Here is a 50,845-nt window from a genome sequence, read left to right as displayed (position 1 = left end):
TCGAAGAACTCACCCGGCAACTCGGCGAACTCGACGTGGAGAGCGAGAACCTGCGCATCACCCGCAAGACCCTCCTCACTCTCCCGCTGCCCTCACCCGGCACGGGGCCGGACCGCCCCGACATCCCGGACCACCCCGCCTACCGGCAGATCCTCACCGCCCTGGCCGACGCGGGCCGACCGATGCGCGCCCGCGACCTCTGCCAGGCCCTCGACCTGCCGATCCTCCCGAAGAACACCGAAGGTATCCGCTCCAAACTGAAACGCCTGGTAAGCAGGGGCATCCCCATCGAACCCGAACCCGGCCTGTTCGCCCGCCCCGGCGTCTGACGCCATCCCCCCACCCACGACCAGCGGTCCTTCCCCAACCTCAACCACGAAACGGACAAGAGCTCACGTTCCGCACTCTCAGCTCCCACTGACAACCCTGCCCGACCAGCACCCGAGGCAAGTGATCCGCACCGCAGGACATCCCGCGGAATGCAACACGCTCGACGATCGGCTTCGCGAACGGCGCCTCGATGAGCGACCTGCTCAATCGCCACACGAGGGCATCCGCACACGGTCTCTGTGCACACCAGGCACAGGCCCGCCCGGCACATCGCCCGTCGCCCTGGTGGCCGGGTTGCCCTCGCCATCCAGTACGGCCACCTGCGCACCGCCCTCTCCGGTGGCTCCGCCTCCCGCGGCCGTGAAGGCATCGACGACCTTCGCGGTCTCCTGGTCGGCGAAGCCGTGCCAGACGGGCTCCGTCTGGCACGAACAGCTCCACCGGCCAGCCGCGGTACACCAGGTTCTCCCGGCTGGGAGCGGGCGGCCCGTCCAAGAGGACCACGATGTCCAGATCAGATGTCGGGCGTCGGGCGGTCGGTGAGCACGCCGGCGGCGAGGAAGGCCGCCCGGGCGGTGGGGAATCGGTCCCGCACCGGTTCGCGGGCGATGAGTACGGGGTCATCCATCATCGCGGCGTACGTGCCGGCCCTGCCCGAGACACTGGTCAAGATCCACCGAGTCACGGGTGTGTCCCAGCGGGCCCTGGTCTCCGACAGTCGGCAAGGGGCGCGGCCGGTGGTGGCGCGTGTGGTGCCACGGCGCCTGTAACAGGCATGTATCCGGCGGGCGGTCGGGGGAACGGCTCGCCGTGACTGAGCAGTCCTGTTGATCAGAAACGCTCGCCGGTACCGATTGCCACCGACTCGTGCGGAGGCGTACAGGACAGTACCGAGCGGCCGGTCCCACCAACCGATCAGAGCAACCCGTCGGCCGCGTCCACCGCTTCTTCCCAGGACGGCGGTACGGGAGCGGGCAGCGGCTCCGGTCAGGGCGACGGCGCGCAGGACTCCGAGGGCGCCGGTTCGGCCGGGAACGGCTCTGCGGGCAAGGACTCCTCCTCGCAGGGCGGGGCAGCGGGCAGTGGGTCCGGCGCGGCAGGCAGTACCGGCAAGGCCGCCAGGTGCCGTACCGGCGAGCTGGAGATCACGGCGGTGGACAGCACCATCGACGGCGACCCCGACCGCACGGTCGCGGTGACGATGAAGAACCACGGTGGCCGGGACTGCACGATCTCGGGGTACGCGGGCGTCGACCTGAAGCTCAAGGAGGGCTCGCTGTCCGCGAAGCGCACGGGTGAGAAGGCCACCTCGTCGGTCCTCGAGGACGGGCAGTCGATCGCCTTCGGCATCCACTACCCGTCCAACGACACGGGCGGCCACGGCGTCCGCGTCACGGGGCTGCTGGTGACGCCGCCCAACGAGACCAGGACGGTCACCCTCGCCTGGCCCGGCGCCGCCACGCTGCCCGTCACGGACGACACCACCTCCCAGGTGACGGTCGGCCCGGTGGGCAGCGCCGGCCAGGGCGGCTGACCGCACACCCGGCCCGACGACCCAGCAGCGCACGTAGCTCGCCGATGTCCGGCACGAGCCGCTTCAGTGCGATGTGGTCATCCTCCCGGGCATGTTCCGGCTGCCAGGAGGAGCGGTCACGGATTCGGTGTCCAGGCAGGTAGACGACGCGGACGCCGCGCTGCTGCGCCAGTGCATCGAGCTCCCGTCGGAAGACGAAGTCCCCCTCGCTGGCGCCGCGATACGAAAGCACCGCCTCACCGGGCCCGTAGTCCAGGCCCTCCAGCAGGGCAGGCACGCACCAGCGTGATACCCGGGGAAACGCCACCTATCGGTTCTTCCCGTTCCTCGACGTTCTGCTCGTTTCACCAACAGGCCGCAGGGGCTGCAAGGCGCGGGAACTGTCCGGCGCGAGGGACGCCGTCGGTAAGACCCCGGTGATCGCGGACGGCGACTACCGCGGCACCGGCCTGCTCATCCTGTACCGCTGCGAACGCGGCCGGGCCGGACTCTCGCCCACCTACGGGTGGGGCACGGCTGTGCCCGGCAAGTTGCTCACCGACTCCCTGAGCGCTCTCATCCGCAACGCCCGCCTGACCGTGATCGGCGGCCAGGGTCGGCCGTTGTGCCGCCCCCGTGTCGACGAGGAACGGCAACCGCCCGGGCTTTCCCTTCGCTCCCCCGCAACGAATACCCGCCGCCGTGAGCGCCGGCGCATCGCCATCACCTCGACCACCTCATGGGCGCGCCACTACGTGGAAGACGAGCCGGCGATCACCGGCAAGGCGATCCGGTGGGCGGGCTGCTGTCGGAGCTGTGGAGCGTACGTACCCCCTCCGCTCGTGGCTGGACTTGTGCGACAGCGGCAGCTTGGACGCTCATCGGTCCCGCCGGCCTGGCCCCCGCCAGCGCCGGCAGGAGCAGTTGTCAAAGGCTGTGGATCAGTAGCTCTTCACGCTGTCTCGTGGCTCAGGTGGACGAGTCCTACGACGGAGTCCAGGCGGGTCCGCAGGGCGGGGTCCGGGGTCGGTGGGGTGGTGAGCAGCAGCACCTGGGCCGTCGGGTGTTTCTGGGGGTAGAGGTCGTCTTCATCGTCGTCGCCGGGGAACGGGTCGGGCTGGATCTCGATCCGACCGTTGGGGATGCCGGCGAGGTGGCAGACGCCCCGGTAGTCGCTGTCGCGCTCGGTGAAGACCAGCCCGAGGCGGTCACTGACGAGCCGGACCAGCTCGCCGGGGAACTCGTGGAACGCCGTCGGCTCGCCTTTCGCCCGGCGGTGATCTTCTTGACGGCCTCGGGGAGCTTCGCGCCGTAGAGCTGGGCGAACGTCCTGATCGCCGTGACCGCGAGGTCGCGCTCCTCGGGGTTGCAGATGTCGTGAAGTGCCTTGCGCGCGCAGAACCGCTTGCGCTCGACGGTGGCCTCGTCGACGCGTTCGTCGTGGCATGGGCCGGTCCTGTTCTCCCACGGCTAGGCCAACGGACAGGTGAGGACCGTGCCACAACGGTTCACGGGGACGGCGCGGGTGCCGTCACGCGGGCACGCAGACCTCCTGGCCTTTCATCGTGTACTGCTCGATCACGTCGATGAGCGGGTAGACACAGCCCGGGGCCAGGTAGGTGGTCCACACCTCCGTGCCGGTGTCGTCGCCGGGGAAGAGCGGACCGTGGACGTTCCGGCTGTAGTTCGCGGCGCCGCCTGTGGTGTTCTGCCAGCCGAGCCGGACATGGACGATGTCGCCCGCGTGCTTCCAGTAGCCGACACCGATGCGGCCGGTCTGGCCCACCCCACCGGTGACGTCGATGCAGAGGTCGCCGTTGCCCAGGTTGGTGCACCGCTGGACGTATGCCTGCGGTGCGCGGGGGGTGGCCGCCGTGGCCGCGGTCGCCGTCGTCAGCATGATGCCGGCGGCGGCACCGATGATGAGCCCGGTTCGGATGGGTGCGCGCACGGAGCGGTCCTCTTCTCTCGATTGCGGGGCGGGTGCCGTGAGCCACGGCCGACGCCTTCAGCATTCAGGAGTCCCGCGCACTCGGACAGCGTGAATCAGGCCAACCGGCGTGACGGCGGGCGAGCAGACGGCGCAGCGTCGCCGGGAGCGGGACCGTCACCTGCCCGGTCAGGGGCTCCAGGTGAAGCCGAGGATGTCCACGGCCCCGCGCGATGTGTACGTGATCCGCTCGCCGGTCGCAGCCGGCGAGCGGGCGTCGGCCGCCACGGCGGCCGCTGCCGCCGGCGGCGCGGACAGCGGAAACCGGCGGTCCCCGTGATCCCGCGGGTCGGGTAGCGCGTCCAGGAAGGGACACAGCCGGCCTGCGGCGATGAGGGTCCCGAGCAAGACGCATGGGCCCGGTGTTCCGGCGCGACGGGTAGGAGGAGGACGCAGGGGGCGGCGCGATCTCGTTCGGTTCTCACAGGCCTCGGCGACCACACGATCACCGGCGCCGTACCTGACTGCTTCCCGGCCCCGGAAGCGGACATGACGCAACGTCACGGGCGATGCGTTTGAATCGGACGGAGCCTCGCCATCCGATGCGCCTCGTCTTTCACCGGCCGGGATCGAGGCTGTCCGGCTCTGATCAGATGGGCAGGGCGACGACGGTGAATCGTTCGGTCTGCGGTGATGACACCTCCGTGCGGGCATTGGTCAGGTAGAGGCGGTCGCCGAAGCGGGCGACGCCCGTCGGTACGTCGAAACGAGGGTCGGCGCGCTGGTCGATGAGGCGGCCGGAGGTCCCGCTCGCGTTGAGCCGCACCACCGAAACGACGTTGCTTCCGCCTTGTACCACGTACAGCGTCCGGCCGAGCATGAGCAGCCCGTCGCCGCCGATGAGGGTGACGCTGCCGAGGTGGACGTGGGTTCCTGCGCCGCTGACGGGGTCCACTCGATGGAGCTGCCCCGTGTTCGACTGCGCGACCAACAGCGCGGTGCGGTCCGGGGTCCGCACGATGCCGCTGACGTTCCAGACCTGTTCCTCGCTCTTGCCGGTATCTGGCGGCTCGACCTGAACGCAGACTGGAAACCGCGGTTCACTTGGCTACTCGACCTCGTCATGGACGGACTGCGCGCAGGCGCGCCCAACGCCCGGCGACGGGACTGGCCGCGCACGGGCGCGCCGTCACCGTGGTCGAGCGCGATGCCGAGCCAGGCATGGCGGGAGCCCGGTCGGCGCGGCATATTTCACGCTCCTGGCGGGACGCGGGCGAACCGGAACAGTGATGGAGCAGTGAGGGGGGACGGGTGGCGGGCTTTTGCCGGGCAGATATCAGTCGCTCGCGCCAAGAGTGTGCGCAAGTGCGTCGAGGGTCACGTCGACGATGGCGCGCAGGTGCTCCGTGCTGGTCCCGGCTCTGCTCATGACGGCGAGGGACTGGTTCACGGCCGCGAGGTGGGTCGCGAAGGACTCGGCCGCCTCGTCGTCCAGTCGGCCGGCCTTCAGCGCGGCGCGTAGCCGGGTGTGCTGGAAGCCGATCGCCTCCCGTGCGTGCGCCGCCACGCTCGGGCTCAGCACTGGGGTCGCCATGACGGTTTGGGCCACCAGGCATCCGTCGGGCAGACCGGGGTCCGCGATGCGTTCCAGGGTGACGTCGAAGAACGCCCGCGCGGCTGCCAGGGGCTGGTCGGCGGCGCAGGACAACGCGGCGTCGTACTTGTCTCCGTAACGCGTCGTGTATCGATCCAGACAGCGCGTGAAGAGCGTGTCCTTGTCGCCGAAGGAGGAGTAGATGGAGCTGCGGTTGAGTCCGGTCGCCCGGGACAGGTCGTCCACCGACGTGTCCGCGTAGCCGGCCCGCCAGAACTGGATCATCGCGGCATCGAGCGCCGTGGCGATGTCGAACTGCTTCTTGCCTGCCACTCCGCACCTCCCTCTTGCTCTGCCCTTCCTGGTGGAGACTATCCTCTCATCTTGAACCAACCAGTTCAAGATGGGGTAGGGTGAAGGCATGATCAAGGCCGGATACCCCGCGAACCGCCCAGCGCAGGGACACGCGCACCGCATGCTCGCGGTCGGCGCCATCGCGTTCGTCTACACCGTCGTCATGGCGGGCGGAACGCTGACGATCCCGCTGTACGTGCTGTGGGCCGCGCAATTCGGCTTCGGACCGCTCACCACCGTTGTCGTGTTCATCGCCTATGTCGTCGGAGTCGTCGGCACCCTGCTCGTGGCCGGTTCACTGTCCGACGCCATCGGCCGCCGTCCCGTTCTCGCGCTGTCGCTCGCCCTCACGGCGCTGAGCACTCTGGGATTCGCGCTGGCAGACGGCCTCACGGTCCTGCTCATCTCGCGTGTGCTGAGCGGCGTGGCGACCGGGCTCATCACCGCGACGGCAACGTCGGCGATCGCGGAACTCGTGCGCGGGCGCAGGACGGCAGCAGTGCTGAGCACCGCGGCCAACATCGGCGGCCTAGGTCTCGGCGTCGTCGCCGCGGGCGTCCTGGCAGAATGCGTCACGGCACCGACTCACACCGTGTTCTGGTGCTACCTGGCGACGTGCGCCGTCGCCGGCGTCTGCTGGCTGGTCATCCCCGAGACCGCAGAAGGGCCCGCAGACCGAACGGCGTGCCGGCGGCCCCGTATCCGTCGCCCGGCCTTTCCCGACGGAGCGAGCCGGGTGCGGTCGTTCGTCGCCAGCGGCGTGCTCGTCGCGGCCTCCTCGGGCGTCAACGGGTTCTTCTCCTCGCTGGCTCCCGCGTTCCTGCGCGACGACCTGGGTGTGTCGAACTTCGCCGTCATCGGCGTGGGCGTCGGCGCGCTGTTCATCAGCGCGCTGCTGGCGCAGGTCGTCCTGCCTGCGGCCCTTGTGCGACGCGACATGGGGACGGCCCTCCTGGTCGTGGGGATGATCGTCATCGAGGTCGCGCTGTGGACCCACTCCGTGCCGCTTTTCATCGTCGGCACTGTCTTCGCCGGCGCGGCAGTCGGAACGCTGCTCCGACATGGTCTGAGCGTTACCGACACACTGTGCGATCCCGGCAATCGAGCCGAGCTCAATGCGACCTACTTCTTGTTCCTCTACTCCGGGCTCGTCGTCCCGGTCCTGCTGCTCGGTTTCGCCGATCAGGCCGTCGGGACACGGGTCTCCAGCGCCATGCTCGCCGCTCTCGTCGTGTCCACCGCTCTCGTGGGCCTCGCCCTCGGCCGACGCGCCGAATCAACCAACACACCTGACACCTTCAGCAGACCGTCCACACACCTCACACCAGTGGAGGAGAACCATGAATAACCCCGCAAGCACCCCCCGCGTCTCCGGCAACCCGGTCCGTGACCTGCCGCTGCCCGACCTGGCCGGTTTCACCCACCGTTGGGTCGACGCGGACGGCGTCCGGCTTCACGCGGTCGAGGGCGGCCGGCCGGACGGTCCAGCCGTCGTGCTGCTCGCCGGGTTCCCGCAGACCTGGTGGGCATGGCGCAAGGTGATGCCGAACCTGGCAGACCGATTCCGAGTCATCGCGATCGACCTGCCGGGCCAGGGCCACTCCGAACGCCCGGACATCAGCTACGACACGCACACGGTCGCTGCGCACGTCCACGCCGCGGTCAAGGCTCTCGGAGTCTCGACATACTGGCTGGTCGCCCACGACATCGGCGCGTGGGTCGCCTTTTCCCTCGCCTTGAAGTACCAGAGCCAGCTGCGTGGCCTGGCACTGCTCGACGCCGGCATCCCGGGCATCACACTCCCCGACGCCATTCCGACCGACCCCGAGCAGGCGTGGAAGACCTGGCACTTCGCCTTCCACCTCGTGCCCGACCTGCCCGAGACACTGCTCGCCGGCCGCGAACGGGAGTACGTCGGCTGGTTCCTGAAGGTCAAGACCCTTTCCCCTGACACCTTCGACGACGCCGAAATCGAGCAGTACGCCGCGTCCGTCGCCGCCGGCGGCGGTCTCCGTGCATCCCTGGCCTACTACCGGGACGCCGCCGAGTCGGCGCGGAAGAACCACGAAGCGCTGGAACAACAGCGCCTGACGGTCCCGGTTCTCGGGATCTCCAGCAGCCACGGCTCCATCCCCGACATGGCAGCTTCCATCGGGCCGTGGGCCGACCACGCCACCGGGATCGTCGTGCCGGACGCGGGACACTTCATCCCCGATGAACAGCCTGAAGCCGTCGCTGCCGCTTTGAGCGACTTCATCACCGAAAACGACTGAGACGGGGCGGACGCAAGGGTGAGAACCGGCACCCCACCCCTGGCGTCTTCGGGCCCCGCCACGTGCTGGTGGGGCCCGGACGACGGTGGAGTCGACCGACACCTGCCGCGCCTTTTGCCGAACACGCTCCACCAGCGGTTGTCCCGGCAGATCGGTCTGCGGCAGGTGAGCTGCGGCGCGGCCCGGCGCAGGACCTCGTACACGTCACTGGCAGCGCCGGCGGTCAGGTGGAAGGTCCAGGGCGCCAGCCCGCCACCGGGACAGCGGCGCGCAGCGCCTTCGTGTACTCCTCGGCCGGGGTGTCCAGGACCTGTGCGCAGTCACCGTGTTCGACCACCCTTCCGTGGCGCAGCACCAGCACGGTGTCGCACAACTGCCGTACCACCGCGAGGTCGTGGGAGATCAGAAGGTAGGCGATGCCCGTCGCTGAGCGGATGTCCGCGAGCAGGTTGAGGATCTGAGCCTGGATGGACACGTCCAGGGCGGAGACGGCCTCGTCCAGGATCAGGACGCGCGGTTCAGCGGCGAGGGCTCGGGCGATGGCGACGCGTTGGCGCTGGCCGCCGGAGAGTTCGCGGGGGCGGGCAGTGGCCTGACGGTCGGTCAGGCCGACCTGGTCCATCAGTTCGGCGCGCCGAGCTGCCCGCCCGGCGGTGGTCAGCTCGGTGTGGTGGCGCAGTACCTCGTCGACCGCCGCTCGGGCGCTCTGGCTGGGGTCGAGCGAGGTGTAGGGGTCCTGGAAGACGATTTGCATTTCTCGCGCTCTGCGGTCGCGTTCCGCCGAGCGCCGGGCCGGGGCCGTGCGGTCGCGGCCGAGGACGGTGATGCTGCCGGCGCTGGCGCGTTCCAGGCCGACGAGTATGCGGGCGATGGTCGTCTTGCCCGATCCGGATTCGCCCACGATACCCAGTGAGCCTCCTGGCTCGATGGCGAATGTGACCTGGTCGACCGCTGTGTGGTGGGTGCGGCCGCTCATGCCGTCCGGAACGCGGAAGGTCTTGCTGAGGCCGGTGACCGATACCGCGGCAGCGCTCATGACTTCGTCTCCCGGGCGTTGATCTCGGTGACCCGGTGGCAACGGACCAGGCCGCCGTGGAAGGGTTCCAGTCGCGGCCGCACCGCGTGGCACGCCGGCTGGACGTGGGCGCAACGCTGCGCGAAGGCACAGCCGTTCCCGGCCTCGAAGGCCGACACCGGGCGTCCTCGGATGGCGTCGAGACGCTCGGCCCGTTGCTCGATGGAGGGGCGCGAGCCGAGGAGCCCCAGGGTGTACGGGTGGGCAGCGCGGGTGTGCAGTTCGGTTGCTCCGCGGAGTTCGATGATCTGGCCGGCGTACATCACGGCGACCCGGCCGCAGACCGCGAGGGCCAGGTCCAGATCGTGGGTGATGAAGACCATGCCGAGGCCGCGTTCGCGGCGGAGTCGGTCGAGGATGCCGACGACCTCGGCCTGGATGGTGACATCCAGGGCGGTTGTGGGTTCGTCCGCGAGGATGAGCCGGGGTTCGGCGAGCAGCACTGATGCGATCATGACGCGTTGCAGCATGCCGCCGGAGATCTCGTGCGGGTGCTGCCGCAGCCGCCGTACCGGGTCGTCGATGCCGACCTCGGCCAGTACGACGGCGGCCCGGGCCTCGGCTTCCTTACGACGGACGCCGCGGTTGCGGATCAGGGCTTCGGTGAGGAAGGCGCTGATGCGACGGGTGGGGCTGATGTGCGCGCGAGGGTCCTGGAAGACGACACCGACGCCGTTGTCGCGGTAGCGGCGCAGCGCGCCGGCGTCCATCGCGCCGACCTCCTCGCCGTCGAAGCTGATGGTGCCGTCGAGTCGCGAGCCCGGCGGCAGCAGCCGGGTGACGGCGCGCACGGTCATGGACTTGCCCGATCCGGACTCGCCGACCAGGCCGAGCGCTTCACCGGGGGCGAGGGTGAGGTTGATGTCGTCGAGCACGGTCTTGTGCGCGTCGGCCCCTGGGTCGTCGCCGGCGAGGCGCACGGTGACGTCACTGAGTTCCAGTAGCGGTGTGGCGGTCATGAGAGCGCTCCGGTGAGGGCTTTGCGCATCCTGGGCTGTGCGCGGCGGCGCAGGTAGGGCTGGGGGCGCTCGCCGTTGATACGGGAGCCGAGGACGGTGAGCGAGAGCACGCAGAGCACGATGAGCACCCCGGGCGCGAGGATCGGCAGCCAGTAGCCGCCCATCAGGGCGTTGCTGTCGCTGACCATGACGCCCCAGTCGGGGGTGGGAGCCTGGACGGCAAGGCCCAGGTAGGACAGGGAGGCGAGGTCGAGCAGTGCGTAGCCGAACGCGATGGCGGTCTGCCCGAGCACCACCGGGGTGATGTTGCGCAGGATGTGGCGCAGCGTGATCCGCAGCACGCCGAAGCCCTGGACGGTGAGCGCGTCGACGTAGGGGCTGACCCGTTGCTGTCTGGCGGCGGCCAGCACTATGCGGGCCAGGAAGGGGACGTAGGCGATCGACAGGGCAGCGGCGGCCGGGGCCAGGCCGGGACCGAACAGGGCCACTGCGATGACCGCCAGCAGCAGGCCGGGAGTTGCGTAGACGAGGTCGAAGAGGCGGGCGATGACGGCGGCGACCATCCCGCCGGACCAGGCGGCGGCGAGGGCGAGGGGGATGCCGGCGAGCAGGGCGACGGCCACGACCAGGACGGGGCCGATCAGGCTGGTGCGTGACCCGTACATCAGCCGGGATGTGATGTCCCGGCCCAGGCCGTCGGTGCCGAGCAGGTGGGTGGTGGAGGGCGCGGCGTAGGGGTCGAGCACGGACTGGGCGTCGGGGTCGTGGGGGGCGAGCAGCGGGGCGGCGATCGCGATGAGCAGCACGATGGCGAGGAAGACCGCGGCGGCGGTGCCGGCCGGTCCGAGCAGCGTCCGTAGCCGGGTCAGGCGTGTGCGTGGCGGCCGTGCGGGGGCGGTGTCGGGGGGCCAGGTGAGTGCGGCGGTCATGTGGTCCTTCCGGTGCTGCGCAGTCTCGGGTCGATCAGGGCTTGGACGAGGTCGCTGAGGGCGTTGCAGATGACGAAGGCCGCGACCAGGAGGAGTGAGACGGCCTGTACCACCGGGAAGTCCTTCTGGGCCACGGAGCTGATGGTGAGCTGTCCCATGCCGGGAACGGCGAAGGCGGTCTCTACGATCAAGGTGGCGGCGAACGTTCCGGAGGTGAGCAGCGCGACGGCGGTGACGATCGGGGGCAGGGCGTTGCGGAACACGTGGTCTCGTAGGACCGCCCAGCGAGGCAGGCCGCGCACGAGAGCGGTCTGGACGTGTTCCTTCGCCAGTTGTTCGCGCAGCGCGTTGCGGGTGATCCGGGCGAGGAAGCCGCAGTTGGTGAGCGCCAGCGCGCCGGCCGGCAGGACCAGGCCCCGGACCTCGCCGCCGGTGCCGGTGCCGAGACCGGAGGCGGGGAACCAGCCCAGACGGACGGCGAAGGCCGAGATCAGCAAGGCGGAGGTGACGAACGGGGGGACCGTGACGGAGAGCGAGGTCAGGGCGTTGGCGGCGCTGTCCACCGGGCCCCGCCGCAGTGCGGCGGCGGCGCCGAGACCGAGGCCGAACACCACGACCACGCCCATGGTGAGGGCGACGAGCATGAGGGTGACACCGAGTCCGTGCCCGACGCGGCCGGAGACGGCCTGACCGGTCACCATGGAATGGCCGAGGTCACCGTGGAGCACGCCGGTCAGCCAGTCCCAGTAGCGGACCGGCAGCGGCCGGTCGAGGTGGAGTTGGTGGGCGACCGAAGCGCGGGCGGCGGCGGACGGCGCGCGGCTGCCGAACAGGACGTCCTCGGGGCTGCCGGGCGCGAGGTAGAGGCTTCCGAAGATCACGACACTCGACAGCAGGAGCGTGGTGGCCAGTCCGCCGAGGCGGTTCAGCAACAGCCGGCCCATCAGGGCGCACCCACCGAGGCGGCCCAGGCGTTGTCCATGTAGGAGAAGGTCAGGAGGGCTCCGGTGACTGCCTGGTTCTGGAACAGCAGGGCGCGGGGCGCCACGATGGGTATCCAGGGCAGGTCCCGGGCGATGACCGCCTGGGCCCGGGTCACGTATTGGGCGCGTATCCGCTGGTCCCGTGTGCCCTGGGCCTTGGAGAGGTCGGCCTCGACGGTGGGATCGGTGTAGCCGTTGAAGTTCTGCGCGCCGCTCTTGGTCGCGTAGCTTGCGTACATGTTCGCGGCCTCGGGGTATTCCAGGTAGTTGATGGTGAGGAAGGAGTCGTAGGGGGCGCGGGCCTTGGGTGTGATGAAGAGGTTGCCGTACTGCTGGTCGGGCAGACCGGTGATCTTCGTCTTGAGGCCGATCGAGTTGCCGGCCTGCTGGAGGACCTGGGCGATCTGGGCCTGGGCGGGGCTGTCGGCGGCGTAGCCGATGTCGATCTGTCTGCCGGTGGCCCCGGCTTTCTCGACCAGTTCGGTGGCCGCGCCGGTGTCGGGGCGCCGCACCAGCTTCTGGTAGGCGGCCGAGTAGACGGACCTGGCGGGGCTGGTCTGCCACATGCCCGGACCGGCGACGGCGTGGAGCGGGTCGGCCGCGCCGTTGAAGAGGGTTCGCGCGATGCCGTCCCGGTCGATGGCCATGGACAGCGCCTGCCGTACCCGGACGTCGGAGAGGGGACCGGTGAACCGGGAGACGATCAGGTCGATGTTCTGGGTGGTGGAGCCCGTCGCGCCGACGTAGAGCTTTCCGTTGGTGGTCCTGCTCAGCCGGGTGATGGTGGACGGAGGGAGGTCGAAGGCGCCGTCGAGGCTGCCGGATGTCAGCGCGTTGGCGATCGCCGAGGGGTCGGCGAGGAATCTGAAGGTGAGGGTGGCGGCCTTGCCTGCGTGGGCGCGGTCCCAGTAGGCGGGGTCGCGCTTGAGCACCATGGTGTTCGTGCCGTCGAAGGAGGCGATGGTGTACGGACCGGAACAGACCACCCCGGTGTCGGCGTTGCCGAAGTTCTGGCCCGCTTTGACCGCGAACTCCTTCTCGACGACGGCCCCGGCCAGGATGCCGAGGCTGCGTACGAACACGTAGTCGGGCTTGCTGAAGCTGATGGTCACCTGGCGGGCGCCGGTCGCCTTGACGGAGGTGACGTCGGCGTAGGAGTCGGCGTAGTTGCTGGCCTCGTCGGGGTCCTTGTTGCGCAGCAGGCTGTACACGACATCCGTGGCGGTGACCGGATGCCCGTCGCTGAACGTGGCACGCGGGTCGAGGTCGAGGACCAGGTGCCGGGAGTCCGGCTGCGACCAGCTCTTGGCGATGCCGGGGTTGAGGCTGTAGTCGGGGCCGGTGCGCAGCAACGGCCGGCAGACGTTGCCGAGGACGGTTTCCTCGGGAAAGTCGGCGGTCTTGAGCGGGTCCTCGGAGTACGGGGCACGGTAGTCGCCGTACCAGGTCAACTTGTCCAACGGACCCTTGCCGGGTGGGGTGGAGACCCGCGCTGTGCTGAAGTTGCTCGTGACCCCGGCTCCGGTGCCGGAGCCACAGGCGCCGGTGAGCAGGGCGAGCGCCACGAGAAGGGGCGCGGCACGCAGGAGTGTTCTGTGCACGATCGTGCCTCTCTTCGACGGGAACGGCGCGTCCAGACGGCTGCCGGCCCGGGCTATCGGGCGGCGTGGACGAGCGCGCCCTCGACGTAGGTGCGCAGCACCCGCGTCTCGCCGATGGCGTCGGCCGGCCCGGCGAAGGGATTGCGGTCGAGTACCACCAGGTCGGCGTACTTCCCGGTCTCCACCGAGCCGGTGTCGGTGTCGAGGTGGTTCACCCGTGCGGTGCCGGCCGTGTAGGCGGCAAGGGCGCTGCCGAGGTCGAGGCGCTCCGCCGGGGCGAGGACACGGTCGTCCGCGCCGGGGCCGCGGCGGTTGACGGCGACGTGGACGCCGAGCATCACGTCGGGGGTGCTCACGGACCAGTCGCTGCCGGCGGCGAGCATCGCGCCGGAGCGGACGAGCGAGCCGAAGGGGTACTGCCGGCCGGCCCGCGGCTCACCGAGGAACGGAATGGTGAGGTCGTCCATCTGTGGTTCGTGCATCGCCCACAGCGGCTGGATGTTGGCGGTGGCCCCAAGCTCGCGGAAGCGCGGAATGTCATCGGGGTGGACGAGTTGCAGGTGCGCCAGGTGGTGACGGTTGCCGCGCGGGCCGTTGCGGCGCAGGGCTTCCCCGACTGCGTCGAGAGCGCTCCGCACCGCGCGGTCACCGAGGGCGTGGAAGTGGACCTGGAAGCCTTCCGCGTCGAGCGAGCTGACGTACCCACCGAGTTCTTCGGGGTCGATGAAGTCCAGGCCGGACGTGCCGCTGGAGCAGCCGCAGCCGTCGAGGTAGGGCTCCAGCATGGCGGCGGTGTGGTTCTCGGCCACGCCGTCGAGCATCATCTTGACGCTGCCCGCGCTCAAGCGCCCCGTCTGTGCCTCCTCACGCCGGGCGAGGAACCGCGGAAGCTGCTCCATCCCGCTTTCCCGGTCCCACCACTGGGCGGCACGCACCCTGGCGGTGAGAGTGCCCTGCGTGGCAGCGGCGAGATAGGCGCCGTAGACGTCGCCGGGCCCGAAGCCCGGGCCGACCGCGGCGTCCTGCCAGCCAGTGATGCCGAAGCTGTGCAGGTGGCGCTGGCCTGTGAGGAGTCCCTCGTAGAAGTCCTTTGCGGAGACGGCCGGGATGTGCCGCGTCACCAGTTCGGCAGCGCCTTCCTGAAGCATCCCGGTGGGCGTGCCGTCGGCGTCGCGTTCGATCCGGCCGTCGGGCGGGTCGGAGCTGGCATGGGTGATCCCGGCGATGTCCAGGGCGCGGGTGTTGGCCCACACGCCGTGGCCGTCGCGGTTGGGCAGGGCGACGGGACGGTCGGTGACCACGGCGTCGAGCAGCGCGCGGTGCGGAGTGCCGCCGGGAAACGCCTCCATGCTCCAGCCGCCGCCGGTGATCCACTCGCGGTCCGGGTTGGCGGCGGCGTAGGCGGCGACGGTGTCGATGTAGTCCTGGGCGTCCTCGAGATCGTGCAGGTCGCAGGTGCGCATGGTCGTTCCGGCCAGGACGGGGTGTACGTGGGCGTCCTGGAAGCCGGGAAGCAGCAGCTTTCCGGCGAGGTCGACGACCTCGGTGCCGGCGCCGATGAGGTGGGCGACGTCATGGTCGCTGCCGACGACGACGATGCGCCCGTCGCGGACGGCGACCGCATCGGCCCAGGAGCGGGCCGGGTCGACCGTGTAGACGGGTCCGCCGCTGAAGACGAGGTCGGCGAAGTGGTGATCGCGGGGCACTGAACCTCCGTGCGAGAGCTCGAAAGGAACTTGTATCGGCCGGATGAGCGAACATCACAGCCGATGACACGGGCACTGTCAATGACGTTGACAAGGTGCAGCGGTTACGATCGGATCCACTCATCTGGAGGCATGGCCCCGGCCTGGAACGGAAGGAACCGCAGTGGCGGAGCAGGGCACCACGGCAGCCGGCCCCAAATCCAAGCGGCGAGCGGTACTCAGCCGCGAAGCGATCCTGAAGGCGGCCATGCGGCTGTGCTCGCCCGAAGGCGGCGGGCTGTTGACGTTCAGCCGGCTCGGCAGGGAACTAGGCGCGGACCCTACAGCCGTCTACCGGCACTTCCGCGACAAGGACGAGCTGGTACTGGCGTTGACCGACCTCCTGATCGAGGAGTCGCTGGCACTTGCCGCACGTTCGGCACCGGATCACCGGCATTGGCGCAACTGGCTGAGCGCCACCGCACACGCCATCCGCACCGTCCACCTCGCCCGGCCCGCGCTGGCCGTCCTCTGTGCGACACGCACCACCGCCAGTCCCGCCGAGACCAAGAGCGTCGAGGAGATAATCGACGTCCTCCACCGCGCCGGACTGCCGGTGATCGAGGCCGCCGAGTGCTACCGGACGCTGCTCGACCTGACCTTGGCCTTCGTCCAGTCCTCGGCGGCGTTCCTCACCCTGGACCCGGAGGCCCAGGCCAAGGACGACGCCGCCTGGGCCGTCAAGTACGGGTTGCTGCCGGCCGACCGGTTTCCTCTGCTGCACCAGAGTTCGCCTCGGCTGACCGAGCTGTTCCGCAACGACGAAGAGGTCTTCCGGCTGGTACTGGAGACGTTCCTGGACGGGATCGCGCTGAAGATCGAGCGTGCGCAGCGCACCGGGTGAGCGAGCACGCCGGGAGCGCTGCGGACGACACCGCGGAAGCCGAGTCGGTGGAACGGCTTGCCGACCTCGTCGATGGTGTGACCGCAACGCCTCGGCGGCCTGTCACCGGCGGAGGAAAGTCCATGACCACGACCGCCGACCGCGTTCCGGACGCTCCTGGACCAGTACGGCATCCCCCGGTCGAAGTCCTGGCGAGGCCTCGGTAGCTGACTTCTCGACCATCCGGGATCCGTGGGAGAGTCAAGCTCGGGCTCGCCGACTCGACAGAGCAGCACGGCGTGGTCGGGGTGCGGCTGTTGGCCGACCGGCGGAGCCGGCCCCCTCCAGGACGGTTCAGCGGTCGCGCCACCAGCGGGCCCCGGGGCCGAAGACGTCCCGGAGGGTGTTGGTGGCGCAGTGGATCTCACCCTCGCTGACGTGTACATCGATGAGGTCGTCCACGTAGCTCACCCGATAGCCGGTGCTGCGGAAGGCAGCGGTGATCGCCTCGGCGAAGACGTCCTTGCCGTCCACGATCGGGCCGTACGGCTTGGGGGCGACATAGCGGCCGCCGTTGAGCACGAGCCCGTTGGCGGTGCCGGGAATCTCGGCGACACTGTCCCGCATCGCCTTGAGCTGCTTCTGCTTGACGTCCTTGGCCGGCCCGTCCTCCATGCCGCGGATCTCTGCCTCGAGCATGGCGTAGTCGAGAGAACGAGCCGTGAAGAGGGCCGGGACGCGGATGATTTCGGCATCGGTCAAACCGGCCTTCGCCCTCAGCACGGCGATGTTGGTGTCGATCCGTTCGGCCGCCCGCTCGTTGGTGCCGGTGAACTGGGTGTCGGCAAGAAAGCCGTCGATGGTGCGCTGGTCGATGCGTCCGTCGTACGGCCACTCCAGCTTGGGCAGGCCACCGTGCAGGAGTTCGCCGCCATGGCCCTTCTTCCGGACATCGCGCAGGAGGGCGAGACCGGCACGCGGATCCGCGACCACGGCCCGCCAGCCGAGCCTGCTGCCGGGTACCGGAAGGAACTGCACGAACTCGTCGACGTGACCGATGGTCAGCCATGAGGTGTCCAGGGAAATCGGGTCCTGCATTCCCTGGGCGCGCAGGAAGGACAGCATCTCGGGAGCGGGACCGCTCTCCCCCCGGAGCCAGCCCGTTCCCGCCGATCACGACGCGGCCGTGCGGGTTGCCGGGGCTCGGCGGCACTGTTTCCAGGTTGCCCATCGAGTCGTAACTGCTCTTCTCGTCCACGTCGGGGACGTGGGAGATGTGGACGGCGGCCACGTCGTGTCCGGCCAACTCCGTGAAGGCGGTGCGGGCGGCGACGCGCCGGTCGTCGTTGACCGAGGTGATGAGGACCCGCATACCGTGCGGGCGACCGTCCGGACCGGGGATCGCGGTGTAGCCCGGCTCGAAGATGTCCTGGGCCCAGACGTCGCCCTTGGTGTCGAGGGCGCGCGAGTCAGACGTCACCCCGCCGTCGGGCAGTGCGGCATCCAGCTCCCTGACGAAGGCCTCGGCGTAGGTGTCGCCTTCGGCGGTCGCAGCCCGCAGCACCTTCTGAACCGGGGCGGTGTTGAGCTGGGTGAGCACCGGGGCCTGACGCAGCCTCAGGTGTGCCGACGCGCTGGCGCCGTCCGCGGTGACGGTGAGCGTGACGGTGGTGCGACCGTCCCAGTCCGCGGGGTCCCTGATCACGTCGAGGCCTTCGACGCCGAGTTCCACGCCGCGCCGCAGCTCCTGCGCCGTCAGACGGGTCTGCGGGCCGACCGCCTCCCAGCCGAGCGGTGCCGAGCCGCCGGGCCGGTGCACGAAGAGCCGTATCCGATGGGCATCTTCGGCCGGAATCGTGATCCGTCCGCTCGCGGAAGCAGGGGCACCGGCCCAGGAACGCGTGCGGAACCGGGCGATGTCAGCCTCGTCGTCTCTGCCGTTGACGATGTCGTCGGCGGCATCGTTGCAGGCGGCGAGGTCGCGGTCGGTCTTGTTCTGGTCCCAGCGGTGGTCGCGGACCGACTGCGCCCACTCCGCCTCGGCCTTGTCCCGATCGGGCTCCTTCTCCAGTTCTGCTTGCTTCTCGTACAGCGCGTCGTCGTTGGCGGCCTCGCGCTCCACTGCCTGCTCGACCAGGGCGTGGGCTCGGGCCCGGCACGCGCCTGCGTCGTCGTCGATGTTGGGGAGGAAAAGCAGGTCCGGGCCGGCTTCTGCGCGCTGCTCCGCCCGGAGGCCGGCGAGCGGTGTGCCGACGGCCGCGGCGGGAAGGACCGAAGCGAGGAGGCCGGCGCTCACGGCACCGGTCACAAGGATGCCGCGGGTGTGGTGTCTCATGGCACGCATGCTCACAGAGCGGTTTGCGATTCCTGTCAGGCTGCTGTCAGCGAGAGGTCAGGGGCTGGGCGGCGGGCGGACGGGACACGGTCGGCCGTACTCGCTCAACGGTCGCCGCTCGAAGCGCCCCTCCGGTGCGGGACCATGCCGTCCTCCTGGCGGTGCTGTCGCTCTGGCGGCGGTTTGCGTGTCGGGGAACCAGTGCAGGCAGCTGATCGTCTTCCCGGACATGCCCTCCGTTCTCGTTCTTGGAGTCGATCCGAACACCGTGCCTGGTATGGACGGGGGCGCCATCCGCGCGGCCCTCGACCAGGAGCTGGCACGCTTTGGTGCCCATGCCGTCGATGCCTCCATGACACTGATCGCGCTGGACGAGTCGGCGGAGCCCACGGTGATCGCGGCACTGTCCGAACGCGAGTGGGACGTCGTGGTCATCGGTGGCGGGATTCGCAAGCCGGAACCTCTCCTGCCGCTGTTCGAGCAGGTCGTGAACCTGGTCCGACGGTATGCACCCAAGGCCGCGGTCGCGTTCAACACCAGCGGCGGCGACAGCGTCGAAGCGGCCAGACGGTGGCTGTGAACCCCGGCCGGGCGGGTTGACCGTGCCTGCCACGAGTCGGTCATCGGCCGCTGTGCCTGCAAGGAACGGATACCCGTCGCTCGGCACCCGACTGCCGACGGGTTCGTAGCGGTCGTCGGTCTGGGGCGTGGACAGCCGGCGCGTGGCGAAGTCATCGAGGATGCGCAGGTCGGGGTAGATGAGTTCGCGCATGCGTGTCCCGGTGCGGTCCGTGTGGCCGTCGGCGGACTCGGCCAGGATCCCGCGTTGTTGTTGTCGTGCGCTGAGGCTTCGTGCCAGGGGTGAGCGCCTGTGCGCCCCCGAGGCCCTCTCCCGCGCCTTGGGGAGGCACGTCACGGTCGACGCATGGGGGGAAGACAGGGAAGCGTGTGTGGGCCGCGGCGACGGCACGGACTGCCCGAACGGCGAGGTGTTCGAGCCGGGCGAGGCCGGCCCTCGATGTGAGGAATGCCAGCATCACTGGGAGCTGGACGAGACGGAGCGCAGCCGTCAGCCGGCGGTGGACCACGGTCTGACAAGGCCGAACGGCGACCCGGACGAGGCAGCACACCGCGGGACAGCCGCATGAGCTTGTTCTTCGACGGGCCATGACCTGCACTGACCGGTGGCGGGGAAGGCTCGCGACCGGACCGGGGGCGGCTGCTCCGGTGTGGCACGCCATGGGGCTGCAGCGGACCGACGACAAGATCGCCTTCGCGCGGCAGCGGGAAGCCGAGCAGGAACACGGTGATCGGGGCCGACAGCCCGCTGGACACCACGGTCGAGCGCATCATGCACGAGAGCGCACTCGTTCATCTTCCGACCCTGGACGCCTGAATACCCGGACGGGCCCGGCGGTCAGGGGGCGTGGGCGGCGTCGGGACCTGTCGGCCGCGAGCCCGCGTCCTCAGGGTCCGGTGTCATCCGCAGGACTGACACGGTTGCGCGCGGTCCGACCGAAGGCGGCCATCGGAACGGGAACTGCGGCTGACTTCACGGCCCGCTCACACCGGGACGATGGACCGGTACCCAGATGGCAGTACCCCTACGGACAGGCGAGCGTCGTCAGCGTCGCCGGATCGAGTACGCCGGTGTCCGGCCTCGGTGCCGTGGGGCAACCGACAGTGAGAGGAAGTACCCAAGATGGCCAAGCTGCAGAGCCTGGACGCGAACACGCCGGCGCAGTTCATGGCGGAGACCGGGCCCATCGTCCTGGCCAACACCTTCTTCGTCCCGAAGGCGAGGACCGAAGAATTCCTGCTCCTCTTCCGGAGGCAGGCGGATTTCATGAAGGCTCAGCCGGGCTTCGTCTCCCTGCAGATGCACAAGGGAACGGCGGACAGCCGACTCCTGATGAACGTCGCGGTCTGGGAGTCGACCGAGGCCCTCGCCACGGCGTTCGGCAGCCCGGAGTTCCAGCGTATGGCGGCCGAGTTCCCCGACGACATCGTGTCGTACCCGCACATCTTCGAGCAGATCGACGTATGAGACGGCAGCTGTAGCCAGTAGCGGGCAACCGGAAAAACCCCCACCCTCATCCGGGCAGTCATCCACCGTGCACCGAGCCGGGCCGCCGATGCCGCGGGCGCTTCAGCGGCCGGCTCGTCCCGGCCTCGCCCTCACTGCGGGCGCGTCGCTGATCCTCAGCGTGGTCAGGGGGATCCCCCCGCTGCTCGCCCCGATCGACAACCGGAGCAAGGCGTCGACCCTGGCAATCGGCCCGCCGATGGGAAGCAGCAGATGAACCGCTGGGCCGGCTCCCCTACGTCCGTGCCGCCCTCATCATCGCGGCCTTCGCCCAGCTGGTCGCCCCCTCGCCTGACCCCGCGGGCCGACGCCGCCCAGGCGACGCACAAGTCCCACTCCCCGGGCGGCAACGAGCCACCGGAATCCCGGCATCCGGGCATGCGGCCGCCGTCCATGTCCACACCCGGCCCTCCCGGGCCGCCTGACAACTTACGGAGAAGAACCATGTCGCTGAAGAAGATCAACACCGTCCTGGCCGGCGCCTTCATCCTCTTCATCCTCTGGTTCGGAGGGGAGTTCATCCTGAGCCCCGAGACGACGGCGCCGGGCTTCGGCCTGCCGAGCTGGCCGGCCGGCGACGGGGACGGCTTCCTGATCATCAAGGGAATCCGCGACGTCGTCCTAGCTCTGGTCCTGGGCGTCCTGCTGGTGACGGGCCGTCGTCGGGCGCTGGGCTGGGCGCTGCTGGTGGAGGCTCTTGCCGCGTACGGCGACATGGCCACCGTGCTGGTCCACCACGGCTCCGTGGCCACCGCGCTCGGTGTCCACGGCCTGACCGCGACACTGATGGTGGTCAACGGCCTGCTGCTCATGCGCGAGACCCGCAAGGTCGCGGCGGTTTCGGCAACGCCCGTCCCGCAGCCCGCCTACCGGTAGGCCCGTCACGTCCCCCTCGCCACCGAGGGGTCCGGTCCCCGCACCGGACGCTTCATCGCCCGCCATGGCGAGATCGCCTGGTCCTGGGACCGGCGGTGCCGGGTCACCGGCCTGAAGCGGACACATGCTCCGCCGACTCCACCGGTTCTCCGGCGCTTCGGGCAGCCGTCGTCGGTGGACCGGATCACCTGCGGCCACAGGCGACCCGGACATGTCCTGCTGCGCATTCGAGATGGCGGGCGCGGACAGGGCCGAGTCCCGGTCGTGGGTTTCCGGGGTTACAGCGGTTACAGCCAGCCGCGTTCGTCGGCCACCCGCACCGCCTCCATCCGGTTGCGCGTGCCGGTCTTCGCGATGGCGGACGACAGATAGTTGCGGACCGTGCCCCCGGAGAGGTGGAGGGCGCCGGCGATGTCGGCCACGGAACCGCTCGCCCGGGCGGCCAGCAGGACGTCCCGTTCGCGTGGGGTCAGCGGTGACTCGCCCGCGGCGAGGGTGGCGGCCGCGAGCTCCGGGTCGACGACGCGCTCTCCGCGCATCACGCGGCGGACGGCGTCGGCGAGCGCCTCGGGCGGGGCGTCCTTCACCACGAAGCCGACGGCACCGGCGGTCATGGCGCGCCGTAGATAGCCGGCCCTGCCGAAGGTGGTGAGGACGACGACGCGGCACCGCGGCACCCGTGCGGCGAGCTGGGCCGCGGCGGCGAGCCCGTCGAGTCCGGGCATCTCGATGTCGAGCAGGGCGACGTCCGGGTCATGGGCGAGCGCGGCGCCGACGACCTTGTCGCCGCGGTCGACGGAGGCGACGACCTCGAAGTCGTCCTCCAGGTCGAGCAGGGCGGACAGCGCGCTGCGGATCAGGTCCTGGTCGTCGGCGAGCAGCAGCCGGATGGTGCGGTGGGTCGTCATCGCGTCGTCTCTCCCTGTCTCGTTCCCGGCGCCCGGCGTCCGCCCCTCACAGCGCCACCCGTAGCCGCCAGCCGCGCGGTGCGACCGGCCCGGCTTCCAGGACGCCGCCGGCCTCCGCCACCCGCTCCCGCAGCCCCACGAGTCCGTTCCCCGCTCCCCCGGTGCCGCCGCCCGCGCCGTCGTCCCGGATCTCCACGGCCGACGCGGTCAAGGTCACCTCGCACCGTGTCGCCCGCGCGTGCCGCACCACGTTCGTCAGCCCCTCCCGCACGACCCACCCGAACAGCTCCTGCCGTTCGGCCCCGACGGGGTCCGTCGTCAGCGGCAGCCGTGCCTCCACGCCTGCGGCGCGCAACGGCTCGCGCCCGCGGGCGAGTTCACCGGCGAGGGTCACCTCGCGGTACCCGGAGACGGCGGCCCGTACGTCGGCGAGGGTCTGCCGGGACAACTGCTCGACCTCGGTGATCTCGTCGACGGCGCGCTCCGACCCGGCGACGGCGAGCTTGCGGGCGAGGCCGCTCTTGACGGTGATGACCGTGAGGGAGTGGCCGAGGAGGTCGTGCAGGTCCCGGGCGATCCGGTCTCGCTCTGTCTGCTGGGCGAGCCGGGCGACCTCGGCGCGGGCCTCGACGAGCGCCTGGTTCGACTGGGCGATCTCGCCGAACGCGGACACGGTCAGCGCGGTGAAGACGAGGGCGACTGCCTCCAGCCAGCCGGGGCCGCTGTGCCAGGGCCGCACTGCCCAGGGAACGACGACGGCGGCCACCGCCCCGGTGCCGATCAGGAGGGCGGCGTATCGGCGGCGGCGCAGCGCGGCGAAGGCGACGATCACCGTGCACAGGAAGAACGCGTACTCGTGGGCGAACGGTAGCGTGGCGACGAACAGCACGGTCAGCACGGTGAACGGCAGGACCGGGTGGCGCGGCGCTCCGCGGCTCGCGGCGAGCGTCCCCAGGACGTAGCAGACGCAGAACGCGGCCACGAGGGCGAACCCGGCGATCCGGGCACCACCCGTGCTGTACTGGGTGACCCCGACCGCGGTGACGGCGGGGTAGGCCAGCATGCCGGCGGCGAGCAGCGTCCGCCGCCACCCCCGTGACCAGCGCTGCGGATCACTGCCCACCGCCCGGGTTCCTGGCATCTGCATGGCGGGCACGGTAACACCGCTCCTGAGCCGCGGTGCGCTCATCGGGACCGGAACAGGGCACGCATCTCACGGCCGTTGACCAGGCGGACGACGGCGAGCAGGAGCAGTCCGCAGACGCTCTGCTCGATGCGGAGCCAGACGGGGAAGAGGCCGGGCAGCGCCACGATGACGGCGACGGCCGCCGTCATCACGGCCGTGACGATGCGCAGCCGAAGGAAGGCGCGGCGCGAGCCGCGCGCGGCGCCGACGGCGAAGGTGCAGGTGAGGGCCGCACTGCCGGCGACGATGACGGTGCGGGTCCACACCGCGTCGTCGACGACGTCGGCGTGGTCGCGGAGCAGGAAGACGGCGACGAGGGTCGCGACGCTGAGGGCGAGGTAACCGCCGACGAGGCGCCTGACCGGGCGCAGGGCCCCTCCGGTCGGCGCCGGGTCGGATGCGGATGCCGGCTCGGGTACTGCTGCAGGTGAGGTCATACCTCCGAGGGTCGGCCCGCGAGCCCCTCCCACGGCAGTGAGCTGACCCACGACCCTCCCATGACATTTGTCAGGGCTCGCGAACGGCCGCTCCCGACACAGCGGGCCGGGCGCCGGTCGGCGCACCGGTACCACTGGAGGAACTGCCCGAGCACGCGCACTTCGACGAAGCAGTGCCCCTCGGCCGGTTCCTGCGGACAGTGCTGCACCAGCGCAGGCCTGCCCTCGCGGCGTTCCGTCCGCGCCGCCACAGCCGTCGTCCCGCACTTCGAGGTGGAGGCGTCCGTCGCGATGACCGCCGCTCACCCGCGCGCGGTCGGCACCGCTGTGTCTGGCGACGTTGGCCAGCGCCTCGCAGACCACGAAGTACGCAGCGGATTCGACCGCCTGGGTGGGCCGGCCCGGCAGTTCGTGGTCGACGTCGACGGCGACCACGCAGCGGTCGGCGGCGTCAGCGACCGCGGCTTGAAGGCCGTAGTCCGTGAGGACCTTGAGGTGGATGCCGTGGATGAGCTCGCGCAGCTCCGCGAACGCCTCGTCCGTGACCACGATAAGCGAGACCAAGCTGACCCTGTTGCGCCGCGAGCGCATCGGCTTTGTCTTCCAGGCCTTCAACCTGCTGCCCTCGCTGACCGCCGAGCAGAACATGGCCCTGGGGTGGGCATGTGGGGCGCGTTGAGCCTGCTCTCGGTGTGGACGTCCATCGAGCTCCCGTGGGCGACGCTCGCGGCGGCCCTGAGTGCCTGCGTGGTGCTCGCCGCGGGACGTCCTGGCGCGGGTCGTCGCCGGCCTGCCCTCGCGGGCCATCGCCATGGAACTCCGGATCACCGCAGCCACCGTGCAGGACCACCTGAAGAGCGTCTTCGCGAAGACCGGTGTCCGCAGCCGCCGGGAACTGGTGGCGACCATCCTGCACCTGTGAGCGAGCCGTCGCCGCAGCTCCGCTCGCCACGACGACGCCTCGGCACGCCCGGGACCACGAACACCGGGCGAAGCGTCGAGCCGTTCCGTGGCAATGGGCGAGTTCGTAGTCCGCGTTCGCCCAGGCGCCGTCCATCGTCCAGCCGTTCCCGGTGACGCAGAAGTAGCCGGTGGGCGGGCAGGCCGACGGGTTCGCGGATTCCCGGGGCGGAATCGCGGGGAACCGGAGGGGGACGTGGCGCCCGCCGGCGGAGTAGCCGACGGGTTGGGGTGTGACCGGGGTACGCGCCAGAGGGGCAACGAGATGATCTTGAAGCCCTGATGGCTCGGCCCCCGCATTTCAGAGGGACGCGCGCGCTGTTCTGCCAGCGGCAGAACAGCAGCAGGACCGGGCTCGACGATCGCTACAGTCCAGTCTCATGACGGCGATTACAACGCGCACGGTCGAGTACCCGGCCGACGGTCTGACGATGATCGGCCACCTCGCGCTCCCGGCCGGAGTCGACCGCCAGCCCGCGGTACTGCTCGGACCAGAGGGCACGGGACTCAGCGACGTCGAGCGCCGCCGGGCCGATGCCCTCGCCGAGCTGGGATACGTAGCGCTGGCCTTCGACCTTCACGGCGGGCGCTATTTGGGTGACCCCGAGGAGATGCTGGCCCGTTGCATGCCGCTGCTCGCCGACCCCGACCGGATGCGGGGCATCGGCCATGCGGCACTCGACGTGTTGCGCACCGAACCGCGGACCGACCCCGACCGGATCGCCGCCGTCGGTTACGGCACCGGGGGCGCCATCGGGCTGGAACTCGGGCGCGACGGCGTCAGCCTGCGCGCGATCGGGACAGTCAACGCACTGACCACGGGCCGACCGGGCGAGGCGGCGCGCATCCGCTGCCCGGTGTGGGCCGGGGTCGGGTCCGAAGACCCGATCATGCCGCCCTCGCAACGGGACGCGTTCACAGCCGAGATGCAGGCCGCGGGCGTCGACTGGCGCCTCACGGTCTACGGCGGCGCCTTGCACGCCTTCCACCACCCGACGGTCGACCACACCGTGCGCCCCGGCGTCGGCTACCACCCACGGCACGCGCGGCGAGCCTGGCGCGACGTCGTCGACCTGCTCGCCGAGTGCCTGCCCGTGACGGAGGTTCTGGGGGCATGACCCAGGTGAGCACGCTGGCGCCGGGCCTGGTCGGCGTCGGACACCGACCGTCCCCTCCCCTCAAGGCCGCACAGCAGAAGAGTATTTGGGCGGACGCTCGATCGCGCAGACGCGTTCGCAACGGCCGTAGTAAATGCCGGATTCAGCAGTTGGGGTCGCAGGACGGTGCGGCAGCTCACTTGAGGTCATGAAATCCGCTCAGCCGCAACGGGCCGCCCGCTGACCGCAGTCACCGGGCATGCCGAGGCGGGGCACTCGCGCACCGAGGTGGAAGCCGGCGTGAGGAAGGCGGTCCGGTACTCCCGGGAGGGGTGACTTCCGGGGCGGCGGGTCGGCACCGGCAGGTCCGCGAGCAGGCCGGTCAGGACGGGCAGGTCGTCCCGCTCGTGGCAGGTCGGCACGACGACCAGGGCTCTCGGGGGCGCGACGGCCACGGCAAATACTGGGGCAAGGGTCGGGAGCGGTTCAGCGGTACCGGCACTTGGCACTCGGCGTTCGCGGAGCGCTGGTCGCACTCCAGTGGCTGGGGCCTACGCCCTCTGCTGCCGTAGATCGTGGCCGACGCTGATGGCCGTGGCGGCCAGGAAGCCCAGCGCCAGAGTCTCGGTGAGGGAGCCCGGGCGAAGAGCGGTCCGGACGGCGGCGAGGAGGTTCTGGCTCGCGGCGAGGGCCAGTGCTGTCCCGATGTGCAGAAGAGCCGTGGACAGCCGGCGCGTGGTGGGGAGGGTCGCGGTCCTGGAGATACGGGCGACGAGAACACACAGGCGCAGTGCGACGAATCCGAGCGTGAGCCAGTAGTAGGTCACCGCGGCGGTGCCGGCGAAGCCGGTGAGGTGTTCGGCGATGCCGCTCCAGGCCGTCAGGCACAGGGCGACGACCGCTGCGGTCGGGGCTGCCAGGGTGCGGAGCGCGTCGGCCGCCAGGTTGCGCAGCGCTGCGCCGCTCAGCGGTGGAAGCGGTGCGGCGAGGACGATGCCCAGCAGGAGCGGGACCAGCCACAGGCTTGTCGCGGGGTGACGGATGTCGGCCGTGAGGGTGGTGGAGGGCTCGGCCGAGCGCAGCAGCAGCCCGGTGGCCGCGGTGAGCGCGAACAGGGCGACGGTCAGCACGCGGCGGGTCTGGCCGGCGAACGTCTCGGGCCAGTCGCCGGGGTGCAGCCACAGCCGCGCGGCGCCCGCGAGGGTGTCGGGCCAGGAGCGGATGCCCGATGCGGACACCTCGTGGCTGATGTCGTCGCCCCAGCGGTCGCGCACGGGCGGCGGGTAGAGCCGGGTCAGGAGCGTGGCCGCGTTCATGCCGGGGTGATCCCGAGTGCGCGCAGGCCGGCGGCGGAGATGCGGGCCATCTGCTGGAGCTCGGTGCGCAGTTGGTCGCGGCCCGCTTCGGTGATCTGCATGGTGCGGTGGCGTTCTTGGGCTTCCGCCGCCTGGTCCGCAGGCTGGATCAGCTCGCGCGCCTCCAGCCGGGACAGTGCTCCGTAGAGGCTGCCGGGGCCGAGTTTGCGGCCGGTGAGTTCTTCGATCGCGGTGTTGATGGCGTATCCGTGCAGCGGGCCGTCCGCGAGGACGGTGAGCACGAGCATCTGGGCGTCGTTGCTGTGCATGGGTCTCCTTGCCTCCGGTTCCCCATGATACGAGCCGCGATACTACTTGTCACGTAGTACGAAGTGCGTACTATAGCGAGCCATGGAATACGTGAAGGAGAACGGCCGGGCCTACTCGGCGGTGGTCTGGACGAGCCTCGGCGCTGCCGGTGTGTTCGAGGCGTTGACGGTGCTCGCGACCCAGGACAACACGGTCAGGGCGGCCAGCCCGTGGCAGGACGACCCGTACGACGTGGTGGTGTCCTTGGCTCAGTTCGCGGTGCCGATGCTCGCCTTGGTGATCGCGTTGCGGCTGCTCGCGTGGCGGGCGCCGGGGGGTTCGGACCGGGTGCGGCAGACGGTGCGTGCGGCGGGGGCGATGGTCACGCTGGTCGGGCTCACGGTGGTGTCCGAGTGGGCCGCGGTCTTCATCAGGACGCCTGCCTCATCCTCGGGGACATGGGCCTCGGTCCTGATCGGCGGGCTGGTGGTCAACTCCGTACTCACCTTCGTGGCAGCCGTCTCGCTCCGGCGATGTCGACGCCGGCGTCCTTCGGCGGGCGGCCCGCGGAACGACTGGCTCGGCGACGCCGTCTTCCTCTGCCGGCAAATTCCCGTACTGCGGCGCCGGTTCGGCCCGGACGAGGTGGTCTGGGTGCGCCGTCGCGCGATGACGGTGTTCCTCACGCTGAGCTCGCTGGCCGCGGCAGCCGTCACCGGCGCGCAGGCCATCGGCGAACGCTGGACGGATCCGCTGCTCATAGCCTGGTTTCTGATCGTCGCAGCGACCTCAAATCTCGCTTTCTGCGTGATCAGCAACGCGGTCGCGGGATTCATCGCCCGCCCGCCGCGCACCCGGCCCCGCCGTATCGCCGAGGCAGCGGCCGTCGCCGGATGCGTCGCGGTCAGTGTGGCCACGGCGTTCCGTGACGCACTGTGGCCGCTGTTCGGGACGGGATCGCTGACGTCCGTGCCGGCCCTGGCTGTCCTCACACTCGGCGCGGGTCTGGCCACGTCCCTGGTCACAGCCGCTCTCCTGCTCGCCTGTTTCCCGCATGGCTCCTCCGGCCCGCGCCGCCGCTTCGGCGCGGCCGCCGCCCACCTCCGACGCCCAGGCACGCACCGGTGAAAGGCGTGACGATGCGACCGTCCACATCCCATGAACAGGCAAACCCGACGATCCGTGCCCTCGAGCTGTCCAAACGGTACGGACGCAGGCAGGCCGTCAGCAAGCTCAGCTTCACCGTGGAAGCCGGTCAGATCTGCGCGCTGCTGGGCCCGAACGGGGCGGGCAAGACCTCCGCGATGCGCATGCTGGTCGGCCTCTCGTCCCCGGACACCGGCACCGCCCGCATCCTGGGCGAGCCGGTCGGTCCGGGCGCGGACGTGCTGCGCGCAGTCGGCGTTCTCATCGACGGCCCGGCGTTCGTGCCACACCTCACCGGCCGGGCCAACCTGCGGCTCCTGTGGTCGGCGACACGACAGACATGGCCGCCCCCCGCTCTGGACGACGCCCTGGACCTCGCCGGTCTCGGCGAGGCGCTCGAGCGCAAGGTCAAGGGCTATTCGATGGGGATGAAGCAGCGGCTGATGCTGGCCCAGGCCCTGATGCGGAGACCGGATGTGCTGATCCTGGACGAGCCCGCCAACGGACTGGACCCCGGTGAGGTCCGGGCCCTGCGCGAGTACCTGGGGGAAGTGGCCCGAGGAGGGGCCGCCGTACTCGTCTCCAGCCACCAGCTCGCCGAGGTGCAGCAGTTGGCGACCCACGTCGTCGTGATGAACCACGGCCGGCTGATCGCCGCAGGACCGATGGACGAACTGCTCGGCGCCGCCGGCACCTACCGACTCCAGGTGGACGACACGGAGAAGGGGGCCGCGCACTGCCAGGCGTCGCGACGGCAACGACACAGCGGGACGCGATCGTCGTCACCGCGCCCGGCGTGCACTCCCGCGACCTGGTCCGCGCGCTGGTCACGCAGGGCATCGGCGTCACGTCCGTGCGGCAGGAGAGCAAGTCCCTGGAAGAAGCGTTCCTGACCATGACCGAAGGAGCCGGCGAGCATGCTGCGCGTTGAACTGACCACCCAGCTCCTGCGGATCCGCACGCTCCTCGTACTCGCCTGTCTGGCCGCTGTGCCCGTACTGTCCGGCCTTTCGTACGCCTCGGACGCCGGGCATCGCAACGGCCGCCAGACCGGCCTGTTCGGCGCCTCCCCCTACTCCGCGCTCAACCACGCCATGGCGAGCATGGCGTTCGTCGAACCGCTGCTCCTGCCCATCATGGTGGCTCTGCCGGCCGCCGCGATCGCCTCGTCCGACCGGGAGTGGGGAACCCTGCGCTACCTGTACGTCGCGCCGGTGAGCCGAGCACGCCTGCTGGCGGCGAAGCTCGGAACTCTGGTTGTCGTGACCGCGATCGCGACCCTGTGCGTTCTGGCGGCCGGCCTGCTCGCCGGCGTCGCCGTCTTCGGCTGGCACCCGTTCCACATCGTCGGCGCTCCGAATCTCACCGGCGGCGAGACGACCACCCGCGTCCTGTCGGCGACCGGCTACTGCCTGCTGTGCATGCTGAGCATCGCAACGATCGCCTTCGCCCTGGGACTCCTGCTGCCCCGCGGTGTCGAAGCCCTCGGCACCGCCGTGGCCTTCGTGATCGCTGCCAGCCTGTTCAACGGCGCGCATGCCCTGCACACCGTGCAGGTTGTCCTGCCCGTGCACTACTGGCAGGACTGGACCCACCTGTTCGACCCCTCCGGGACCGCCCACCTCGGCACCGGCATCGTGGTCCAGGTCGCCACGATCGTCGTGGCCACGTGCTCCGCCGTGCTCGTGCTCTTGCGACGCGACCCCGCGGCATGACACCCGCTCCGCCCGCGATGCCCGAGCTCCGCGACGGGTCTCGCCGCTGCCTGCCGCGGTCGGCGAGGCGGTGGAGACTGCCGGGCCGGCCCTGCCGCTACAGCCTGAGGATGGTTCCCGCCGTCCTCGACAGCACCACCGACGGTGAACCACCATCGTGCCTCCGGGGGAAGGACTTGACTCTCCCACGGAGGGAGACATGAAGGTGGGGACATGGACGACGGCACCCAGTACTCGATCGGTGAGCTGGCTCGGCGCACAGGGCTGACGGTCAAGAAGATCCGGTTCTATTCCGACCGCGGCATCGTGACACCGGCCGATCGCACCCCCGCCGGATACCGCCGCTACGGCCCGGACGCCGTCGTTCGCCTGGCCCTCGTGCGGACACTGCGCGAACTCGGCCTCGGCCTCGACGTGATCGGGCGTGTCACGAACCAGGAACTCACGCTCGGCCAAGTCGCCGCCGAGCACGCGGCCGCCCTGAACGTGCAGATCAGCGTCCTGCGTCTGCGACAAGCCGTGCTCACCACCGCGGCCAGACGCGAGCCGACCTTTGAGGAGATGGAGCGCATGCACCGGCTGGCCACGCTGTCCAAGACCGAGAGACGGCGCCTGATCAGCGAATTCCTCGATGCGATCTTCGACGACGGGCACGTCATGTCCGGTGGAGCCGCCGTACGACGATCCATGACCCCTGAACTGCCCGACAGCCCCACACAGGAACAGGTGGAGGCATGGGTGGAGCTGGCGGAGCTGTCCCTGGATCCCGGCTTCCGTGACGCCCTGCGAAGCCTGGTCGAAGACCACGTGGCCGATCTGCCCGACGGCGTCGTCACGCCGCCCCGCCCGGACGTCTTCGCGGTCACCCGCGAACGCGTGGCAGCAGCCGTGAAATCCGGAATCAGCCCCGACTCACCGCAGGCCGATCCTGTGGTCGCGACGCTCACCGCGGAGTGTGCGCTCGCCGTCGGCCGCGCCGACGACGCTCAGCTGCAGGACTGGCTGTTGCACCGGCTGGAGTCCGCGAACGGCCCACGCAAGGACCGGTACTTCCACCTGCTCGCAGTGATCAATGACTGGCCGGCCCCCGAGCCCCTGGCGCCACTGATCGACTGGTCCGTCCAGGCCCTGCGGGCGCGAGCGGCCCGATGACGCGACCGACGAACAGGATCGGTACCCGGTTGGGGGTGGACGCCACGCAGTCGTCCACCGCTCTCCTTCTGCGTCAGTGGCGGGCGGTGGATACGGCCGAGCTGGTCGGGCTGCATCGGGACGGTTCCATGCGCCGCTGGGCCGGCTCCGGCATCCAGGACGAGGCGGACGCGGCACGGTGGGTTCACGAGCAACAACGAGGGTGGGAGACCGGTGACCGCTTCGCATTCGCCGTCGTAGAGCCCGAAGCCGCAGGTGGCGAGGAGCGATTGATGGGGCACATCGTCCTCAAGGGCGTTGCCCCTGGCTCCCCGACCGCCGAGGTCGGCTACTGGACCGCGGCGCACACGCGCGGTCGGGGAGTCGCTTCCCGCGCGCTGCGTACGCTCACCGACTGGGCCTTCACCACCTTCGCGGGTGACGGACTGACACGCATGCACCTACTTCACCAAGCGGACAACCCGGCGTCGTGCCGGGTCGCACAGAAGTGCCACTACGAACTGACCGAGCTCCTGCCCACGGCACCGCCCGCATATCCCCTCGACGGCCACCTTCACGTGCGCGAGCGCATCCTTCGAGCCACGGGCAGGCCGACGCGGCCGGGTTGAAGCCGAGGGCTTCGACGGGGCAGAGGCTGCGGGCATTTCGACCACGACGTCAGCCGTTCCACCGGGTCGTTGACGGTCAGGCAGAGGGGCGTCGACGGGTGCCGTCGCCGCTTCCGTTCAGCGGGATCAAGGTCTCCAGATGAGCGCCCTTGACCCAGGAGCCCAGCAGGTCGCGGTGCAGAGCCACGATGTCCTGGCGCAGCGCCAGGCCCAGTGCGGCCTTCGTGAACGTGCGGCAGGTGGTGACGAACAAGGCGACGTCGGCGCCGTGTTCGGGGCGGGCGGTGCCGACGAACTTCTGCATGTCCTGCGAGGACACGCTCCGCTGCGGCGCATACTTCTTGCACTGGACGACCAGCTTGCGGCCGTCGGACAGGTAGCCGACGACGTCCGCGCCCAGGTCGCCGCTCCTGCCGCTGATGACGACCTTCGTGCAGCCGTCCCGCCGGCACAGTTCGGCGACATAGGTCTCGAACTCCCGCCACGACAACGCGTCGACCTCGGCCATCGACAACTCCCTTGCCCTGGCCTCCTCCTGGGCCCGCCACGCGCGGTCCTGGCCGACCGCGCGACGGTGCGCCCGCAGCAGCGCCCATCCGGCCCCGACCACCACGGCCGCGGCGAGCACGGCCACCAGGACGGGCCACACCACCGTCCAGTGCCCGGCCACCCACACCGCGGCAGCCAGCGCCACCAGCCCGCCCCAGCCCTGCAACTGCCTGCACGTCCGCTTCTTCAAACGCCGGCGCCGTCGTCGTGCTGCCATCACTCCCCCGTTCCCACGACCAGTGGCCCGCACCCCGACCGTCCCCTGCGTGTGCGGAGACTCATCGGCCGGCCTGCGTGACGCCGCTCGCAAGCTGTCCCACGATGTTCGAGATCCCCTGGCCCGCCGGGGTGGGCGCGATAAGGACGCCCAAGGAGCGCCGACTTCCCGGTCGCTTCGGCGCCGCGCAGGGCGTAGGAGGCGCGGGCCGCGGCATCTGCGGCGGACGGGGGCCAGCACCGCCGATCACTCGGTGTTGGGCAAGAGGCCCTGACAGAAGTCGTTGAGGGCATCCAGTGGGAGTGATCTCGGGTGGCCCCGGCTGAAGGGCCTCCAGGCCCCGCCCGCCCTGTGAATGAACGGATCGCACGGCGGAGCACTGGCTCCGACCTGGAACCTCGCCTGCAAAGCCGATCGGTCGGCTCAGCGGACGCGGTCGTAGACGAGGGCCAGCGTGCCGTGCCCGCCCGCGGCCTGACTGACGAGTGTCCACTGCCCTGCGGGCAGACCGTCGTCGAAGAGGCGGGGCCCGCCACCGAGGAAGACCGGGAAGATCGTGAGCGCCAGCCGGTCGACCTTGTCGCTCGCCAGCAGCGCCTTGATGACGCTCGCGCTGGACAGCACGAGGATGTCACCGCCTTCCGTTGCCTTCAGGTCCCCGACCACCTCGGCGGCCGGCTTGTCGACGACCGTCGCCCGCTCCCACGGCGCTTCGTCGCGAGGGTCGAGGAGAGCACCACCTTGTCGGTGTCGACGAGCCACCTCGCGAAGCCCTCGTCGCGCGGGTCGGCGCTCTCCATGCCGATGACGGTGGGCCAGAAGCCGAGGAACCCCTCGGCGTTGACCCGCCCCAGCAGGGCCGTCGTGGCCGGCTCCCAGAGGCTCGTCAGGTGGTCGCGGGCGACGTCTGAGACGGCGTACGGCATCACCCAGCTCATGTCCAGCGGGTTGTCCGGCGCGGCGTAGCGGCCGTCGAGGGAGAGGGCCAGGTTGGTGACGACTCTGCGGCCGGCGACCTGCTCTGTCATGTCGTGCTCCTCGTGTCGGTGCTGTCGGTGTCGTGCGAGTCCGCGGCGAGGGTCGCCGCGAGCCTGTCCAGGCTCTGGCCGAAGCCGATCTCGATGCCGGCGATGAAGTCCGCGGCGTCGATCGCGCTGTCCGTGATGCGCCAGTGGACGTCGAGATGTGAGCCCGTGTCGGTGGGCCCGAGGACCATGTCGACGTGAGCGGTGAAGGCGAGGCGGCCGTCGGGAAGCAGCGGGGAGAGCCGGTAGGCGAGGCCCTCACCGGGGCGTACGTCGTCGACGACACCCTCTGCGCGGCCTGCGACCAGGTGGGAACCATCGGCGTCTTCGGCGTCGCGGTACTCCTGGACGATCCGCCCACCGGGTCGCGCCTCGAAGACGAGCTCGCAGACGCGGAGGTCCTCGGGGGTCCACCAGTGCGCCAGCAGGACGGCCTCGGTCAGGTGGCGCCAGACCAACTCCGGGCGCCCCGCCAGCGACCGGTGGAACGTGAACGAGCGCTCGTCGGCCCATCCCGGCTCCTTCGCGGCGAGCCGCTCCGCGTGGAGGCCGCGCTCGTAGCGGTCGTACGTCGCGTGCGGGCCGCTGACCTGTTCCGCGGTGTCGGCGATGCGGCTGAGCGCGGCCGCCAGGTCCCGCAGGGGGCCGGGCCGGAGTGCGTAGATGCGGCGCTGACCGGTGCGCTGGGAGGTCACGACACCGGCGCGTTCAAGGGTCTGCAGGTGCTTGGTCGTCTGCGGCTGGCGCGCCTCGGCGAGCCGGGCGAGGATGCCGACCGGGTGGGGCCGCTCGGCCAGCAGCTTGACGAGCCGCCAGCGGGCCGGGTCGGCCAGTGCGGCGAGAAGTGCGTCCATGGCCACGATTATTCCTGGCTACGAATATTCGTGTCAAGGAATACTTTGGCTGGCTGCGGCAGAACTGCCGGGCCAGGCTGGTTCCGGACTGGCGCGGCCGGCTGGCCCCGGACCGGCCGCGGCAGGCTGGCTCCGGACTGGCGCCGCCCTCTTCGCGGCCTCCGGCTCGCTCACCGCCGACACCTGAACGTCCTGACAAAGGCGTCGTACGCGCCTGGAGGGGATGCGGCAGCGGGCGGACGAGCCGACAGCCAGGCACCGGGAGGTGCCGGTCCCGCCAGCGTGCGTACCGTGAGCCGCATTCTCCGTGGCCTCGCGACGACGGTGCTGATTTCCTTCCATGCGCACTCAATTCCGTGGCCACCACCCGGGCTTGAAAACCACCGGCCGCGAAACCGGTCGCGAGCGGGGGAAGCCGCACACGCGAAATGAAAGGCGCCCTTCCGCACCGTTGGCGCGCCTCCGCAAAGCACCGTTCGAACCCCGTTGATCGTCATCGGCTCTGGGATCCCAGCACAGCGACGCATCCCCACCCAGCGCTGTGAACTGCCCATACCTGGACATTGGAAGCAAGCTTTCCATGACCTGCGTCACGCCGGCATGAGCCGACCTCACGCTTTCATGGGAAATGTGCCTGCTCGAACAATTTTCATGCCACAGTGCACCGTTGGCATCCCGACAGGTCCAACTTCCGCACATTTCCAGGATGTTGATACTGTTCACGAATTGCGGCGGGCGTCGATCCACGGATCCGCCGTCCGTCACGGCGCGAAATCCGACACGTCACCGCATTACTCGCAGAAGGGAAAGTCCCGTATGCAGAAAGCTTTCTGGAGCAGACGCCGCGGCCTCGGCGCGCTCGCGGCCGCGACCGCTGTCGCCGCCACCTCTTCGGTCCTGTGGCCGGCCACCGCCACGGCCGCCGAGACAGCGGGCACCGGCCCGGTGCCGCTGCCGGAAACCGAGCGCGCCAGGGCCGTCCGCGCGTGGCCGACCGGCGGCAAGGGCGTCAAGGCCGCCACCATCACGGCCCTCTACGGGACCGACACGGGGATCCGGGGCGCCGCGGACAAGGCGCTCGGCGGCGGCCTCGTCGAGCCCGTCGTCGACAAGATCACAGACACCGGCACGGACCTGGTCTCCGGCATCACGAAGGGCCTCAGCGACATCTGGGGCCTGACTGCCTGATCCCGCCCGTCCTCTCTCCCGGGGCGCCGCGATCAGGCAGCGCCCCTGCCCTCTCCTCTCACGGAAAGTTCCTGCCTCCATGCATGGAATACCTGGCGGGCGCGCCACAAGAAGACGCGCCCGCTCGACGGTCCTGACCGTCCTCACCGCCCTGACCCTCGTCCTCACGACAGCCGCGACGAGCCAGGCGGCCGAGCCGCCCGCGCCGGCGAAGGCCGCGTCCGCCACCAAGTCCGCAGCGTCCGGCGCGGAGACCACCGGGACCAGCAGGTTCGCGGCCGGCTCCGGTGAGGACTGCACCGCCACCGCGCCGGGCTCCAAGGAGCGCCGCGCAGGTGCCGTCGAGTCCTGTGTGACGGTCGCCCCCGCCCCCGCCCCCGCGAAGGCGAAGACCCGCACCGGCGTGGCCGCCACCGCCGCGGCCGCCGCCGGCAGCTGCGACATCACCAGCCCCGGCAACTACAGCTACGAGCGCTTCTCGTACTGCGTGACCGGCATCAACGTCACCTACATCCTCCGCAACAGCGACGGCGTCGAGCTGGGCCGCGGCGTCCTGGAGGTCTCCACCGGCGGTGACCTCTCTGCGACGGCCACGACCTGGAGCGAGCAGGTCTCCGTCACCATGATCAGCGCCACCGGCGACGTCGCCGCGCTGAACGCCAAGTTCCGCGCCTCCTGCGACGCCGGCTGCACGGCCACCAAGAGCGCTCCCTGGTTCGGCGGCAGCATCGTCCTCGGCCAGACCCTGACCGGCACCGTCACCTATTCCTCGTCCCAGACGACGGGTTCCTCCGCCTCCTTCTACACGGCGTACGCGATGTACGTGACGTCACCGGGCGCGACGGCGGTCGACCCGAACGCGTCGTGGAAGAACGCGCGTCAGATCAGGTGCGACGACGCGGTCGGCGGCACTTCGGTGGCGGGCTGTGCCGTGCCCTCCGTCATGGCCGTCGTGCCGATGAAGGCGACGAGCGCGGACGCGGGCGGCGCCGTGGCCACCTACGGCTGGGCCCAGCAGAACCTCAGCGGCGCCTGGGGGAAGAAGGGCAGCCCCCTGACCCGGTCGACGAGCGGCGTGACCGACCGCACCGCCACCACCTGTGCGGGCTTCACGGCCCAGGCGGAGCTCGTCGAGAGTGACACCTGCGCCGGCTTCCCCTTCGGGGAGGCGAAGGAGGGCGGTGCCGCCGGCGACCGGTGCGTCGAGGTGATCCCCAACCTCGGCAACGGCGAATGGGACACCTACGTCCTCAACGACGGCCACGTCCTCGACCCCGCCTCACTCTGCGTTCAGTCCCATGTCACCCCCGCCGACAAGCAGTTCGCCCAGACGCAGCTCGCCGACGGCTTCACGGCCCAGCGGGTGATCGACGCCGACAAGTTCGAGCTGACGGTCTCGACGCCGGACACCGGACCGCAGGCCAGCTGTTTGAACGACCCCCCGCCGGCCGGAGCGCTTCCCAACGGCGACGGCTGGTTCAAGAACACGACCGAGCCGGTTCCGCTCGTCAACCAGACTGCCCCGGCGGACGGGCCCGGACAGCGGCCGACCCAGGCACAGGCATGCCTGGGGAAGAAGACCACCAAGGGAAGCGGAACCAGCGATCCCGTCACCGGGTACAAGGACGCGGAGGCCTTCAAGAAGGCGAACGGAGTCACCAACGGGCTGGCCCGGTGCCATCTCATCGCAAGGATCCTCGGCGGAATGGGCACGACTGCGCTGACCCGGTCCAATCTCGTCCCCTGCTGGCAGTCCGGGATGAACACGGGCACGCCCAGCATGCGGACCTACGAGGACATGGTGCAGAGAATGATCCAGGACCCCAGCTCCACTCTCGGAGCGAACGACGCGATCTTCTACCAGGTGACGCCCGTCTACAAGGACGCGAACAGCACCATTCCGGTGGGCGTCACGATGCGCGCCGACATCCAACGGGCGAACGGCACGACCGAGGAACTGTTCCCCAACGTCTACGTCACCAACACCCTGATGAATACTGGGACGCTCAACCTCGGTAACTGATTTGAAGATCCGCAGCAGTTCGCGCCCACGGGAGCCGGCATGAGTCTCATCACCCCACCGCGGCCGTTCGACATCACCGCGCTCTTCCCTCAGCTGGCCCCCCTGGCGCGCACGGCGACCCGGCTGCATCCGCGCCCGGGATCGCCCACCGTGCACGACAGCTCCGTCGGGGGGCCGCTCCTGTGGCCCGCCGACGAGCCGTGGCCGTACTGCGACGAGCCGCACGACAGTCGCGTGGCGCCGGTGGTCCACTCCCCGGACGACATCCGGCTACTCCGCCGTATCCATGCCGCATCGGCCGAGCGGCTGCACCTCGACCCCGAGGCAGCCCAGTGGACCCCCGAGGAGCTGGCGACCCTGGAGCGGATCAGGGCGGGCCGCCCGTGGTTCGACGGCCCGATCCCCCTCCTGCCCGTGGCCCAGCTCTACGCCCGCGACATCCCCTTCCCGTGCCCGCCCGACGCGGACCTGCTCCAGGTCCTGTGGTGTCCCTTCGACCACGCGGACGCCCACCCCGTCACCGCACTCTTCTGGCGCTCCTCCGCCACCGTCACCGACGTCCTCGACGCACCGCCCGAGCCGCCGATCGTCCAGCTCGACCGCTACCTCCCGGAGCCGTGCCTGTTCTCACCGGAGCAGGTCACCGACTTTCCCCACCCCAGGGAGCTGGACGACGAGCTTCGGGACCAGTTGAACGACGCGCGCCGCTGGGAGACGATCGACCCGGCTCAGTACAGCACGTACACGGACGATCTGGGCGAGCTCTATCTGGGCAACCTCTCCACCGCCCCCGGCTGGAAGACCGGCGGCTGGACCACCTGGGGCGACATCGACCCCGTGGACCGCCCCTGTCCGGAATGCGGTACGGAGGAGGTCCCGCTCCTCACCATCGCCTCCTCGGAGTGGGACGGCATCAGCAAGTCCTGGATCGCCGAGGAGGACCCGGCGAACCCGGCCCCGCCTCCCCTGGGCGCCCGGGACGGCAACTTCACCTTGATCGACATCGTCGGCGGCTACAACCTCCAGCTCCACGCCTGCCCGGCCGACCCGTCCCACCCCCACATCGAGCTGGTCCAGTGACCAGCACGCCAGGAGCCGGCAGGAGCCGGCAGGAGCTTTGCCGGTGCCCTGGACGCCCCGGCCGCGAACTGGGACTCAGGGTGGCGGCCACTCAGTCGTTCGGCATCGGCCCGGTCCCTCAGCGCCTCGGCGGAGTTCGTCATCGTCACGCAGCCCGGCCGTTACTGTGCCCGCATGAACGGTAAGGATGAGGCGAGAGCTCGTCCCGACTGGCGAGTGCTCATCGTCGGAGGCGCGTCCGGGATGGGGAAGACCAGTGTCGGGCGGGCATTGGCGCGACGATACGACATCCCCGTCGTGGAGGTCGACGACATCGTGGAGGCCCTCCTCGCGATCACACTGCCGGAGCAGCTGCCGGAGATCCACTTCTGGCGCACTCACCCGGACGCCGCCCACCAGAGGCCCGAGTCGGTGGTCGAGCGGCAGATCGCGGTCGCCGAGAAGCTGGCGCCGGCGATCAGGGCGGTGGTCGCCAACCATGTGGACACCGACACTCCGGTGATCCTGGAAGGGGACTACGTCCTGCCCGGACCGACGACCCCCGGCGGCCCCGTCCGTGCCGTTTTCCTCCATGAGGACGACGAGGGGCAGGTGGCGGCCAACTACCTGTGCCGGGAGCCGGAGGCCGGCCCACAGCGCCATCGCGCACGCGTCAGCGTGCTGTACGGCCGATGGCTCGCCGCGCAGGCGCGGACTGCCGACGTGCCGGTCCTCGCCCCGCACCCCTGGGAAAGCCTGACCGACCGTGTCGTCGCAACGATAGAAGGCACAGACCGCCGCCAGCTCTCGCCGCGGCGGTGAGCGTTGTGACGGTGGCGGGCGGGAGGCCGCCGAGGAGCCGGGGAACTGCTCCGGCGCGGGCACCGAGTCGCCCGACGACAGGCCGTGCGGGCAGAACGGAGGAGGCACCTTGCTGGTCTGCGGACACACTCCCGGAATACCTCGCTCCGTAAGGGAGTTGAAGGGGTGGTCCGATACAGAGCGCCGTTCTCCCCGGGCGACAGCTTTTCCCCCGGACGAGCGAAGGAAGAGTGAGAGATGAAGTCCGTCATCCGGACGGCTGCCGGCGGACCCGAGGTCCTCCGACTCGTCGAGCGTCCGGTGCCCGAACCCGGCCCGGACGAGGTACGGGTCCGTGTACACGTCTCAGGTGTCAACCCCACGGACTGGCGCAGCCGCAGGCGTCCGTTGCCGCCGGGCATGCCGGAGCAGGTGCCCCACCAGGACGGCGCAGGGGTGATCGACGCCGTCGGTTCGCAGGTCGACCCGGTGCGGGTCGGGCAGCGGGTGTGGATCTGGGAGGCCGCGTGGGAGCGGCCCTGGGGAACGGCACAGCAGTACACGCTCGTGCCCGCCCCGCACGCCGTCGACCTGCCCGACCACGCTCCGTTCGAACTCGGCGCCGCCCTGGGCATCCCGGCCCTGACCGCCCACCGCGCGCTGACCGTTCACGACGGCGGGCCGGGGCGTGTCGCGCCCGGCACCCTGCGCGGCGCGACCGTACTGGTGGCAGGCGGCGCCGGCGCGGTCGGTAACGCGGCCATCCAGCTCGCCCGCTGGGCCGGAGCGCGTGTGGTCACCACGGTGAGCAGCCCTGCCAAGGCCGTGCTGGCGCGTGCGGCAGGGGCCCACCAAGTGGTGAACTACCGCACGCAGGACGCGACTGCGGAGATCCTGGCCTTCGCCCCCGAGGGCGTCGACATCGTCGTGGAGGTCGCACCGGGCGCCAACTCCGCTCTCGACATCGCGGTGGCCGCCCCGGGCGCTGTGGTGGCCTATTACTCGGGCGGCGAGGATGAGCATCTCTCCGTCCCGGTACTCTCCTCGCTTGCGGCGAACCTGCGCTGGCAGAGCGTCTTCGTCTACACCGTGCCGCGTGCCGCGAAGCAGCAGGCGCTCACTGACGTCGCGGCGGCCGTGGACGCGGGTGCGCTGCGCGTCGGCGAGGAGGCCGGGTTGCCGCTGCACCGCTTCGCGCTGGAGCGTACCGCTGACGCCCACGCCGCACTTGAGCAGGGCGTGGTCGGGAAGGTCCTGCTCGATATCCCGTGACCGTGGCGCTGCTCGGATGTTCCCGGTCTCCGCAGACAGGTCATGGTGGATGGCGGGCGTAGGCAGACATCAGGGCAGGACAGGGCAGGGAGAGGCGGGCATGAGCGGAGCCTGACGCGGCGGGTTCGGGGTGGCAGGCGGATCGGCCGCCCACCACCCCGGTTGTACGGACTTCGCGTGCTGGGGTCAGTTCCAGCTGCCGGTGATGGCGAGGGTGGTGGGGTCGGCGGGGGCGCCGGGGGGTGTGTCCGCCGGTTCCCAGGTGCCGTTGGTGTGGCGCATGGTGTGCTTGATCACGCCGTCTCTGATGATGGCCGTATGGAATTCGCCGTCGACGGAGGTGGCGGCGACGGCGGTGACGGGGCCGGTACCCAGGACGGAGGCGGCGAGGTCACCGAAGGCGGTCCAGGTGCCGGTGGAGAGGCGGGCGACGTGCTTGATCCCGCCGGTGGGTTCGGTGAGCACGGCCTGGAGATCATTGCCGGTGCCTGCGAAGGCGATGTCGCTGACCTTGGCGGGGGCGCCGGGGACCTTGGTGATCTCGCCCCACTTGTCCCAGGTGCGATCGTTGTGGCGGATGGTGTGGAAGGCCCTGCCGTCGGCGAGGACCACGCCGACGTGCGTGCTGTCGCCGACACGGGCGATGGTCACCTGGGTGGGGCTGGGAAGAGCTCCGATGCCGGCGGTCAGGTCGCCCCACTTGGACCACTGGCCGGAGGCGTCCCGTGTGGCGTGGTAGACGCGGCTGTCGGTGATGGCGACGAGTTGCAGTTCGCTGCCGACGGAGGTGGCGGCGATCTTCTTGACCCCGGCGAGGGCGCCGAGTTCGGTGGTCAGGGGGCGGAAGGCGACCCAGGTGCCGTCGGGGTTGCGGACGGCCTGGTAGAGGGTGCCGTCCTTGCCGAGGGCGACGATGGTGTTGCTGCCGGAGATCGCGGCGTCGGAAGCGACGGCGACCTCACCGATGTCACCGGCCTCCTGCTCGACGTCACCGAAGGCGGACCAGTCCCAGTTGCTGTCCCGGATGGTGTGGAAGAGGTTCTTGCCGGCGGTGGTGGCGACCATCTGCAGACGCCAGGGGGTCAGGGTGGAGGAAGTGGACTGCTTCACCCAGCCGGCGAGGTCGTCGACGCGCGTGGCGCCGGCGCCGGTGCGGGTCGAGGCCGATCCCAGACAGCCGCCCTGCCAGGAGGTACTGGCCACGGCGGCGAGTTCCAGCAAGCCGTTCTTCTCACGAAGGACAGGGGCTCCGGTGTCACCCTTGCACACCGGTGTCCCGTCGATCAGGAGCTGGGTGCCGTCGACCTGGTTGACGGTGAAGGCGCCCGTGTGGAGGGTGTCGGGCACCCAGGTGTCCTTGGTGCGCCCGTAACCCGCACCCTGCATCTGCTCACCCTGCGTCGGCGCGGTCGCGCCGACCCGCAGCGGGGCGATACCGGTGACGGGGGAGGCCAGCTTGGCCAGCACCAGGTCCCGGTCCGCGCGCGGCACCAGCTCCACGACATCCCTGACCTGGCTCACGGTGGAGCCCGGCCGGGTCAGGCCGATGGTCGCGGTGGTCTTCCACTTCGGCGCGCCCGGGGCGGCCTGGTAGCCGAGATCCGGGTTCTCGGCGAAGCAGCTGCTCGCAGTCAGTATCCACTGGGCGTTGATGAGTGTTCCGGTGCAGGATCTGAAGGTGTCACCGATGGCGAGTTTCGCGGTGAAGGTGTAGCCGGTGTCAGCGACGGGCGGGCCGGCGAGGGCGGAGGCGGGAGCGGTGGGCAGGAGGAGGGGCCCCGACACCACAACCGCTGCCACTGCGGCGAGTTTCGTCAAAGAGGTTGATTTGATTCGATGCATGTCGGTTCCTTTGGATTCGGTGGTGAGCTGGAATTTCGACGCGCTACATGGGACGAGCGCATCGCGTGAGTCCCGGGGGTCTCCGGGGTGAGCCGGCCGAAGGGGCCGACCGGCCGGAAGCAGAGGGTGTCCTCCTGGCGCGTCGCCATGACCTTCACTCAAGGGCGATGCCCCGCTCCTGGAGGATCCGGTCGGCCCCCGGGTGGTTGAAGTCCGCCACCCCGCGTAGCCGGGCATCTCGCCTGCGGCCATGGCCGCGAGCAGGGTGCGCGCGGTGAACTTCTTGCGATGCGGCCCGGCCGCGGTCACGACGTGGGCCTTCATCCCCTTCCTTCGTCGTTCCACGGGGGCTGCCGGGCGTGCGCGCCCGGCGCGGGGTCGGCTGGGTGTCCTGCTCAATCAGGCCACCCAGCCGGGATCCGTCGGGTGCGCGGGGTGTTCGCACCGTGGCCGCTGCGCGCGGCGGGCACCGCCTCGACGGCCGGGGTGAGTCAACGGGTCTTCTCCACAGTGGAGTCGCGGGGGTCCGTCACACATCGCGAGCGCGATGTCGTGACCGGCCAGGGGGCGTCGTCGACGAGTCCGCCCACGTCGAGGCCTGCCCGGTGCCCGGAGCGCGGCGCGCTGTGCGCACCCGTTCCGTGAGGGTCGACAGGAAACGGCTCGGAATCGGCAGTCCCACTGCTCCGCCGAACTCGAGCACTTGCAGATTCCCCCGCATTCCGACAGCTCCCGCCCCCCGGCGACCATCAGTCGCTTTCCCCTCGCCCAGACATCATCGAGATCGTCCGGAAATGCCGTCCTTCAAGATCCCTGCTTTGCCGAGCCCATACATGTCATCGCCGCCCGGCGCGCTTGTCCACTGCCTGAAGTGGACGAAACCGGGCACCACTTGAAGATCCCGTGTGAGGTCCGTCACTTCTCCATGAAGGCCGCGCACTCCTGAGTGAGGATTTCGTATAGCGCAAACAGTGCCTTTCCTGGCCCATCGCCTGACTACTCCTCATTTCCCTTGACGCCCAATTGCTTTCCGAACCACTGCTCGGAAAAAGGGTCCAGCCCGAGCCCGCATTCGCTGTACGGCACCACAGACAAGGAGGAAAACGCCCTCATAGGGGCCAGGCCACCAGGGCCGCGGCGGCGTACGCCCTGCACGGGCACGGGCACGGGCACGGGCACGGGCACGGGCACGGGCACGGGCACGGGCACGGGCACGGGCACGGGCACGGGCACGGGCACGGGCACGGGCACCGAGAAGATCGACGGCGTTGACACCACGCCGTACAGCGTCTCGATCGACGTTTCGAAGCTCCCCGGCGGAGCCCAGCTGCGAGACGGACGCGGCCCCGAGCTGCCCGTGCGGTCAAGGCCCGCTCGGTGACGCAGTTCTCCGACTTCGGTACGCGGGTGGATGCCGAACCCCTGCCGTCCACGAAGGTGCCGACCTGACCGAACGGATATCGAATGTGTCACCCCTGCGTGCTGTCCCATGCGGGCAAACAGGGCGCGTGAGGCGTCGGGCACACGATCGGCGTCCGGACACGCCCTCCCGCACCACCATGCGCCGTTGAGGCTCGACCGCTCGCGGGCAGGATCACCGTGGACCCCGACAGAAAGGGCCGGCCGTGGCAAGTGAGTTCCAGCGCGACAAGCTCGTCAACATGTTCCGCGCGTTCGACGCGGACGAAAACGGCTACCTCGACCAGCGCGACTTCCAAGCCCTCGCGGAACGCTGGAGGGGCCTGCCCGGCGTGCGGCCGGGGTCCGAACTGGCCGCACGCGTCGACACGGTCATGCTGGGCTGGTGGGACCACCTCGCGACCCACGTGGACACGGACAACGACGGCAAGGTCGACCTTGACGAGATACTCGCCATGGTGGACCGACTGCCCGTCATGCGTGAGGTCGTCGCCGCGACAGCCGAGACCGTCTTCGACGCCGTCGACGGGAACGGCGACGGCCGCATCTCCCCCACCGAGCACCGGCTGCTGGTCGACACGTGGCACGGCGAGAGCGTCGACATCGCCGGCGTCTTCGACCAACTCGACCAGGACGGGGACGGTTACCTCAGCCGACCCGAGTTCACCGAGCTGTGGATTCAGTTCTGGATCAGCGACGACCCGGCGGAACCGGGGAATCAGCTGTGCGGCCCGGTGCCGACCCGTACCTGACGGCCATGCCACCCCCGTCCGTCCCCCGGGGGCTCCAGCGGGTCTCCTCCACCTCCGTACTCGTCAGCGAGACGGCGCCTGCGACTGTTGCGTGCCCGGGAAGAAGCGAGCCTGGTAAGGGCGCGGCCGGACTGCCGGGCGTCGGGCGGGGTCGTCACTCTCCGCAGACCGGCGCCCGGAAGCGTACGAGGTGCGGCTTCAGCCCAGCACCCGTTCGAGGAAGCCGCGCAGGTGGCCCGCTACGACGTCCAGGTGGCTCTCCAGCAGGAAGTGACCGCCGTCGATCAGGTGCAGCTCCGCGTCCTTGGCGTCGCGGGCGAAGGCCCGCGCGCCCGCCGGGCCGAAGATCTCGTCGTTGCGGCCCCACACGGCGAGCACCGGGACCTCGCTGGTGCGCAGGAATTCGTGCAGCAGCGGATAGAGCGGGCGATTGTTCTGGTAGTCCCGGAACAGCGCCAGTTGGACCTCGTCGTTGCCCTCGCGGGAGACGAGAGCGAAGTCGTGCTCCCAGGTGTCCGGGCTGACCACGCTCGGGTCGGGTACGCCGTGCACGTACTGCCAACGGATGGCGTCGATGCTCAGCGCGGCGCGGACGGCAGGTTCGGTGTCGGGACCGGGGTTCGCCCCGTAGGCCCAGACGTCGGTCCAGAACGACTCGACGAAACCGTCCTCGTAGCCGTTGCCGTTCTGGGTGACGAGGGCGGAGATCCGTTCGGGGTGCTCGAGCGCGAGGCGCCACCCGATGGGGGCGCCGTAGTCCTGGACGTAGAGGGCGTAGCGGTCCAGGCCCAGTTGGTCGAGCAGCCCGGAGGTGAGTTCTGCGAGGGCGTCGAAGGTGTAGGTGAAGTCCGCTACGAGGGGGGTGTCGGAGAGGCCGAAGCCGAGGTGGTCCGGCGCGATGACGTGGTAGTCGTCGGCCAGCAGCGGGATGAGTCCGCGGAACATGAACGAGCTGGTCGGGTAGCCGTGCAGCAGGACGATCGCGGGGGCGTCGGCGGGGCCGGCTTCGCGGTAGAAGATCTCGTGGCCGTCGACGGTGGCGGTCAGGTGACGCACCGAGTTCATGTCTAACCCCTTTGAGTGCTTAATCCGGTTAGCTACTCGCCATGCAAGCACGAGATGGACTAACCTGTCAATTGATTCGATCTGGTTAGAGGGAGAGTGGCGCCCGGTGGACACGCTGCTGGACCTGCTCAACAGCAGGCCACTGGTCAACGGCGAGGAACAGGATGCGCTCGGCGACCCGGCCGGAGGCAGACGCTGGGCACGGGAGCACGGCGGCGAAGGCAGCCGCGCGGAACTGGCGCTGCTGCGCGAGACGCGGGACCTCCTGCGGGACGTAGTGCGCCAAGAACGTTCGCCCGCCGCGTTGAGCCCGCTGCTCGAAGGGGTCTGCCAGACCCCGGAGATCACTCCGGACGGTCTTCGGTGGACGGTCGAGGCTCCGCCGCACGCCCGCCTGGCGGTCGAGGTGGTTCTCGCCTGGGCCGCCGTGGAGAAGCAAATGCCCGGCCGGCTACGCCCCTGCGCCAACGACGAGTGCCAGTTGTTCCTGCTCGACCGCAGCCGCGCCAACCGTGCCCGATGGTGCTCGATGGCGGTCTGCGGCAACCGGGAAAAGGCACGCCGCCACTACGAACGCACCCGCTGACGCGCCCCCACACGCCGGCCGCGGCCGCGTACGCGGCCGGCGCTCTCACGAACGACCCTCTGCCCGAGCAAGGTCAACAACGGGGCGCCGGACCCGTGGCGATCCCGGATCGGTTCTCGGAACCCACGCCGTTCCGAAGGGCCGGACGCTGAACCGGCTCAGCCTGGCCCCGAGCGATACCGGCGGGTGGGCGACCTACGCGGCACGTACGAGCGCCGCTCGGTGCACTCCAGCGCCGAGCGGGTCCGGCTGGTTCCGGTCAGGCTGCCGGGCCGGTCAGGACGGCCTTGGCCGCGAGCCGGAGACTCCCGATCATCGGATTCGGGTCACCTCTGCGGCTGACCAGGACGACCTGGCTGGGGGGAGCACCCTCGATCGGGACGGTGAGGAGGTCGGGACGCAGTGAGCTGCGCCGATCGCCGACCGGTAGCACAGCGATCGCCCTGCCACTTGCGACGAGTTCGAGTTTGTCCTCGTAGCTCTCGATCGGCGGCACGCCGGCCCCGAGGAGCCGGTATGAGGACCAGTCCGCGGTCTCGAACGCACACGGCGCCGCCTCCTCGCCGGCCAGTTCTTCCACGGTCACCGACGCCCGGTCGGCCAGGGAATGACCGCGCGGCACCACGAGCATCCGGGGCTCCTCGTACAGCGGGGTGGTGAACACCTCGTCGGCGGCGAGCGGCAGCGGGGCCCGCGCGATCAGGGCGTCGACGCGCTTGTCGGACAGCGCCCCGACGTCGCGGCAGCTCAGGTACCGGGTGGCGATCTCGGCGTCCGGGTGACGGCGGCGCAGTTCCCCTACGGCGGCTGTGATGACCAGGTCTTCGACGTAGCCGATGGCGATTCGTTGCGTCTCGGCTTGCTCGCGCACGGTCAGCTCGGCCTGGCGGGCGGCCTGCAGCAGGGCCTGGGCCAGGGGGAGGAACCTCTGGCCGGCCGGAGTGAGCCGGGTGCCCTGAGGCGCGCGGTCCAGCAGTCGTGCGCCGAGATGCTTCTCGAGTCTTTGGATCTGGCGGCTCAGCGCCGGCTGGGCCACGCGCAGGTCGGCGGCGGCCCGGCCGAAGTGCTGGTGCGCCGCCACCACTGTGAAGTAACGCACCAGGCGCAGTTCCAGGTCCTGTCCGAGATCGTTCACCCTTCCAGCGTACGGGTCATCCCGTTTCGGAATGATCAGGTTGCCGAACCGGTCTTGGACGGCCATGCCGTCCGGGGTCTTGACTGAAGGAGCAACGTTTCCCCGAGAAAGCGACAGGCGCGATGAAGGCGATCCAGTTCCACGAAGCGGGCGGGCCGGAAGTTCTGCGGTATGACGAGGTGCCGGTTCCCGAGATCGGCCCGGGTGAGGTGCTCGTCCGGGTGCACGCCGTGGGCATCAACCCGCCGGACTGGTACCTGCGTGAGGGGATGAAGGTCATGCCGGCCGAGATGAGGCCGGCGCTGGAGTTCCCCCTGATCCCCGGAACGGACATGTCGGGCGTGGTCCAGGCGGTCGCCCCGGACGTGCTGGGGTTCGCCGTCGGTGACGAGGTCTTCGGCATGCTGCGGTTCCCCGGATTCGACGGCCGGACGTACGCCGAGTACGTGGCCGCCCCGGCCTCGGACCTGGCTCACAAGCCGGCCGGTATCGACCACGTGCAGGCGGCTGGGGCGCCGATGGCCGTGCTCACGGCCTGGCAGTACCTGGTCGATCTCGGCCACGACGTGCCATCTCCTTTCACCGGCCAGGTGCACCAGCCCGTGCCGATCACGCCAGGGATGACCGTGCTGGTCAACGGGGCCGCCGGTGGAGTGGGCCACTTCGCGGTGCAGCTGGCGAAATGGAAGGGGGCACACGTGATCGCGGTGGCCTCGGGCCGGCACGAGCAGTTCCTGCGCAGACTCGGCGCAGATGAGTTCATCGACTACACCAGGACGCAGGCCGCGGACGTGGTCAGCGGTGTCGACCTGGTGATCGACACCGTCGGCGGCCCGGACAGCTCACGCTTCCTGACCGTGCTCAAGCGCGGCGGCACCATGCTTCCGGTGTTCTTCGCCGAGTACGACCCGGAGGAGACGGCGAGTCTGGGCATCGCAGTCTCGAACATCCAGGTGCGTTCCAACGGCCCTCAGCTGGCCGAGATCGGACGCCTGTTCGACGAGGGCAGGCTCCAGGTCGGGGTGGACAGCACCTACCCGCTGCCCGAGGCGGGCAGCGCGCACGCACGAGCCGCGCAGGGCCACATCCAGGGCAAGATCGTGCTGACGGTGGTCTCGTGACCGCGTAACTCCAGCAGACGGTGGCGAACTCCGCCCACGCCCTGGACGAGCTGCTTGTGCCGGTCCGGGAGCGGTCCTGACCGAAGGCACCACCAGGACCTTCACGACGCCCGGACAGGGAGTGCTCGGTCCGTTCGCCGGACGCGCGGCGGTGCTCGGTGCACGTCTTCATCCGTGACGGGCACACGGCCGACGAGTTGCGTGTGATGGTCCTCCCTGAGCTGGAGCGGGCGCATGTCTTCCGCGTCATGACCCCGCCGCCGACCTCCAGCCGGCCGGGAACCGGCATCGTGTCGCGTACGACAGCCCACTCCGTGTCGCTCATGCAGGCCAGGTGAGACGTCGTACGGAGTGAGCCCATGCCGCCATGACCATGCAGGCGGCGATGATCCCGCCAAGCGTCATGGCCGTGGCCGGGGAACTGCCGTCCACGACGAAGCCACCCCCCAGGGCCCCAAGTGAGAAGGTCACCTGGAAGGAGGCGGTGAACAGCACTGAGGCAGCCTCGGGTGCATGCGGCGTCGCCTTGGCGAACCAGGTCTGGGACGACACGGGCACGGCCCCATAGGCGACACCCCAGACGATCAGCAGGGCTACGGCACCGATGTCCCAGCGGCCCAGGACCGGCAACAGCAAGGTGGCCGCGGCGATCAGGCCGGCTGCCAGGCCGAAGGTGGCACGCGGCCGACGGGTGACCATTGCGCCGCCCAGGAAGTTACCGAGAATCCCCGCGGCGCCGTAGATCAGCAGGAACACCGTGATCAGCTTCGGGCTCGCGTGTGTGACCTGTTCCAAGAACGGGGTCACATAGGTGTACGTCCCGAAGTGGGCCAAGACGATGAGGAAGGTCAGCAGGAGCGCAAAGCGGGTGTTCACGCTGCGGAACATGGCGCGCAGAACACTCAGCCGCATGGCCTCGGTCGGCGGGAGTACCGGCACGACCAGGCGGAGCATGATGAGCACCCCGACGGTCAGCATGCCCATCACGACGAACGAGATCCGCCAGCCCGCCACATCACCGATGAAGGTACCGGCCGGTACACCGACCACGGAGCCCAGGGGAACCGCGGAGAAGATGACCGCGGTCGCCCGGCCGACCGATTCAGCGGGCACCAGACGTTCGGCCAGTCCGGCCCCGATCGACCAGAAGCCGCCGATGGTGACGCCCACCATCACGCGGGAGACCAGAACGAGCCAGTAGCCGGGTGCGGCAGCGGCCAGGAAATCGGCCATGGCCAGCAGGAGAACGAAGACGCAGAGCATGAGGCGGCGGTCGACCCGTGCGGTCGCCATCGTGACCACGGGCGCGGAGAACGCTGCGAGAAACCCGGGCATGGTCATCATCAGCCCCGCCATCCCGTCAGAAATGCGGAAACTGGCTCCGATCGACGTGAGCAGACCGATCGGCAGGATCTCAGTAGTGACGATCAAGAAGAGTCCCAGCATCACCGAGACGACGGCCAACCAGCCGAGCAGGGGTGATCGAGATGCTCCTATGCTTGTCAAGCTGCAGGAGCGAGGTCGGTTTGGGTGATTCGTTCGGTTGGTGTGGCGGTCAGAGCGCGGTAGACCTCGCGGGCGACGAACCGCTTGAGGCAGCGCATGATGTCCTTTTTGTTCAACCCTTCCTTGGTGCGGCGTTCGACGTAGTCGCGGGTGCGTTCGTCGAAGCGCATGCGGACCAGCACGATGGTGTGCAGAGCATTGTTCGCCGCCCG

The 50,845-nt window shown here is 70.1% G+C and carries 46 protein-coding genes and 6 pseudogenes; 26 read left to right on the top strand and 26 right to left on the bottom strand.

Annotation, left to right across the window (positions count from 1 at the left end):
* The 4 genes and pseudogenes from ACFC02_RS21405 to ACFC02_RS21390 all read left to right on the top strand — a co-directional run.
* Nucleotides 1-329: hypothetical protein (locus ACFC02_RS21405; RefSeq protein ID WP_376359427.1), on the top strand; the 329-nt coding region annotated here is incomplete at its 5' end.
* A gap of 815 nt (nt 330-1,144) precedes the next feature.
* Entirely contained in the window at nt 1,145-1,864 is a 720-nt protein-coding gene (locus ACFC02_RS21400; protein ID WP_376359436.1) for a DUF4232 domain-containing protein, read from the top strand.
* A 347-nt stretch (nt 1,865-2,211) separates the two neighbouring features.
* A pseudogene (locus ACFC02_RS21395) lies at nt 2,212-2,355 on the top strand (IS5/IS1182 family transposase); the annotation flags it as partial.
* Between the two features lie 461 nt (nt 2,356-2,816).
* Complete coding sequence (locus ACFC02_RS21390) at nt 2,817-3,158, top strand: hypothetical protein (RefSeq protein ID WP_376359424.1); 342 nt, start codon at nt 2,817-2,819, stop codon at nt 3,156-3,158.
* 216 nt (nt 3,159-3,374) lie between these two features.
* Here the strand turns inward: ACFC02_RS21390 and ACFC02_RS21385 are convergent, their stop codons facing one another.
* From ACFC02_RS21385 to ACFC02_RS21375, 3 genes are all read right to left on the bottom strand, one after another.
* Nucleotides 3,375-3,794: a hypothetical protein gene (locus tag ACFC02_RS21385; RefSeq protein ID WP_360980573.1), complete on the bottom strand. Its 420-nt coding sequence runs from the start codon at nt 3,792-3,794 to the stop codon at nt 3,375-3,377.
* 628 nt (nt 3,795-4,422) lie between these two features.
* Complete coding sequence (locus ACFC02_RS21380; protein ID WP_376359421.1) at nt 4,423-4,791, bottom strand: hypothetical protein; 369 nt, start codon at nt 4,789-4,791, stop codon at nt 4,423-4,425.
* Nucleotides 4,792-5,109: 318 nt separating this feature from the next.
* Nucleotides 5,110-5,700, bottom strand: coding sequence for a TetR/AcrR family transcriptional regulator (locus ACFC02_RS21375; protein ID WP_376359419.1), 591 nt, complete (start codon nt 5,698-5,700; stop codon nt 5,110-5,112).
* A 142-nt stretch (nt 5,701-5,842) separates the two neighbouring features.
* Here ACFC02_RS21375 and ACFC02_RS21370 point away from each other — a divergent pair, with 142 nt between their 5' ends.
* Entirely contained in the window at nt 5,843-7,069 is a 1,227-nt protein-coding gene (locus ACFC02_RS21370) for an MFS transporter (protein ID WP_376359416.1), read from the top strand.
* Nucleotides 7,062-7,994 carry an alpha/beta fold hydrolase gene (locus tag ACFC02_RS21365; RefSeq protein ID WP_376359413.1) on the top strand — a complete coding sequence of 311 codons (933 nt, stop codon included), beginning with the start codon at nt 7,062-7,064 and terminating at the stop codon, nt 7,992-7,994. The genes ACFC02_RS21370 and ACFC02_RS21365 overlap by 8 nt, the downstream gene beginning before the upstream one ends.
* 223 nt (nt 7,995-8,217) lie before the next feature.
* Here ACFC02_RS21365 and ACFC02_RS21360 read toward each other — a convergent pair whose 3' ends face one another.
* From ACFC02_RS21360 to ACFC02_RS21335, 6 genes are read right to left on the bottom strand one after another with little or no spacing between them, the layout of a single operon-like run.
* Nucleotides 8,218-9,030 (bottom strand): ABC transporter ATP-binding protein, encoded by an 813-nt coding sequence (locus ACFC02_RS21360; RefSeq protein ID WP_376359410.1) that lies wholly within the window; start codon nt 9,028-9,030, stop codon nt 8,218-8,220.
* Entirely contained in the window at nt 9,027-10,028 is a 1,002-nt protein-coding gene (locus ACFC02_RS21355; protein ID WP_376359407.1) for an ABC transporter ATP-binding protein, read from the bottom strand. The genes ACFC02_RS21360 and ACFC02_RS21355 overlap by 4 nt, the downstream gene beginning before the upstream one ends.
* Nucleotides 10,025-10,957: an ABC transporter permease gene (locus tag ACFC02_RS21350; RefSeq protein ID WP_376359404.1), complete on the bottom strand. Its 933-nt coding sequence runs from the start codon at nt 10,955-10,957 to the stop codon at nt 10,025-10,027. The genes ACFC02_RS21355 and ACFC02_RS21350 overlap by 4 nt, the downstream gene beginning before the upstream one ends.
* The gene (locus tag ACFC02_RS21345) at nt 10,954-11,901 is read right to left on the bottom strand and encodes an ABC transporter permease (protein ID WP_376359401.1); all 948 of its coding nucleotides are present in this window, start codon (nt 11,899-11,901) and stop codon (nt 10,954-10,956) included. The genes ACFC02_RS21350 and ACFC02_RS21345 overlap by 4 nt, the downstream gene beginning before the upstream one ends.
* On the bottom strand, nt 11,901-13,541 hold the full coding sequence (locus ACFC02_RS21340) for an ABC transporter substrate-binding protein (protein ID WP_376359398.1): 1,641 nt from the start codon (nt 13,539-13,541) through the stop codon (nt 11,901-11,903). Before ACFC02_RS21340 ends, ACFC02_RS21345 begins: the two co-directional genes overlap by 1 nt.
* Before the next feature lie 53 nt (nt 13,542-13,594).
* Entirely contained in the window at nt 13,595-15,247 is a 1,653-nt protein-coding gene (locus tag ACFC02_RS21335; protein WP_376359395.1) for an amidohydrolase, read from the bottom strand.
* 163 nt (nt 15,248-15,410) lie between these two features.
* Here ACFC02_RS21335 and ACFC02_RS21330 point away from each other — a divergent pair, with 163 nt between their 5' ends.
* Nucleotides 15,411-16,130 carry a TetR/AcrR family transcriptional regulator gene (locus tag ACFC02_RS21330; protein WP_376359392.1) on the top strand — a complete coding sequence of 240 codons (720 nt, stop codon included), beginning with the start codon at nt 15,411-15,413 and terminating at the stop codon, nt 16,128-16,130.
* Between the two features lie 333 nt (nt 16,131-16,463).
* Here the strand turns inward: ACFC02_RS21330 and ACFC02_RS21325 are convergent, their stop codons facing one another.
* Together ACFC02_RS21325 and ACFC02_RS21320 are read right to left on the bottom strand one after the other, a co-directional pair.
* The gene (locus ACFC02_RS21325; RefSeq protein ID WP_376359389.1) at nt 16,464-17,234 is read right to left on the bottom strand and encodes a protein-arginine deiminase family protein; all 771 of its coding nucleotides are present in this window, start codon (nt 17,232-17,234) and stop codon (nt 16,464-16,466) included.
* A 49-nt stretch (nt 17,235-17,283) separates the two neighbouring features.
* Nucleotides 17,284-18,444, bottom strand: a pseudogene (locus ACFC02_RS21320) (protein-arginine deiminase family protein); the annotation flags it as partial.
* A gap of 229 nt (nt 18,445-18,673) precedes the next feature.
* Here ACFC02_RS21320 and ACFC02_RS21315 point away from each other — a divergent pair.
* The 3 genes from ACFC02_RS21315 (at nt 18,674) to ACFC02_RS21305 (ending at nt 21,406) form a co-directional block, all read left to right on the top strand.
* Nucleotides 18,674-19,024 carry a hypothetical protein gene (locus tag ACFC02_RS21315; protein ID WP_376359386.1) on the top strand — a complete coding sequence of 117 codons (351 nt, stop codon included), beginning with the start codon at nt 18,674-18,676 and terminating at the stop codon, nt 19,022-19,024.
* A 1,122-nt stretch (nt 19,025-20,146) separates the two neighbouring features.
* Nucleotides 20,147-20,491: an antibiotic biosynthesis monooxygenase family protein gene (locus ACFC02_RS21310; RefSeq protein WP_376359383.1), complete on the top strand. Its 345-nt coding sequence runs from the start codon at nt 20,147-20,149 to the stop codon at nt 20,489-20,491.
* Nucleotides 20,492-20,974: 483 nt separating this feature from the next.
* On the top strand, nt 20,975-21,406 hold the full coding sequence (locus tag ACFC02_RS21305; RefSeq protein WP_376359379.1) for a DUF4267 domain-containing protein: 432 nt from the start codon (nt 20,975-20,977) through the stop codon (nt 21,404-21,406).
* A gap of 287 nt (nt 21,407-21,693) precedes the next feature.
* Here the strand turns inward: ACFC02_RS21305 and ACFC02_RS21300 are convergent, their stop codons facing one another.
* The 4 genes and pseudogenes from ACFC02_RS21300 to ACFC02_RS21285 form a co-directional block, all read right to left on the bottom strand.
* Nucleotides 21,694-22,314, bottom strand: a complete 621-nt coding sequence (locus tag ACFC02_RS21300) for a response regulator (protein ID WP_376359376.1) — start codon at nt 22,312-22,314, stop codon at nt 21,694-21,696.
* A 46-nt stretch (nt 22,315-22,360) separates the two neighbouring features.
* The gene (locus ACFC02_RS21295; protein ID WP_376359373.1) at nt 22,361-23,461 is read right to left on the bottom strand and encodes a sensor histidine kinase; all 1,101 of its coding nucleotides are present in this window, start codon (nt 23,459-23,461) and stop codon (nt 22,361-22,363) included.
* A gap of 38 nt (nt 23,462-23,499) precedes the next feature.
* A complete protein-coding gene (locus ACFC02_RS21290) occupies nt 23,500-23,937 on the bottom strand; it encodes a hypothetical protein (protein ID WP_376359433.1) in 438 nt (145 codons plus the stop codon).
* A 168-nt stretch (nt 23,938-24,105) separates the two neighbouring features.
* A pseudogene (locus tag ACFC02_RS21285) lies at nt 24,106-24,471 on the bottom strand (sensor histidine kinase); the annotation flags it as partial.
* Nucleotides 24,472-24,481: 10 nt separating this feature from the next.
* On the opposite strand from ACFC02_RS21285, the pseudogene ACFC02_RS21280 reads away from it, so the two are divergent.
* The 3 genes and pseudogenes from ACFC02_RS21280 to ACFC02_RS21270 form a co-directional block, all read left to right on the top strand.
* A pseudogene (locus ACFC02_RS21280) lies at nt 24,482-24,592 on the top strand (ABC transporter ATP-binding protein); the annotation flags it as partial.
* Between the two features lie 84 nt (nt 24,593-24,676).
* Nucleotides 24,677-24,859 (top strand): helix-turn-helix transcriptional regulator, encoded by a 183-nt coding sequence (locus tag ACFC02_RS21275; RefSeq protein ID WP_376359370.1) that lies wholly within the window; start codon nt 24,677-24,679, stop codon nt 24,857-24,859.
* 418 nt (nt 24,860-25,277) lie between these two features.
* Complete coding sequence (locus ACFC02_RS21270; RefSeq protein ID WP_376359367.1) at nt 25,278-26,015, top strand: dienelactone hydrolase family protein; 738 nt, start codon at nt 25,278-25,280, stop codon at nt 26,013-26,015.
* A gap of 185 nt (nt 26,016-26,200) precedes the next feature.
* On the opposite strand, the gene ACFC02_RS21265 is transcribed toward ACFC02_RS21270, so the two are convergent.
* From ACFC02_RS21265 to ACFC02_RS21255, 3 genes are all read right to left on the bottom strand, one after another.
* Nucleotides 26,201-26,449, bottom strand: coding sequence for a hypothetical protein (locus tag ACFC02_RS21265; protein ID WP_376359364.1), 249 nt, complete (start codon nt 26,447-26,449; stop codon nt 26,201-26,203).
* A gap of 96 nt (nt 26,450-26,545) precedes the next feature.
* A complete protein-coding gene (locus tag ACFC02_RS21260) occupies nt 26,546-27,310 on the bottom strand; it encodes a hypothetical protein (protein ID WP_376359361.1) in 765 nt (254 codons plus the stop codon).
* Entirely contained in the window at nt 27,307-27,618 is a 312-nt protein-coding gene (locus ACFC02_RS21255; protein WP_376359358.1) for a PadR family transcriptional regulator, read from the bottom strand. The genes ACFC02_RS21260 and ACFC02_RS21255 overlap by 4 nt, the downstream gene beginning before the upstream one ends.
* An 82-nt stretch (nt 27,619-27,700) precedes the next feature.
* On the opposite strand from ACFC02_RS21255, the gene ACFC02_RS21250 reads away from it, so the two are divergent.
* From ACFC02_RS21250 to ACFC02_RS21230, 5 genes are all read left to right on the top strand, one after another.
* The gene (locus ACFC02_RS21250; protein WP_376359355.1) at nt 27,701-28,726 is read left to right on the top strand and encodes a hypothetical protein; all 1,026 of its coding nucleotides are present in this window, start codon (nt 27,701-27,703) and stop codon (nt 28,724-28,726) included.
* A gap of 11 nt (nt 28,727-28,737) precedes the next feature.
* A complete protein-coding gene (locus tag ACFC02_RS21245) occupies nt 28,738-29,637 on the top strand; it encodes an ABC transporter ATP-binding protein (RefSeq protein ID WP_376359352.1) in 900 nt (299 codons plus the stop codon).
* Nucleotides 29,638-29,661: 24 nt separating this feature from the next.
* Complete coding sequence (locus tag ACFC02_RS21240) at nt 29,662-30,459, top strand: ABC transporter permease (RefSeq protein ID WP_376359349.1); 798 nt, start codon at nt 29,662-29,664, stop codon at nt 30,457-30,459.
* A gap of 213 nt (nt 30,460-30,672) precedes the next feature.
* Nucleotides 30,673-31,611 (top strand): MerR family transcriptional regulator, encoded by a 939-nt coding sequence (locus ACFC02_RS21235; protein ID WP_376359345.1) that lies wholly within the window; start codon nt 30,673-30,675, stop codon nt 31,609-31,611.
* A gap of 35 nt (nt 31,612-31,646) precedes the next feature.
* Nucleotides 31,647-32,219 carry a GNAT family N-acetyltransferase gene (locus ACFC02_RS21230; protein ID WP_376359342.1) on the top strand — a complete coding sequence of 191 codons (573 nt, stop codon included), beginning with the start codon at nt 31,647-31,649 and terminating at the stop codon, nt 32,217-32,219.
* Nucleotides 32,220-32,295: 76 nt separating this feature from the next.
* Here the strand turns inward: ACFC02_RS21230 and ACFC02_RS21225 are convergent, their stop codons facing one another.
* From ACFC02_RS21225 to ACFC02_RS21215, 3 genes and pseudogenes are all read right to left on the bottom strand, one after another.
* Nucleotides 32,296-32,985: a restriction endonuclease gene (locus ACFC02_RS21225; protein WP_376359340.1), complete on the bottom strand. Its 690-nt coding sequence runs from the start codon at nt 32,983-32,985 to the stop codon at nt 32,296-32,298.
* Between the two features lie 423 nt (nt 32,986-33,408).
* A pseudogene (locus ACFC02_RS21220) lies at nt 33,409-34,013 on the bottom strand (dihydrofolate reductase family protein).
* Nucleotides 34,010-34,864, bottom strand: coding sequence for a metalloregulator ArsR/SmtB family transcription factor (locus ACFC02_RS21215; RefSeq protein ID WP_376359337.1), 855 nt, complete (start codon nt 34,862-34,864; stop codon nt 34,010-34,012). The pseudogene ACFC02_RS21220 and the gene ACFC02_RS21215 overlap by 4 nt, the downstream one beginning before the upstream one ends.
* An 816-nt stretch (nt 34,865-35,680) precedes the next feature.
* Between ACFC02_RS21215 and ACFC02_RS21210 the strand changes: the two genes are divergently transcribed.
* The 5 genes from ACFC02_RS21210 (at nt 35,681) to ACFC02_RS21190 (ending at nt 41,207) form a co-directional block, all read left to right on the top strand.
* Entirely contained in the window at nt 35,681-36,052 is a 372-nt protein-coding gene (locus ACFC02_RS21210) for a hypothetical protein (RefSeq protein WP_376359334.1), read from the top strand.
* 79 nt (nt 36,053-36,131) lie between these two features.
* Nucleotides 36,132-38,075: a DNA/RNA non-specific endonuclease gene (locus ACFC02_RS21205; protein WP_376359331.1), complete on the top strand. Its 1,944-nt coding sequence runs from the start codon at nt 36,132-36,134 to the stop codon at nt 38,073-38,075.
* 39 nt (nt 38,076-38,114) lie between these two features.
* Nucleotides 38,115-39,155 (top strand): hypothetical protein, encoded by a 1,041-nt coding sequence (locus ACFC02_RS21200; RefSeq protein ID WP_376359328.1) that lies wholly within the window; start codon nt 38,115-38,117, stop codon nt 39,153-39,155.
* Nucleotides 39,156-39,329: 174 nt separating this feature from the next.
* Entirely contained in the window at nt 39,330-39,956 is a 627-nt protein-coding gene (locus ACFC02_RS21195; protein ID WP_376359326.1) for a hypothetical protein, read from the top strand.
* A 237-nt stretch (nt 39,957-40,193) separates the two neighbouring features.
* Complete coding sequence (locus ACFC02_RS21190; RefSeq protein ID WP_376359324.1) at nt 40,194-41,207, top strand: NADPH:quinone reductase; 1,014 nt, start codon at nt 40,194-40,196, stop codon at nt 41,205-41,207.
* 186 nt (nt 41,208-41,393) lie between these two features.
* Here the strand turns inward: ACFC02_RS21190 and ACFC02_RS21185 are convergent, their stop codons facing one another.
* On the bottom strand, nt 41,394-43,007 hold the full coding sequence (locus tag ACFC02_RS21185; RefSeq protein WP_376359321.1) for a trypsin-like serine protease: 1,614 nt from the start codon (nt 43,005-43,007) through the stop codon (nt 41,394-41,396).
* A 1,667-nt stretch (nt 43,008-44,674) separates the two neighbouring features.
* Between ACFC02_RS21185 and ACFC02_RS21180 the strand changes: the two genes are divergently transcribed.
* On the top strand, nt 44,675-45,220 hold the full coding sequence (locus ACFC02_RS21180; protein ID WP_376359318.1) for an EF-hand domain-containing protein: 546 nt from the start codon (nt 44,675-44,677) through the stop codon (nt 45,218-45,220).
* Between the two features lie 198 nt (nt 45,221-45,418).
* Here ACFC02_RS21180 and ACFC02_RS21175 read toward each other — a convergent pair whose 3' ends face one another.
* A complete protein-coding gene (locus tag ACFC02_RS21175) occupies nt 45,419-46,285 on the bottom strand; it encodes an alpha/beta fold hydrolase (RefSeq protein WP_376359316.1) in 867 nt (288 codons plus the stop codon).
* Nucleotides 46,286-46,391: 106 nt separating this feature from the next.
* On the opposite strand from ACFC02_RS21175, the gene ACFC02_RS21170 reads away from it, so the two are divergent.
* The gene (locus ACFC02_RS21170) at nt 46,392-46,871 is read left to right on the top strand and encodes a CGNR zinc finger domain-containing protein (protein WP_376359313.1); all 480 of its coding nucleotides are present in this window, start codon (nt 46,392-46,394) and stop codon (nt 46,869-46,871) included.
* 259 nt (nt 46,872-47,130) lie between these two features.
* Here ACFC02_RS21170 and ACFC02_RS21165 read toward each other — a convergent pair whose 3' ends face one another.
* Nucleotides 47,131-48,006 (bottom strand): LysR family transcriptional regulator, encoded by an 876-nt coding sequence (locus tag ACFC02_RS21165; RefSeq protein ID WP_376359310.1) that lies wholly within the window; start codon nt 48,004-48,006, stop codon nt 47,131-47,133.
* Nucleotides 48,007-48,128: 122 nt separating this feature from the next.
* On the opposite strand from ACFC02_RS21165, the gene ACFC02_RS21160 reads away from it, so the two are divergent.
* The gene (locus ACFC02_RS21160; RefSeq protein WP_376359307.1) at nt 48,129-49,127 is read left to right on the top strand and encodes an NADP-dependent oxidoreductase; all 999 of its coding nucleotides are present in this window, start codon (nt 48,129-48,131) and stop codon (nt 49,125-49,127) included.
* Nucleotides 49,128-49,448: 321 nt separating this feature from the next.
* Here the strand turns inward: ACFC02_RS21160 and ACFC02_RS21155 are convergent, their stop codons facing one another.
* Together ACFC02_RS21155 and ACFC02_RS21150 are read right to left on the bottom strand one after the other, a co-directional pair.
* Nucleotides 49,449-50,573 (bottom strand): MFS transporter, encoded by a 1,125-nt coding sequence (locus ACFC02_RS21155; protein ID WP_376359430.1) that lies wholly within the window; start codon nt 50,571-50,573, stop codon nt 49,449-49,451.
* Between the two features lie 56 nt (nt 50,574-50,629).
* Nucleotides 50,630-50,845: pseudogene (locus tag ACFC02_RS21150) on the bottom strand (IS110 family transposase); the annotation flags it as partial.

The organism is Streptomyces sp. NPDC056160 (assembly GCF_042268205.1).
GTDB lineage: Bacteria > Actinomycetota > Actinomycetes > Streptomycetales > Streptomycetaceae > Streptomyces.
The sequence above is the reverse complement of the archived record's forward strand: the minus strand, read 5'-3'. Positions and strand labels throughout refer to the sequence as shown.

What these genes read in the sequence shown, in the direction of transcription:
- ACFC02_RS21215 (WP_376359337.1), bottom strand. Translation starts at nt 34,864, where the DNA reads ATGGACGCACTTCTCGCCGCACTGGCCGACCCGGCCCGCTGGCGGCTC.
- ACFC02_RS21200 (WP_376359328.1), top strand. Translation starts at nt 38,115, where the DNA reads ATGAGTCTCATCACCCCACCGCGGCCGTTCGACATCACCGCGCTCTTC.
- ACFC02_RS21250 (WP_376359355.1), top strand. Translation starts at nt 27,701, where the DNA reads ATGGAATACGTGAAGGAGAACGGCCGGGCCTACTCGGCGGTGGTCTGG.
- ACFC02_RS21240 (WP_376359349.1), top strand. Translation starts at nt 29,662, where the DNA reads ATGCTGCGCGTTGAACTGACCACCCAGCTCCTGCGGATCCGCACGCTC.
- ACFC02_RS21295 (WP_376359373.1), bottom strand. Translation starts at nt 23,461, where the DNA reads ATGCAGATGCCAGGAACCCGGGCGGTGGGCAGTGATCCGCAGCGCTGG.
- ACFC02_RS21310 (WP_376359383.1), top strand. Translation starts at nt 20,147, where the DNA reads ATGGCCAAGCTGCAGAGCCTGGACGCGAACACGCCGGCGCAGTTCATG.
- ACFC02_RS21255 (WP_376359358.1), bottom strand. Translation starts at nt 27,618, where the DNA reads ATGCACAGCAACGACGCCCAGATGCTCGTGCTCACCGTCCTCGCGGAC.
- ACFC02_RS21225 (WP_376359340.1), bottom strand. Translation starts at nt 32,985, where the DNA reads ATGGCAGCACGACGACGGCGCCGGCGTTTGAAGAAGCGGACGTGCAGG.
- ACFC02_RS21325 (WP_376359389.1), bottom strand. Translation starts at nt 17,234, where the DNA reads ATGCTGTCCTTCCTGCGCGCCCAGGGAATGCAGGACCCGATTTCCCTG.
- ACFC02_RS21245 (WP_376359352.1), top strand. Translation starts at nt 28,738, where the DNA reads ATGCGACCGTCCACATCCCATGAACAGGCAAACCCGACGATCCGTGCC.
- ACFC02_RS21290 (WP_376359433.1), bottom strand. Translation starts at nt 23,937, where the DNA reads ATGACCTCACCTGCAGCAGTACCCGAGCCGGCATCCGCATCCGACCCG.
- ACFC02_RS21305 (WP_376359379.1), top strand. Translation starts at nt 20,975, where the DNA reads ATGTCGCTGAAGAAGATCAACACCGTCCTGGCCGGCGCCTTCATCCTC.
- ACFC02_RS21190 (WP_376359324.1), top strand. Translation starts at nt 40,194, where the DNA reads ATGAAGTCCGTCATCCGGACGGCTGCCGGCGGACCCGAGGTCCTCCGA.
- ACFC02_RS21235 (WP_376359345.1), top strand. Translation starts at nt 30,673, where the DNA reads ATGGACGACGGCACCCAGTACTCGATCGGTGAGCTGGCTCGGCGCACA.
- ACFC02_RS21300 (WP_376359376.1), bottom strand. Translation starts at nt 22,314, where the DNA reads ATGACGACCCACCGCACCATCCGGCTGCTGCTCGCCGACGACCAGGAC.
- ACFC02_RS21210 (WP_376359334.1), top strand. Translation starts at nt 35,681, where the DNA reads ATGCAGAAAGCTTTCTGGAGCAGACGCCGCGGCCTCGGCGCGCTCGCG.
- ACFC02_RS21175 (WP_376359316.1), bottom strand. Translation starts at nt 46,285, where the DNA reads ATGAACTCGGTGCGTCACCTGACCGCCACCGTCGACGGCCACGAGATC.
- ACFC02_RS21270 (WP_376359367.1), top strand. Translation starts at nt 25,278, where the DNA reads ATGACGGCGATTACAACGCGCACGGTCGAGTACCCGGCCGACGGTCTG.
- ACFC02_RS21365 (WP_376359413.1), top strand. Translation starts at nt 7,062, where the DNA reads ATGAATAACCCCGCAAGCACCCCCCGCGTCTCCGGCAACCCGGTCCGT.
- ACFC02_RS21360 (WP_376359410.1), bottom strand. Translation starts at nt 9,030, where the DNA reads ATGAGCGCTGCCGCGGTATCGGTCACCGGCCTCAGCAAGACCTTCCGC.
- ACFC02_RS21370 (WP_376359416.1), top strand. Translation starts at nt 5,843, where the DNA reads ATGCTCGCGGTCGGCGCCATCGCGTTCGTCTACACCGTCGTCATGGCG.
- ACFC02_RS21315 (WP_376359386.1), top strand. Translation starts at nt 18,674, where the DNA reads ATGCCCTCCGTTCTCGTTCTTGGAGTCGATCCGAACACCGTGCCTGGT.
- ACFC02_RS21260 (WP_376359361.1), bottom strand. Translation starts at nt 27,310, where the DNA reads ATGAACGCGGCCACGCTCCTGACCCGGCTCTACCCGCCGCCCGTGCGC.
- ACFC02_RS21355 (WP_376359407.1), bottom strand. Translation starts at nt 10,028, where the DNA reads ATGACCGCCACACCGCTACTGGAACTCAGTGACGTCACCGTGCGCCTC.
- ACFC02_RS21345 (WP_376359401.1), bottom strand. Translation starts at nt 11,901, where the DNA reads ATGGGCCGGCTGTTGCTGAACCGCCTCGGCGGACTGGCCACCACGCTC.
- ACFC02_RS21350 (WP_376359404.1), bottom strand. Translation starts at nt 10,957, where the DNA reads ATGACCGCCGCACTCACCTGGCCCCCCGACACCGCCCCCGCACGGCCG.
- ACFC02_RS21205 (WP_376359331.1), top strand. Translation starts at nt 36,132, where the DNA reads ATGCATGGAATACCTGGCGGGCGCGCCACAAGAAGACGCGCCCGCTCG.
- ACFC02_RS21160 (WP_376359307.1), top strand. Translation starts at nt 48,129, where the DNA reads ATGAAGGCGATCCAGTTCCACGAAGCGGGCGGGCCGGAAGTTCTGCGG.
- ACFC02_RS21195 (WP_376359326.1), top strand. Translation starts at nt 39,330, where the DNA reads ATGAACGGTAAGGATGAGGCGAGAGCTCGTCCCGACTGGCGAGTGCTC.
- ACFC02_RS21155 (WP_376359430.1), bottom strand. Translation starts at nt 50,573, where the DNA reads ATGCTGGGACTCTTCTTGATCGTCACTACTGAGATCCTGCCGATCGGT.